Consider the following 43302-nt stretch of genomic DNA (forward strand, 5'->3'; position numbering starts at 1 on the left):
GTGTCGGTTGCTCCTCCGGTTCCTCCTAAGCCGCCTGGTTGGGAGCCGTTGCCGCCTCCGGGGGTGTCGGTTGCTCCTCCGGTTCCTCCTAAGCCGCCTGGTTGGGAGCCGTTGCCGCCTCCGGGGGTGTCGGTTGCTCCTCCGGTTCCTCCTAAGCCGCCCGGTTGGCAGCCGATGCCGCCTCCAAAGCTGCCTGTCTCAGGCGAGGCCACGAGAAATGTGATTCAACCCAGTCCCCCCTCGCCTCAGCCATTGCCAGACATTGCGAGCCCCAGGCCCCAACGCCTATACCACCCGCCAGTACCAGAGCCAGCACCAGCACCAGCACCAGCACCAGCACCAGCACCGAAATCGAGATTCGTAGAGAGTAATAGCGATGCGTCGGATACTGTACTGGCCGACTATCTCGCGGCTGCGCAAAATGCGCAAATACCTAAAAGCGTAGATAAATTCATTGCTGCTCTCCAGAGGCTCGTTCAATGGGTAGCGCGACAGTTTAAGCCACGGGCAGCGCCTTCATCTTCAGAAGGACCAAGTGCGCCATCATCATTGATCAGGAAGGCAGAACCGACCCCGCCGAGAGTGCCATTCAAGAGCGCAGGCCAGGTCGTTCATAAAATAATTGGACAGGATGCCGAACGGGCTGGAACATTCCGAAAGGCTGAAGCTGTGGAGTCGAGGCACGCTGATATACCGATGGCAAGAGAGGTGAATGAGTCCAGGGGGGAAACTCGCTCCGTTGCTGAAGCTGCTTCGCTTCGAGTGCCAGGACCAGAGGGCGAGCGTAATCTCTCAGGCGCAATAGGGAATTCGAATGTTCCTGCGGTCTCATACTCCGCTGGAAATTCTCTGCCGAGGTCTCGCTAAGAGCTCTTTGCTGGCTAAGGCTACGGCGGTTGGAAGCCGAGGCCGGTCTCGGCGTCGTTACGCCGGGCCCTTGGCGGGGCCGCGGCCCTCTGGCACGGCGCGGCCCACGCCAACCGTTACGGCCCCGCGTATCCCACCTCGTTAGATATCTCTGTGCTTTCGGACATCTATGTCCCCGATTTCTGTACTGTGACGTCTGTTTCGGCGGTCACAGAAAAACCATTCCGTAGCGGCCAGGATGACCGCACCTCCCGCTGAAAAGCATCCAGCCAAAAATACTCACAGTTCCCCCTCCTTGCATTTCAGAAGCAGGACGTGGCCACTATGCTACAGTCGCTCGCCTGCATGACGGCTGTGCAAACATGAACCCCAACGTCGCTGCGGCGAATGGACTGAATGCACACCTCCATGGATGTTTCTTGATTTTTGTGTGACCTGCCAATGGAATACGACACATGCATCAGATGCGCGCCAATTGCCGAAACGTCACGTATATGAGTACGGATTAGGTCGCCATAGGGTTCACTATCGATCGAGCCGGCGCAGCTTGACACGCAGAGGCTCGGGGTCTGTGTGACCGAGTCCCTGCATGATGTGCAGCCCTTCGGTCCAAGCTCTTCGGGCAGCTTCGTGTCGGCCGCTGCTCAGATACGCATCCCCGAGGCGGGTGAGAGTGCCGGCGATCAGCCAGGGAAAGCCCTGCCGCCTGTTTATGTCGAGGGCGTTTCGATAGGCGGTGACGGCCTGCTCGTACTCATGCAGGTGGTGGAGGGCGGAGCCGATGCTGTCCCATGTTTCCGCTGCCCCGGACTCATATCCGAGTTCCTGGCACAGTGTCAGCGCCTCGCGGCAGCAGTCGAGGGCTTGCTGATGCTGTCCGTTCAGCGTGTGGCACCACCCGACCGAGTTCAGGGCTGCAGCTGTCGCTCGGCGCCCACGGCTGTCTTCCGCGCTACCGTCGTCATGCCTCCGGTGAATGGCATGGGCTTGCTGCGAAGCACTGAGTGCGGCTTCCGTGCGACCTTGCCGTTCTGCCACCCACGCCACTGTTCGGTAGCCTTCGGCGCAAGCCCTCGTGTCGTCTCCTGCCGCGAAGAGTTCTACGGCCCGTTCAGCATGTGTCCGCGCCTCGTCGGTGCGCCCCGCGTCTCCTGCGGCAAGGGCAAGGCGGCGGTGCACATGGCCCTGAGCGGTTGGATCGCCCAGCCGGAGGGCTGAGGTCATGGCGGTGCGGTGCACGGCTTCGTGCTCGTTCCGCAGCCCGCGCAGGTGAAGGTGGTTGGCCATGGCCCATGCGAGCTGCCAGCAGTGGACGTCGTACTGATGGCCCGAGGTCTGTTCGACGGCCGCTATCAGCACCGCCTGTTCGGCGGTGAACCAGGCCGCTGCCTGGGCGAAATCGTCAATGGATTCCTCGACGCACACACCTGGAGCCGCAGGAGCTATGGAGATGAGTATGCGTGCGGGTGCTGTCAGGGCAAGTGCCCTGTGCGCGGTGTGGAGATAGTGGTCGTAGATCCTTCGGCGGGCAGATCGTGTCTGCTCGGGTGGGTCGAGGGCTTCTGACAATTCGGTGGCACAGGCGCGCAGCAGGTCGTGGGAGGTGTAGCGGCCGGGAGTGGATTCGTCGACGAGGTGGGCTTGAATGAGCTCGGACATCAGTCGTCGGGTCTGGGGGAGAGCGGCGGCGGCGAGGCTGGCGGCAGCGGGCAAGGTGATGTCGGGGCCGGGATGCAGGGCGAGCAGCCGGAACAGCCGGGCGGCATCGGGAGTGAGTGCCTGGTAGGACCAGGAGAACACGGTACGTATGTCGGCGGTGCTGTCGCCGTCGTGGAACGCGTCGAGTCCGTTGGCGGTGTCGCGCAGTTCGGCTGCGATCGCCGCCAGCGGGATGGTGGAGCGGGTCGCAGCGTGGGCGGCGGTGACCGCCAGGGCCAGCGGGAGCCGTCCGCACCGGTTGATGATGTCCTCGACGGCGTCCGGTTCGGCTGTGACGCGCTGCTGTCCGAGGCGGCGGGCGAGCAGTTCGCGAGCTTCCGGCACGGTCAGCACGTCGAGGTCGAGCGGATGGGCGCCGTCGGTGGCGACGAGCCCGGTGAGCCGGTTGCGGCTGGTGACGATGACCAGACTTCCCTCCGCGCCGGGCAGCAGTGGCCGCACCTGTGCGGCGTCACGGGCGTTGTCCAGGAGCACGAGCATGTGCTTGCCACTGAGCCGGGTGCGGTAGAGGGCGGCGAGTGCGTCAACGTCCTGCGGCAGACTGCGAGGGTCAGCGCCGAGGGACTCCAGCAGCGTGCGCAAGGCGTGCTCGGGAGGGATCGGCAACGCGTCCGGAGCGAAGCCGCGCAAATTCAGATACAGGTGCCCGTCGGGGAAGCGGTCGGCGATCTGTCGCGCCCAGTGCACCGCGAAAGTTGTCTTGCCCACGCCTGCCATACCAGCAATGGCACTGATAACCACCGTGCCGCCCGAGGCGAACCGGCCCACCTCGGCCAGTTCGGCGGCGCGCCCGACGAACGCCGGTAGACCGTGAGGCAACTGGGCCACGGCAGCGCGAGCCGGGAGGGGGGTGGCGGCGGGCACCTCGACGTGTCCGGGCCGGGCTAGGGGAGGCGCGAGGAGTCTGTCATCGGCTCGCAGAATGTTTTGGTACATCGCCTGCAGCCCCGGGCCGGGATCGACCCCCAACACGCTGGCGAGCGAAGTCTTCGCCTCGCGGTAGGTGTTCAGTGCCGCAGCCTGTCGACCGGACTGGTACAGGGCAAGCATGAACAGCTCCCTGAACCGTTCATCCAGCGGATACTCGGCAACCAGCCCGGCCAGTTCCAGGGTCGCCTGTGCATGAGCACCGAGGCTGAGTTCGGCCGTGATACGTGCCGCCTGCGCGGACAGGCGCAGTTCGTCCAGCCTCTGTCGCTGGCTCTGCGCGTACTCGCCTGGGACACCAGCGAGCGCCGCACCCCGCCACAGACCTGTTGCGCCGCGCAGGCACCTCAGTGATTCCTCGGTGTCTCCCGCACTGCGAGCCTGTTCAGCCTGGGCGAGCATGGCTTCGAAGACATGCAGGTCCAACTCGCCGGGCATGAGGGGCAGTCGGTAGCCATCACCTTGGGAATGGATCACGGACGGGGTGGTGTCCACTCCGGCCCCGAGCAGCTTCCGCAACCGGTGGACGTAGCCACGCACGATGCCAAGCGCAGAAGCCGGGGCTTTGACACCCCACACTGCGTCGATCAACCTGCCCGTCGAGACCTGCGAACCCTCTGCCAGCAGCAGTGCGACGAGCACCGCTCGCTGCTGAGGCGGGCCAAGCTCGATCTCGCCCGTGCCACGCCACGCCCTGATCGGCCCCAGAACCGAGAACTGCAACCGTTCACCCACCGAACCAACATCCTTCCTGCGAGATCGCGTCCGACGCCTCGAACGGTTCTGAATCGCCGCAGAGTCAAGTTTGTACGGTGCTCCACCGAGTCGAGTTGTGGGATGCGTGGCCGGACAGTCCGCGCGACCGTTCCCGACGCGCTCGCGCTCTGCTCGGCGAGGGTGCCGAAGCCGGCCGCGATCTGGGCGAGGGTGTCGTGTCGGCGCAGGTGCACCAGGCGGAAAGCGCACGCCGGCGTGGCGGGAGTTTGCCGCGGCGGTCACCTTGAGAGAGCTCAATGAACCCTCTGGTGGGATCCCTCGTAGTCCGGAGTAGAGGTTATTGGCAGCTGATGATCAAACATGGGGTTGGTGTGTGTGCCTTATCGACCGCGACACAATGAAGACGCAACCGCCCAAGAGAATTTGCCGTTCTATCTGGACAATCTTGCTGCTCTCCTCAGTCAGAAGATCGCCCGAGGAAATTCAATCGAAGAAGTAATTGTCGCTTACGAGCACTACATGGCGCGAAGTAATCTAGGGCTAGCAGTTCACGATAATTTCTACAGGAGAGTCAGCGTCTACCTTGACCGGCTTTCAGCTGCGGGGATGGTCGGTAGCGACATTGACGCCTCTCGCTGGGCCACGGGCAATCTCACCGGGGTTCGACCGGGATCACCATGAGTGGCGTCGCTTTTCATATGCTGTCCAACGGCAGAGGGCACGGGGGCGAAAGTTGGGCAACAGACTTGGTCGGACGTCTGTCCGCGGCCCGTGGCCGGTCCTGGCGCTTGAAAGGCGCTGGTGGGGAGCCGGGTTCCGCATGCGCCGCTCGGCTGCGGGCCGAGACTGCCGAGGAAGGGCTCGGCCGCAGCATTTCCCTGCCCTGCCCTCTGATCAGCCCGAGCTGGACGCCGCATACGTGTGGGCCGATGGGCTCGTGATGGCGTCCGACCGCGCCTGGACGCGGCCCGGCACAACCGGTCATCTCGGACTCGGGTGTCAGTCGGAGGCGACTTCGCGGCTGCCGGATACAGAAGAAACATCCTCTTGCGTTCCGCACAACCGATGCGTCAGTACGGCGCTGCGCCTTTTTGCGGTGTCGAGGAGGGCAGCCGCTGCGAAAGCGCCCACCATCGGCGCCATCAGGTAGACCCACAGGAACGAGTACTGGCCAGAGAGAAGAGCCGGCCCAAGTTGGCGCACTGGATTCATCGAAGCTCCGGTGGCACTACCCAGCAGTATGATCGCTGCGCCGATCAGCAGCCCTGCCAGCCACGGAACCATGGGCGCAAGTCGAGGTGACTGCAGAAAGTATCCGACCGCATAGATCACGATGCCCGTACTCACTGCCTCAACGGCAAACAATCCGGCTGAAGTCCACCCCGCTGCGGGTTGCAGTACCGCATAACTCACGGGGGGCTTCTCAGCGGCCGCTCCCCACACGTACCGGGCCGCCGCCACTCCGGCTACGGAACCGACGAACTGTGCCACGACGTAAGGAAAGACCATGTAGCCGGGAAAGACGCCGAAGCGCCACATGGCGAACGAGATTGCAGGATTCATGTGGCCACCGCTTGTTCGGCCGGGCCGGCTCAAAATAAGAAGAGAAATGAGCAGGCCCACGCTCAAGCCGATGATCAACAGACTCCAGCGCCCGTCGCTTACCTTGCTGGAGACAAAAGACGGACCTACGATCCACCTGATGATGCTGGTGGCTCCGAACAGCAACAGGAATGACAGAATTGCCTCCAGGGCGCTGTGACCGGCAACCGCCCCGGGCTTGAAGCCTTTCGGTTGGCGCCCTGCGGACGACGCTTCCCACAGAATTGTGTCTGCTTGTTTTCGCATGGAGCTTCTCCCTCACGGAAAGTGGCTCTGTAATGGTAAACACTGCGAGCTCCGGAAGATCTTGGTCAGGGCGTTTGAATATCCGGATGGTTTCGCGCAACCGTCCGCCCCAGGAAATCGCGCATCAGAGCGCTGATCTCGGGTCCATGGGATTCGAGGGCGAAGTGGCCGGCGTCGAGAAGGTGAAACTCTGCGTTGGGAAGGTCGCGCTTGTAGGCGTGCGCACCATCGGCGCCGAAGATCTCGTCGTTTCTCCCCCAAGCGATCAGCGTGGGAGGCTGGTGCTTACGGAAGTATTCCTGAAATTCTGGATAAAGCTGAATATTGAATTGATAATCCCAGAAGAGCTGGAGTTGCACCTCCTTGTTCCCGGGCCGGTCCAACAACGTCTGATCGAGAGCCCAGGTGTCCGGCGCAACGTGGCACAGACGGTCGGCCGGGACGCCGTGGGTGTACTGCCAGCGTGTCTTCTCAAGCGTCAGATACTGCCGGGCACCCGCCTCGTTGGCCTGACGGTCCTGGGTGTAGGAAATGAGAACGTCCGCGAACGACGTGAAACCCTCCAAGTACGCATTGCCCGACTGGACGACAAGTCCTGTTATCCGGTCGGGGTTGCGGCTGGCGATGCGCAGTCCGATGGGGGTTCCGTAGTCCTGGATGTAGAGGGCGAACTTCTGCAGTCCCAGCTGGTTGAGCAGCCCCAGGGTGATGGCGGTCAGGTTCTCGAACGAGTACTCGAACTCGTCGACAGGGGGTGCGTCAGAGAACCCGAATCCGACGTGATCGGGAGCGATGACGTGGTATCGGTCCGCCAGTTCGGGAATCAGGTTTCGGAACATGTGGGACGAGGCGGGGAAACCGTGCAGGAGCACAACGGCCGGAGCAGTCGGTTCACCTGCCTCGCGGTAGAACAGTTTTCGCCCCTCCACGGCGGCGAATCGGTGCTTCACCACACGGTTGTCGGTCATGGCGCCTCCCTTGTGAGCCAAGTCTGTTCTGCTTCCGCAGCAGATGGATTTTCTGTCTCGCCCTCAAGTTAGGCAGACGCAGTGGACGAGCAGTGACTGATCTGTGAAGCAGACAGAACGACGCAGACACCGCGGTAGTCGGCCATTTCGCTGTGCGGCAGCCACCGCAGTCCTCCGCTCACGCCCGTTCAAGGCTCACTTCGTCCTGAGTGGGGAAGTTGGGGCGGCCGTCGTCCATCCGGACCGTCAGGTGACCACCGGCATGTATCTCCTCGACTGTTCCCCGATCGCCCGCGCGGTGCCGGGTGCCCAGCGCCTCGATGTCGTTGGTGAGTGTGATGCGGCTTCCTCGCATGACCGTTCCTCTCAGGCCGTCCGTGCTCTGTCCGGCCCCCTGTTACAACCCGCTCCGGCCGTAGGTGGTTCAACGTCCGGTGAGGGTTGTCGGCCGATCGTGAAGAGGGCTCCGCGATCTCGGCTGCCGGCCGTGGAACAGGTAGGCCTGTGCCACGCGCACAGGCCTCCGGGCGAGGCGGGACAGCGCCGCCTGCGCAGGCGATGGGACAGGGATCACTGGCCCGTAGCGGCGACACGCTGGACTCGTGGACGCGGTCGGCGACGCGGTGCGGGGTCCTCCTGCGTGCCGTCAACCGCGGGATTGCACAGACGAGCTCGCACGGGGAACGCACTGGACCGGGAGGGACTCTCCCAACAGGGCCTCGCTGAGGGCAGGGCCGGGTTGGCGGGTGTGGAACCCGAGAATCGGTCCCTTCGGCGCTCAGCCGCTTCGGTCGCTGCGAGGGCGGACTGACGCAGCGACCGAAGGACCGCTACTGAGGTGTCGCTGGGCCGCTGTTCTCAGACTCCATAAAACCTGAGGTCAAAGCTCCATACGAGCGTTCGGAATCAACCCACCAAACAATGCAATGAGGTGCCGTGGACTGTGGGTGGCGATGCTGATCAACACTGGGTTGATCCGGGCGTCCATCGGACCCGTAGTAGCTGTGGTTGCCAGATCGACGTCGCCTCGTGTCGTCTCATCCGTCCTGGCCGGCAGAGGACATACGTATCTGCCTCACCACCGACACGAGCGCCGCGAGTGCCGAACCAAGGGCTGTTGTGCAGATCGGTGGCAGCGACGCCGTTGTCCGGGGCGTCGCGGAAACAGTCCTGGAGACGGAAAGCCGAGCCTGATCCTGCCTTTCACCGACGCAACGATCAAGGAGTCTCACCATGACGGAGTCCCACCCGTACGATCCGGACTCTCCATTGGCCCAGCTCATGGAGATCGCTGCCTTGGCGACCGACCAGGTCACGGAGAACGAGGAGCGTGAGGCAGCCGAGGCTGCGGCAGCGTACCTCGTCCATCGCGTCTTCCCCTGCTCGCTCGCTCTGGCCGTCAACCCCGTCCTGTGGAAGGGCTATCCCGCGGTACGTGAGCACGGGGCCTACCGCTGGGAGGGATCGGCGGTGGCACATCTGGGCAGTGGCCTGTGGCTGCACCACACGCTGCGTCTCTCGGAGACCGACAAGGTGAGCGACGTGCTGGTGCCGTGCACGTGTGCCTGCGGATATGTCGGCATCGTGCTCGACACGGAAGAACACCTCATTGAGGTCCTCATGGAACTGCGGCCCACCTACGGCCGGTCCCCGCACGACGACCACACTCCGGACTGCCACAGTGTCCAGATGCGTCCCAGCGCGGGAATGGCCCCGGGGCAGCGGGAGCAATCACTGACTGACTGTGCTCCACTTCGCTCGGGTGGTGGGACTGGAAACGAGCGGACGAAGCGCAACCCTCGGCCGACCCCTGGCCGCGGCGTGCACACCGCTCCAGCGTTGCGTCACACGTCTGGAGACCTGGTGCATCTTCCGCTGCTCCCGACGCAGGCTCGACCGCATGACGTCAATCGCCAAAGCTCCCCTCAGCCTTGAGCGGCAAAGCCGCAGAAGCTCAGTGAACTGAGTCACGCCGCGACGCGTAGAGCTAATTGTGGAACCCGACGCACTGCATCAGCTCTTCGGGGTCCACGGCCGGTGATCGCGATAAGAGTGACCTCGCCGATCTCTAGGGAAAGAAGGCATTCATGACCATCACAACCAGTCGTCGAGTCGTATCCGCACTTGCTGTAGTATTTACTGCAGGTATGGCACTGACAGCGTGCGGTCCAGGGGACGCTGACGCTTCCAGAAGTGCCTCAAAAACATCGCAGGTCGGTGTTGCCGGGTCGGATGCGGACTCCCGCGCTGCGAATGGTGACCGAACGGGCGAAAGCGACAGGTCCGCCAGCGAAAAATCTGCTCGAAGTGATGCAGATTCTGAAGTCGGCTCAGGTGATGATGAAGATTCCGTTGGGCGATGCGAGTCGGACGACCTGAAGATTTCCATGGGAAGCCAAGAGAGTGGCGCCGGCACTGTCAATTTTCAGGTGGAGTTCCAGAACACCGGCAGCAGCCCATGCTCACTCACCGGTTTCCCAGGGATCTCGTTTCGAGGGCGTGACGGGGTACAGATCGGCAAGGCCGCGTCTCATGACGCAAGTTCAAAGGTGACGAAGGTGACCCTGATTCCGAATGGCCACGCTGCTGTAGAGGTGCAGGCGCGGAATGGGCAGTCCGGGCTCTCCGACGCAGAATGCCAACTGGAGAGCGTGGCTTTCCTGCGCGTGTACGCGCCGGGTTCGAAAGATCAGTTCAATCTGCCGCGGAAGAAAAGTGAGTGCAGCAACCGGTCGGCGAATGGCCTGCGTATCGGTGCCGTCCACTCGGTTCGATAACGCCTTACTGCAATTGCGAGACGCTTGAAGTCGAGGCCAGAAAGCGTCATGGATCAGATATCTGTATCGGAGCTTTGATGAATCAGACGCGTATCGTGAAACTTTCAGTCGCATCCATGGCTGCTTGCCTGGTGCTGGCAGCCTGCTCCAGTGGAGCCAAGGACGATGCGAATGATCGGATCGGCAAGAAGGATGCGCAGGTTGCCGAAGAGGGTGGAGGTGGGCTGACGGGTCCACTGGTCGATCCATCCGCTTCGGAGACCTCGAAGGAGGGAGCGCCGACACCTGTCCCCGTACTCGATGAGTCTCCGTCGGAGACCCCGCTGGATGCCCCGGTGGCGGGAGTTCCTACACCCGTCCCCGTACCCGGCTCCAGTGACCCGGATTGCCCCGCGCAGTCGCTGTGCCTCTACGAGTCCGCCGACTTCAGCGGTAAGCGCCTGGTCGTGGCGGCGACTGTAAACATCCCCGATCTGCGAGATCACGTAGTCGACGACTTGGAGTTCAACGACCACATCTCATCCGTCATCAACAACTCAACCAGTTTTATCGAGTTGTGGACCGACTCGTCTTACACCGGAACCAAGCGGGCGGTTCCTGACTTTTCTCGAATCGCCAATCTGGGTGCCGGCTTGGGCGCCGCCAATATCGACGACCTCGTATCATCGATACGCATCGTAGGCGTCGCAGGAAAGTAGGCGACGTCGAACGTACGTCCGCAGGATGTCGCACTCGGACTCAGACGCCCGAGCCCCGGACGGACGGATCGACGGGCCCGCCCGTCAGTGACAGCAAGGCCCGCACCGCCGCGCGCGGGGCGGGCCGCGTTCGTCTCAGACGAACCGCGCCACGCCCCGGACGGTCCCGCACCGCGAGCCGCGGCTGGTCCGCCGACGTGCTTCCTACCCGGGGAATCCCCGTCCGGATTCGGGCGTGAGGGCGTCCGGCTGTCCGGTTCGGGCCATGAGCCGGTCGGCGCGTTGCACGAAGAGGTGTGCTCCCTGGTGCAGGGCCAGGGAGCGGGCCCGGTCGGCCAGGTCCATGGCGGCGCGGTGGTCGCCGCGGGCCTGTTCCAGTTGTGCGCGAACGAGGATGATCAGTGCCTCCGCGGAACGCTGGCCGTAGCGTTCGAGATACTCCTCGGCGCTGTCGAGCGCTGCCGCCGCCTTCCCCAGGGAACCCGCGGCGATGCGCATCTCGCCCAGCAGCGCGTACCAGGTCGAGACACAGGTGCGGGCGGGGCTGGCCAGATGCGTGCGAATGAGGTGCTCGGCTTCGTCCGCGGCGATCGCCGGGTGCTGCCCAGCGGTCGCCAGCGCCCAGCACCGGGCCAGGCGCAGGTAGGTGCCGAGGGAGCCGAAGGAGAAGTGCGGGTCGGCGGCGATCCCGCGATCGGCCGCGCGCAGAGCCCAGTCGGGGTCGCCGATCACCGAGGCGGTCCGGGCCTCGAAGGAGGTCGCGGTGGTGACGGCGTACGGGTCGTCACCTGCCGCCTTCACCAGGGTGCTGAGCACCGTGCGCGCTTGGGCCGTCTGCCCGTGGTAGGACGCGATCTCCGCGAACATCCCAGCGGTCATCAACTGCACACCGTTGCGCACCGGGTCGTACTCGTCACCGTCGTCTTCATGGGTGGAAAGGATGTCGGGTCCCAGCGCGCTCAGCCGCTGGAAGGACGCGCCGATGTTTCCCAGGCACCACTCGTGGATCCCCGCCGCGGCCCCGCCGTAACACCGTACGACCGAGTCCGCAGAGGTCCGGCCCAACTCCTCCAGGCGGCGGGCCAGGGGACTGCTGCGGTCCAGGTCGAGGGCCTGGCCGTGCGCGGTCCAGCGGGAGAAGAGAAAGCCGGCCGCCTCACGGTCGCGCCCGAGGCGCTGAGCGACCTGCTCCGCCCGTTCCAGCAGGCTGATCGAGCCGGTGCCGTACATCGAGCGCATTCCGACGACCGCGATCAGCTGCGAGAGAGCCCCGAGTTCCAGCTCGGGGAGTGACGCTTTTCGCGTCAGCTCCACCGCTGACGCGAGGTGGCGCTCGGCTGCCCCCAACGCCGTCTTCGTCTTGGCCTGTGCGCCGGCGCGGATCAGCGCCGTGACGGTACGGGCCGGGTCCGCCACCGGGCCCGCGGTCCACAGATGATGAGCTAGCCGCTCGGCGACGGACTCGTCGTTCAGGCCGGCCTCTTCGATGGCGTCCGCGATGGAGCCATGCAGCGCCGCGGCGCGACCGGGCGGGATCGCCTCCGACACGACCTGACGCACCAGGTCGTGAGTGAAGCGGTAGGAGAACGGGTCGCCGGGTGTCGGGCCGACCAGACCGAGGCCGCGGACGGGTTCCAGGCGTTCCAGGCAGGAACCCACGTCGAGGGAGGCTGTTCGGGCGAGCAGGACGAGCTCGACGTTCCGGCCGACCAGCGCCGCGATCTCCAGTAGTTCCTGTGTGTCGCTGTCGAGTACGGCGAGGCGGTCGCGTACGACGTCGCGCACCGTCACCGGGACGGTGCTGCGCAGCACGGTCTCCATGGTGACCTCGCCGTCGGCGGCCCACAGCCGTCCCAGCTCCTGGACGAAGAACGGGTTGCCGGCCGTGCGGGTGCGGACCGATATGGCCACGTCGGGGGCGAGTCTGACCCCGGTTTCGAGATGAATGAGCTCGGCCACCTCAGCGGTGTTCAAGGGCCCGACCAGGAGCCGCCGGTGGCCGCTCACGCGACTGGCGGCGGCCAGTGTCCGGACCAGCTCAAGGCCGGGCGCAGGGCCTCGGTTGCGGAGCGAGCCGACCACAGCCGTACCGGCGGGAAGGCGGGAGACGACATGGTCCAGGAGCTGTAGCGAACTCGTGTCCGCCCACTGCAGATCGTCGAGCATGAGCACGACCGGTCGCTCGGCGGCCGCCTCGGCGATCAGCTCGACCATCTGCTCCAGCAGGCGGAAACGGGAGTTGCCGTCGGGGATCGCCAGCGCCGCCGGCCGCTCCACGCGGGAGCCGACGAGATGGCCGAGATCGCGGGCCGCCCACTGTTCCCGCCGTTCCTTCGCCATGACGTCGAGCAGGCTGGACACCGTCTCGACCCAGGGCCACATCGTCGGCCTGCCCTCGCCCTCAAGGCAGTGACCCCAGACCACGAGGGCACCACGGGCCTCGGCGTGGCCGGCGGTCTCCTCCATGAGTCGGCTCTTGCCGACCCCGGGCTCGCCCTCCAGCAGTACCACCGCCGTGCCGTTCCCCAGGGCCGGCTCGACAGCGCGGCGCAGTGCCGCGAGCTCGTCCGTCCGGCCGACCAGCCGGTCGAAGTCACCCGGCGTGATCGGCGGGGGTGTTGGTACCGGCATGCGCACGCGCGAGGACGTCGGTACCAGGGTTTCGGTAGCTGGGCTCTCGCCGGCCGGGGCTCCGACCGCCGGGGCCGGAGTGGCCGGGGCAGGGTTCGCGGAAGTCTGGGTGAGCACCCGCTGGTGGGCGGCCTTGAGGGTCTGCCCCGGGTCTATCCCGAGATCGTCGGCGAGGCGTCTGCGCACGGCCTCGAACACGGTCAGGGCTTCCGCCTGGCGCCCCGCGCCGCCCAGCACGGTGATGAGGCTGGCCTGCACCGATTCGTGCAGCGGGGCCATCGCGGCAGCCAGGTGCAGGGCCGGCAGCAGGCGGGCGGGCTGCCCGAGCGCCAGCGCGACATCGGCCGCCTCCATGCAGATCTGGAAGTACTCGTCGTTGAGGCCCGCGAAGATCGGTGCCGCCGCGGGTCCGTGCGTCCACCCGTCGCCGGCCGGGCCGCTCCACAGGCGCAGCGCGTCGAGGTAGTGCACAAGTGCTGCGGCATCGTGCTGGTCCGCCCGCTCTCTGCGGGCGGCGCCGGACTGCTGCCGGAACCTCGCGAGATCGAGAAGGTCCGGTCCGGCCGTGCACAGGTAGCCGTTGCCGCGCCTGAGCAGGTAGACGCCCGTCTCCCGAGGGGGCAGGTCTGGCTCCAGCAGGCGTCGTATCGAGCCGACGTACTTGTGGATCACGTTGAGGGCGCTGGCGGGCGCCTCCTCACCCCAGATCAGGTCGATCAGCTCGCCGATGCCGGTCGGACGGCCCCCGCGAGCGAGGAGCAGAGCCAGCAGATACGCCTGCTGACGGGGCCCGGTCTCCAGCTCGCTCTCGCCCCGCCACAGCCTCAGCGGCCCCAGCACCTGCAGTCGCAGGGGGCCCCCGGCTGGAAGTCCCCCCGCCTCGTCGGTACTGCCGGGAACGACGAGCGTTGATGCCATGTCCGACCCCCTCGGTGTCCCCGTCCCGGACCTGCTGTTCGCTTTTTGCGGAGGGCCGGAGTTGCGCTAGCATGAATATATACACACTCTAACCGCTGGAGTACCACTCTAGCCAGTCCCGATCTTCCAACCAGGCGAGGCAAGGTGACGGACGGACAACACCTCCGCGCGGCGTTCAGGCAGGGCGACACCGACGCCGTGGGCCGCATGGCGGACGCAGAGGTCGAGCGCTCCCGCGCCGCAGGGGATCCGGCCGGTGAGGTCGAGGGGCTGTACGCCCTGGCACGGGTCGCCCTGCGCGGCGGGGACCTGGAACGGGCCACCGTGCTGGCGCAGCGTGCCCTGACCGTCGCGCAGGGTGCGGGCGAGCGCCACCTGGAGGAGCGGCCGCGCCACGTGCTCGCCGCCGTGGCTCGGCTGTCTGGCGATCACGCACGGGCGCGTGACCTCTACGAGGCGAGCATCGAGCTCAACCGGGCTCTCGGGCACGACGAGCACGTGCACTCCGAGTACCACAACCTGGCTCTCGTCGAGTTGCGTCTCGGCAACGTCGAGCGCGCACGTCAACTGATCGCGGAGAGCCGCGAGCGGGTCTTCCGGGCGGGCTACCGGGACTTCCTGCCCTACCTGGGAATCGCCGGCGCGGCCCTCGCGGCGGAGGACGGGGACATGCCACTGGCCGCACGGCTGATCGGGTTCACCGACCAGGCCTTCGCGCGCCTCGGCCAGATACCCGACCCCGACGACGCACGAGAACTGGACAGGATCCGCAACCGTGTCTCGGACGTCCTTGAGCGTGACGCGTTCGAGTCCGAGTGCGCGGCCGGTGCCACCTGGACCCTGATCAGAGCATTCGGCCGAACATGGCCCGGCGACACAGGTCGCCACCCGGACGAGGAGTGAGACGTTGCCAGGCCAAGCCCCGAGCCGTCGTGACGAGTACGCCATGATGACCCGGCAAGAAGTCGTCAAGGCCGCGCGGAAGCTGTATGCCGAGCCCGGCTACGCGCAGACCACGGTAGACAAGATCGCCCGCGAGGCGCGTGTCTCCCCTGCCACCGTCTACGCCCAGTGCGGTGGCAAGGAGGGACTCCTGCGGACCTTGATGGATGTGTGGACGACGAGTCCGACGGTGGCACGGATCATCGGCGACTCGCTGGCCGCACCCACCGGTCGGGCCAAGCTGGAAGTCCTGACCGACGGCCACGTCGAGCTCGCCGTGGAAGCCGGCGACATCATGCGCATCATCGAGCGCGCCGGCCCCAGTTCCCCCGCCGCCCAGGAATTCCTGGACGTCGCCAATCAACGCCACATCGAGGCGCTGGAGACGATCGTCGAGGGCATCGCCTCCGACGGCGACCTGGCTGAGGGGGTCTCGGTCGCGGACGCCGCGAAGATCATTTTCTTCCACTTCCGCAATCCGCAGCTCATCCTCGCCGTGGAGACGTTCGAGTGGGGCGTCGACCGCGCGAAGAAGTGGCTCTTCGACCAGGTCGCCGTCGCGATTCTCAAGGGCTGACACCGGACGGACGCCCTGCTCGGCGGCGACTCCACAAGTCGTCCACAGTGGGGCCGTACGTTGCACCGATCACCCCCCACGGAAACGGCCAGACCGGGCGAAGGCGGCACAGAACATGGTCTCGATCCATCACCGGTACGCCATGGTCGACGGCCACCGGGTCTTCTACCGGGAAGCCGGGCCGAGGGACCGGCCCACCGTCGTGCTCCTGCACGGCTTCCCCGCCAGTTCTCTGATGTTCCGGCACCTGCTGCCGCGGCTGGCGGACCGCTGGCATCTCGTGGCACCCGACCATGTCGGTTTCGGGCTCTCCGACGCTCCGACGCCCGACGAGTTCACGTACTCGTTCGACTCGCTCACCGATGTCACGGGAGCCCTGCTCGCCCAGCTCGGCATCGAGCGGTACTGCCTGTTCGTCCACGACCACGGCGCACCGATCGGGTGGAGACTCACCCTGAGGGCACCGGACGCGGTCGTGGCGATCATCACCCAGAACGGCAACGCGTACGACGAGGGATTGCAGCCGGAGTTCTTCACCGCGGTGCGTGACTACTGGCGCGAGCAGACCCCCTGGACCGAGGCCGACGTGCGTCAGTCGCTCACCCTGGAGTTGACCCGCTGGCGGTACCTCACGGGCGTCAGCGACGAGAGCCTGGTCGATCCCTCCACCTGGACCCACGACCACGACCTGCTCTCGCGGCCCGACAGCGACCGGGCGCAACTCGCGCTGTTCCTGGACTACGCCACCAATCTGGCGCTGTACCCCAAGGTGCAGCGGCTCTTCCGCGAGCGACAGGTTCCGCTGCTCGCCATCTGGGGAAGGGGCGACCCGATTTTCGGACCCGCCGGGGCGCTCGCCTTCACCACCGATCTGCCGGACGCCGAGGTCCACCTGGTGTCCGGCGGCCACTTCCTGCTGGAGAGCGCACTCGACGAAGTCGTGCCTCTCGTCCAGGAGTTCCTGGGCAAGCACCTCTGACGCGGTGTCCGCTCCGGACGGCGCGGTTCACAGATCGGTCACTGGTCTTCCACCGCACCTCCTTAGCGTCTGCGGCAGATGGCAGGGGCTCCCATGCGGAGCGACCGGCATCTGACGAACGCGCCGGACAGCGCGTTCCCGCTACCGCGACCGGCGGTTCACCAGAGGAGAAGGCATGCCCAACACACCCACCGTGGTCCTGGTCCACGGAGCTTTCGCCGACGCGTCCAGTTACTCCCGCGTCGTCACCGAACTGCTCGCGGACGGCACCCGGGTGGTGGTTCCCCCAGTGCCCAACCGCGGCCTCACCGGCGACGCGGCATACATCGCCTCCGTCGTCCGGCAGATCGAAGGACCCGTCCTCCTCGTCGGGCACTCCTACGGCGGCGCGGTGATCACCGTCGCCGGCCGTGAGGACAACGTGGTGGGGCTGGTCTATCTGGCCGCCTACGTCCTCGACGAGGGTGAGAGCCTCGGTGAACTCCAGGGCCGCTTCCCCGGCACACCGCTGGCCGACGCCCTCGTCTACAAGCCCTTCCCGATCGAGGGCTCCGACGAGCCGGGCACCGATGTCTCGGTGGACGTCTCCAGGTTCCCGGAGATCTTCGCCGCCGACGTGGACGAGGCCCTCACACGCGTCCTGGCCGTTTCCCAGCGACCGCTCGCCGGGGCCGCCTTCGGCGAGCCCGCCGGTGCGGCCGCCTGGAAGAACCTGCCCGCGTGGGGGATCGTCGCGTCCGCCGACAAGGCCATCAACCCCGACGTCCAGCGGTACGGCTACGAGCGCGCCCAGGTCAAGGTCACCGAGGTCGACTCCTCGCACCTGGTGATGCACGCCCGCCCGGCGGAGGTCGTCAGGGTGATCCGCGAGGCACTCGCTACCGTGACCGTCTGACATCACGGGCATCCGGCCGAGCGGCGCCGCCAACGGCGCACCGTGGCTCGCCGGGAGGCCACTGCCATGGCATCGCCAAAGGTCCGGGCCATGTGCGGTCCCTGGACGTGATCGCCCGGCCGGGCTTCTCCCGCGCCGACATCGGAAGCCGGACGAAGACATCCGGCCGACCGACGACCGCGCGGCGACCGAGACAACCACGCGGCAACAGGAAATGCCCCGCGGCACGTCGGGGGCGGTTCTCACCCTCCGGCGCATTTCCCGCACGTCCCGTATGTCCCGTACGCGAGGCAGGGACGATCCGCTCCGTACAAATGACACACCCCTTTGAGGAGACGTTATGACCGACAAGAAGCCGGTGGTTCAGCACCGCACCGCCACCGTGAACGGACGCAAGGTCTTCTACCGTGAGGCGGGCGATCCCACCGCTCCGGCCGTTGTGCTCCTGCACGGTTTCCCCGCCTCGTCCCACATGTTCCGGAACCTGATTCCCGAACTGGCGGACCGATACCACGTCATCGCTCCCGATCACATGGGATACGGATTTTCTGACGCACCCCCTGTCGACGAGTTCGAGTACTCGTTCGAGAACCTGACCGCCATCACCCTGGGGCTGCTCGACCAGCTGGGCCTGCAGAAGTTCGCCCTCTACATCCAGGACTACGGAGCCCCCATCGGACTGCGTATCGCCAGCCGCAACCCCGACCGGGTCACCGCGCTGCTCGTCCAGTCGGGCAACGCCTACATGGAGGGCTTCACCCCCTTCTGGGACATCCTCTTCGCGCATGCCAAGGACCGCCCGGCCAACGAGGCGGGTGTCCGCGAGTATCTGACGGCCGAGAAGACGTACTGGCAGTACACCCACGGTGTCCCCGCCGACCGCCTGGACCGTGTCGCCCCGGACGCCTGGACTCTGGACCAGGCGCTGATGGACCGGCCCGGCAACAAGGAGATCCAGCTGCAGATGTTCTGGGACTACCAGTTCAATCTCCCCGGCTACCCGGACTTCCAGGAGTACTTCCGCAAGCACCAGCCGCCGACACTGATCACCTGGGGCAAGAACGACGAGATCTTCGGCGCCGACGGGGCGCGCGCCTATGAGCGTGACCTGCCCGAGGCGGAGATCCACCTCCTTGACGCCGGCCACTTCGCCCTCGAATCCCACGGACCGGAGATCGCTGCTCTGATCCGCGACTTCCTGGGGCGAAAGCTGTCCTGACGGCAGCAAAAACAGCCGACAGCCGACCGCCGCCGGATGGCGGCGGTCGGCTGCTCCTTGAGCCGGTTCTCGGTACATCCCTCGATCACCCGGAGATCAACATGTCCAGCAGGCCTCCTGTACCCCCCTTCACCCACGAGTCCGCCGTGGAGAAGGTGCTCCTGGCGGAGAACGGGTGGAATTCCCGGGATCCGCAGAAGGTCGCCCTTGCCTACGCCCCGGACAGTGAATGGCGCAACCGCGCGGAGTTCGTCAGTGGCCGCGAACAGATAGTCGAGTTCCTGACCCGCAAGTGGAGCCAGGAACTGGACTACCGGCTGATCAAGGAGCTGTGGGCGTTCGACGGCAATCGCATCGCCGTCCGGTTCGCCTACGAGTGCCAGGACGGCTCGGGCAACTGGCAGCGCTCCTACGGCAACGAGAACTGGGAGTTCGACGCCGACGGACTGATGCGCAGGCGCATCGCCAGCATCAACGACCTGCGTATCAGCGAGTCCGAACGCAAGTTTTTCTGGCCTCTGGGCCCTCGTCCCGCAGACCATCCCGGACTGTCCGAACTCGGCTTGTAGGAGCCCTTCCCGGAAGATCGGCCGGGCAGGTGTGCGTCGTGATCTCCATGGCCCGGACGTTCATCACCCGGCCGCCACCGCTCCCTCGCGCGAGCAGAACGTCCTGTCAGTGCTGGATGCCCGGCCGTCCGAGAATCGCGCGGGTCGCCAATCCGCTGGACGCCCCCAGGCCGACGGCCGCGGCCGTCCACCACGGGGCCCAGGGGAGCAGTCCGGCCGTCTCGTCGAGCGACCATCGGCCGGGGCCGGTGAGCGCGAGTGCGGCCGGGACGATGATCAGGACGAGTGGATACTCGTAACCGTCGTTCTGCACCCAGAGTCCGTTGCGCCACTTCACGGTGATCGCGACGGTCATGATGCCCGCGGCCATGGTGGCGGCCAGGGGCGTGAGGGCTCCCGCGATGAGCAGCAGGCCCGCGGCGACCTGTCCGAGGCCCGCGGCGGCGGCCGTGAGCCGGCCGCCGCTGAAACCGTCCGCCCGGAACTCCGCCGCCCCGCCCTCGATCCCATGGCCTCCCAGACGGTGGCTGACCTTCTGGACCCCGTGTGCGGCGAGCAGTGAGCCGATGGCCAGTCGTACGAGGAGCAGTCCCAGGTCCATCACGTTCTCCTTGTCCGGGGGGAGGTGCTGCGGCGCCGGCCGCCGTCGTGCGTCACAGGACGAAGCACGGGTCGAAGACCGGGGTGGGAGCTTCCTCGGGGGTGAAGCCCCGCTGGGCCCGCCACTGGCGATGCTGTTCGGATTCGGCCACGGCCTGCCCCAGCAGATCCGCCTGGCGGGCGCCGGCGATGCTGGGCTTCACGGTGGCCTGGTAGCCCCCGTAGTGCGCGACCGGGCTCCAGGCAGGCTGGACCGCCGGTATCGCCTCGTCCAGTCCCTCGTACTCGGCCGCGGCGTAGACGATCCGCCCGCCTGTCACGGTGAGCAGGGACTCGATGTGGGGGATGTCCTGTTCCGGAGCGGTGAGGAAGTCGTCGGAGAGGACGGCGAGGTCGCCGTAGAACCCGGGCTTGAGGACGCCCTTGACGTCCTCTTCCCCGGTGAGCCGCGCACCGGCCTGCGTGTACATGGCCAGCGCGGTCTCCCGGCTGACACGGTTCTCGGGCGGATAGATCGTCAGGTCGCCCACCGTCCGGCCTGCGACCAGCCAGTGCAGTGCGACCCAGGGGTTGTACGAGGACACGCGCGTCGCGTCCGTTCCGGCGCCGACCGTCAGACCGCGGTCCAGCATGGCGCGTACCGGCGGGGCTTCGGAGGCGGCTCCGGCGCCGTAGCGGCGTACGAATGCCTCGCCCTGGAAGGACATCCGGTTCTGGACCGACATGGCTCCGCCGAGTGCGGCGATACGGTCCAGGCTGTCCCGGGAGACGGTCTCGGCGTGGTCGAAGAGCCAGCGGTTGCCGCCCGGGAAGAGACCCTCACGGGCGAGCTTCTCGAAGACGTTCAGGTCGCGGCGGATGGTCTCGTCGTAGGTGGCGTGCAGCCGGAAGCCCCAGCCGTTCTCCATGAGCAGCCGTACCGCGTCCTCGAAACCGTCCTCGTAGTCCGCGGCCAGTTCGGGCCGCGGCTCGGTGAAGTTCTCGAAGTCGACCGCCGACCAGGTAAGGGTCTCCCCGGCGCCGGTCAGGCGAAGCCATTCGTCGCCGTCTCCGGGCTTGACCATGGACATCCAGCGCCGCAGATCGGCGATCTCCTGTCCCGGGGTCTGCGGGAAGAGGTGGTAGGCGATGCGCAGCGACAGCTGGCCGTCCCTGGCGAGGTCGATGACGGTGCCGTAGTTGTCGGGGAAGTTCTGGAAGCCGCCGGCCGCGTCGATGGCCGAGGTGAGACCGAACCGGTTCAGTTCCCGCAGGAAGTGCCGGGTGGACGTCCTCATGTCCTCACCCTGCGGAGCCGGTGCCGCGGCAAGGGTGGAGTACAGGATCAGGGCGCTGGGTGCGGCCAGCAGCATGCCGGTCGGCTCACCGTCGCGGCCTCGCACGATCTGTCCGCCCCTGGGGTCAGGGGTGTCCTTGGTGTAGGCGGCGGCCTTCAGCGCGGCACGGTTCATGAGAGCGGACTGGTAGAGGTGCAGTACGAACACCGGGGTGTCCGGTGCGGCGGCGTTGAGTTCGGCGAGCGTCGGCAGCCGCTTCTCGGCGAACTGGTCCGCCGACCATCCGCCGACCACCCTGACCCACTGGCCCTTGGGAGTGCGGGCGGCCTGCTCGCGCAGCATCGCCAGGGCCTGGCGCAGGGTGGGGACACCGTCCCAGCGCAGTTCCAGGACGTAGTTCAGGCCGCCGCGGATCACATGCAGGTGGGAGTCGTTGAGGCCGGGGACGACGCGTCGGCCCAGTGCGTCGACGACTCGCGTCCGGGCGCTGATCAGCGGAGCGACAGCCGCGTCGTCGCCGATCACGGTGACCCTGCCGTCCTTGATGGCGACGGCGCCGGCCTGTGGACGCACCGGATCACCGGTGTAGATCTTGGCGTTGCGGATCACGAGGTCGGCGACATGGTCGTTGGTGGCAGGTGGAAGCCCCGCCACAGGCATGGTGGCCATGGGAATCATCTCCGGTGGAGGTCGGGAAGGGGGACGAGAGGGATGGACGTTCGCGCGAGCCGGCTCAGTGGGACGACGAACGGCGCGGCAGGAGCAGCGCGGCGATAGCCGTACCCAAGGTGCTGAGCAGCAGGGGCCAGCCCAGTCCCACATGCAGTACGAGCACGGCCCCGCCCAGCGCGCCCGCCAGCATCGCCAGTACGGAGGCCAGTCGGCGGCCCGCACGTGGATTGGTGCCGCCGGCCCATGTCGAGTCGGACGCCAGGCCGGTCAGGGTGAGGGTGAGTACCGTCGTGGTCACGTCCGGCACGGCGAGCTTGCGCACCGTCCCGTTGCGCAGGCCCATGGCCAGTGCCGTCAGGGCGATCAGCGGGTGCACCGCGTGGCTGGTGGTGAAGGCGACGGCTGTGCTCATGGCCAGCAGCACCGCTTCGACGCACAGGATCCGGCGCAGCCAACTGCCGGCCGTTCGGCGGCGCATGACCTTCTCCAGCCGCCCGGCGATCACTGCCCCGGTCAGAAAGGCGGCCAGCGAAACCAACGAACCGAGCACCGAGAAGCCGGGGGCACCCGCGACCGCGAATCCGATGACGACCACGTTGCCGGTCATGTTCGCGGTGAAGACATGTCCCATGCCCAGATAGCTGATCGCGTCGATCAGACCGCTGACAGCTGTCAGGGTCATGAGCGATGCCAGGAGCGGCTCGCGGCCGCCCTTCGCCTGGGAGGCCGGGGGAGAGGAAGTGGAAGAGGGAGAAGAGGGAGCGGGAGAGGCATGGTCGGAGTCCATGGACGCTTCCTTGATCGCGACTCGTACGGCTCACATGGCCCGCACGACCGCATGGCTCGGGCTCGTCGGCCCGTACGGTCGTAGAGGCCGCTGTGTGCACTCGGACTCGGGTCAGGCCCACCCCTGACGGGATGTCAGCCGTCTGCGGGCGGGTGCCGGGCCGGGCTCTTCGTCCCGGCCCGGCACCCGACGGCACCGGGCCGGTGGGTCAGGCCGCGGCGTGGGCGCCGGAGAAGGACTGGGCGTAGACCAGACCCAGGCCGTAGGCGCCGCCGTGTTCCTTGACGACATCCGTGACCGGGCCGTACGTCTCCACGCGCCCCCAGTCGCGCTGCAGTTCGAGCAGCACCTGGAGCCAGGTCACTGGCACCGCGCCGGCGCTGATCATGCGCTGGATGGCGTGCTCATGAGCCTCGGGAGTGGCGCCGGCGGAGGCGTCGGCGACCACGTAGACCTCGTAACCCTGCGCGAGAGCGGACAGCGCCGGAAGCACGATGCACACCTCGGTCCACAGGCCAGCGATGATGATCTTCTTGCGGCCGGTGGCCTTGACCGCCTCGACGATCGCGCTTTCCTCCCACGGGTTCATCGTGGTGCGGTCGTAGATCTCCTTGCCCGGGAAGACCTCCACCAGTTGCGGCATGATCGGACCGGAGAACGACTCGGCGGCCACGGTGGTCAGGACCACGGGCATGTCGAACACCTTCGCCGCCTTCGCGAGGCCCACGGTGGCGTTGATGACGGCGGTGCGGTCTCCGTTGCCGGCGCCGAAGAACATCTGCGGCTGATGGTCGACGAACATCACGACCGAGTTTTCGGGCGTAAGAAGGTTCGAGCTGGGAACGGCTTTGAAATTTGCGATATCGGACATGACATATTCCTTTTCGTTTCGTTCGGCCACTGATCGGCCGGACACGCTGCGGCCCCGTTCGGGCACCCGCTGAAGCTGTGTTCGGAAGTCGGCACAGCGGCCTCCTCGGATGTCGCACGGGTGGCGGCAGAGGGGCCGGTCGCGTGGTCCGCCGGCCCCACCGCTCTCAGGACAGGAACCTAGGAGCGCCCTGTGAAGGAAGAGTGGAGAGCCTCTGGACGCCGCGCCCGTGAACATCCCGGGCTGTGGATGTGCTGCTGACTGAGTTCCGGCGGGGCGAGCGGCGTTCGACCTCAAGGCCGGCCCAGGCTGCTCGTGAACTCAGTCCTCCTGGCTTACGTAGTGAGAATGAACGCAGAAAATGTTCGGCAACTCGATCGAGGAGCAACATGTCTAGGCGTCTTCCAGATCGCCCTAATCAAGATGGTCCATACACGCAGGAAGAGGTCCGGCGGGCGCTACAGGCCAACCCTCCTACTACAGGGCCTGCGATCACTGCTTCTGCCGCGGCGGCGAGCCTCTTGCCTTCCTCTTCAAAATCGAATCCGAATTCGGCACCTGCTTCAGCCCGCGTGGCGAGGCCCCTTCCCACCCTGCCTCCAGGGCAGAAAGCTGTTCCTGTGACGCCGGTTTCCGAAGGGCAGAATTCGGCGCCCTCAGCCGCCGTCGGCGGATATGGAGCCGGTGCCGCGCCTTCAACCGCTCCGGCAGGGCGAAAAAGGTGAACTAAAAAGGCCTCCAAGGTTCGACTGGTCGGCGCGTCAATGCCCGAAGGTGTGAACAAGGAGGACGGCCGCCTTCGTCGTCGTCGACGGCACCCTGATACCCGTCGGATGGAATCCCGCTCCGGTTCTCCCGCGCAACATCAGGACACACCCCTCGGATACCCCCTCCGCCCGGCATGCGCCGCCCCGTTTCCGGTTCTGCCTTTCGCTGCACGCGACGAAGGCAGGAGGACCGTCGTCCAGGTCACTCCTTCTCAACTGGCCGTGCACAAGAACGTCAGTCCCTTCACGCAGGCTCCTCGGACACACCGCTTGATACGCCAACTCATCAGGAGCCACTGTGAAGTTCCCCCGAGCACGACGACGGCGCACGGTCACTTTTCTCGCCCTCCTCGGGATGCTGGCCCCGGCCGGCGTCTTCGCCGCCACGCAGGCGTCCGGCGACACGGGGGGCCGACTGTCCGCCACGAGCACCGCGCTGTCGGGCAAGCCGAAGCCCGGGCCCAAGCCCACGGTGGTGCTCGTCCACGGGGCCTGGGCGGACGCCTCGGGATGGGCGAAGGTCGCCAGTGGCCTACGGGCCCAGGGCTACCAGGTCCTCGCGCCGCCGAACCCGCTGCGCGGGCTGCGCGAGGATTCCGCGTACCTCGCCGCGTTCCTCCGCGACCGGACCACCGGCCCGGTCGTCCTGGTCGGCCACTCGTACGGAGGGGCCGTCATCACGAACGCCGCCCAGTCGGACGACGACGTCGAAGCCCTGGTCTACCTCAACGCGTTCGTCCCCGACGAAGGCGACAGCGTCCTCGGGCTGCTGGACCCGAACCACGAGCTCGACCCGGCCGGCCTCTTCGACTTCGTGAAGTACCCGGGTGCTCCGGAGGGCGACCAGGACCTCTATCTGAAGCAGAGTGCCTTCCCGGACGCCGTCGCGAACGGCATCCCGGCACGGACCGCGGCCGTGCTGGCCGCGACCCAGCGGCCCGTCACCCTCGGCGCGCTCACGGACGAGTCGGGCGCACCGGCCTGGAAATCGCTGCCGAGCTTCTATCTGCTGGGGACCGAGGACCACATCGTCCCTCCCTCCCTGCAGAGCGCGATGGCCAAGAACGCACATGCCAGGATCACCAAGGTCACAGCGGGGCACCTCCCGATGATCACCGATCCGCACGCCGTCGAGTCACTGATCGTCAAAGCCGACCGCTCGATGCCGACCAGGTAGGCGACGCTTCCCGCACCGTGAGGGACACAGCAGACGGCGAGCACGAGGCTCGCTCCGACAAGGAGGACAGTTGAGTCGCAACTACCACTCGATCGCGTTCACCGAGCCGGTCCTGGAGGCACAAAGCCGGTACGGAAGCCGGACCGCCGTCGACCGCGGGGACCGGCATCGCTCCGGCCCGGGGCCGGCGGGTGCCGGACCGGCGCAGGGGACGGGCACGGCCGCGCACAAGGGAGCGGCGGAGACCGGTGGACTCGACCGGATCAAGGATCCCCTCGGCAGCGCCGAACGGGACTTCATCGCCGAGCGGGACGGTTTCTACCTGGCGACCGTCGCCGCCAGTGGCCAGCCGTACGTCCAGTTCCGCGGTGGTCCACCGGGCTTCGTCACTGCTCCCGACGAACACACCCTGGCCTGGGCCGACTTCAGGGGCAATCGCCAGTACATCAGCACCGGCAACGTGGCGCACGACCCGCGCGTGTCCATCATCTTCATGGACTACGCCCGCCAGGTACGCCTGAAGGTCTTCGGCGTCGCGACCATCAGCGACGTACGGGGCGAAGGCGATCGGTCGAGCGCGTACGCGGTCCCGGGCTACCGGGCGATCATCGAGCGTGAGGTCCGGGTCGAGGTCAAGGCATTCGACTGGAACTGCCCCCAGCACATCACCCCGCGCTACACGGCCGAGGAAGTGAAGTCCGTGCTGCAACCGCTCCGGCAGCGCGTGGACGACCTCGCAGCCGAGAACGACCGTCTCCGCGCCCAGGTCACGGCACTCCAGCCGGACCCGAAGACGCACGTCTCCCAGCCGCAGCGACCGCAGGAGCAGCAGTGAACGACGACACCGTCCTGGCCCGGATCACCGCACTGGTCGACCGTTAGCACGCACTGCGCGACCGGCGGGCGGACGGCTCCCTGGACGAACGGAGCGAACACCACGAACTGCGCGCCGCCGAGGTGGAACTCGACCAGTGCTGGGACCTGCTCCGGCAGCGCCGCGCGAGGCGGGACTACGGGGAAAACCCTGACGACGCCGTCCCCAGGCCGGCCAAGGCCGTCGAGAGCTACCTGCAGTAGGGCCGACCACCACCGTTCACAACCGTCGCAAGTCCGGCGGACTGCAGGAGGGGGCCGAAGGGCCCAGCTACGAGCAGCCCGCCCCACCCAATGAGCGAGGTAACAACCAATGACCACGTCCGTTGTCTTCATCCATGGCCTGTGGATCCACTCCGTCTCGTGGCAGCCCTGGCAGGAGCTCTTCGAGCAGCACGGCTACCGCACCCTCGCGCCCGGCTGGCCGGGCGACGAGGACACCGTCGCCGCGACACGTGCCGAACCCGGGCGTCTTTCGGACGTCGGCGTCGACGAGGTCACCGACTCCTACGCGCGGGTCCTCAAGGACCTGCCCGAGGCCCCGATCGTGGTCGGCCACTCCTTCGGAGGCCTGATCGCGCAGAAGCTGCTGGAGCGTGGTCTGGCCGCCGGTGCCGTGTGCATCTCACCCGCCCCGGTCAAGGGCGTCCGCGCCGTGCCGCTGAGCCTGCTGCGTTCGAGCTTTCCGGTACTCAAGAGCCCCGCCAACAAGCGCAGAGCCGTCTCCCTGACGGCCGCTCAGTTCGCCTATTCGTTCGGCAACGCGATCTCGCCGGAGGAGTCCGAGGAACTGTACGGCGATCTCACGATCCCGTCCCCGGGGCGTCCGCTCTTCGAGGCCTCCACCGCGAACCTCCGGAGGAACTCGCCGACCGCGGTCGACACCCGTCGTGGTGACCGCGGGCCCCTGCTGCTGGTCGCCGCGGGCCAGGACCACACCGTGCCGTCCGTCGTCGTCCGGCAGACCCACCAGCTGTACGCCCGCGGCGGCGTACCCGCCGAGCTGCGCACCTACGAGGACCGGGGCCACAGCGCTCCCTTCGACCACGGCTGGCTCGAACTCGCGCAGGACACGCTCACCTGGCTCCACGGCCACGGTCTGAAGCCGTGACGGTGACGACTGCCCCACCCCTGGACACCGGATTCGCCGCGGAAGGGGGGAACAGGGGGCACACGCCACCCGGCACGCGGTCCACTACCCCCGTCCGCTCCGTGGTGCCCGGCCCGGGAAGAGGCCGGCACCGGGGTCGCCGCGTCGATGGTGAGCTGGACTCCCGGGAGAGCGACACCGCCCCCGGCCGTGGCCGCCACCGCAGGGCCGCGGGTGCCACGCAGCCCCGTCCGGCATCGCGCCAGGACGGCTCCACCGAGTACGAGACCCGTTTCGAACGTGACGTCCTTTGCTTTGCCGACCCCCTGTACCGAGCTGCGTCGAGCGTCACGGGTGATCCGGCCGAGGCGGAGGACCTGGTCCTGAAGGTTTTCACGACGGCGTACGCGGCCTCCGCCCGGGTCCTCGACGGCGGCGACCGACGGATGTGGCTCTACGCCCTCCTGGCCGCCGCGTTCGCCGGCCCGCACCCGACGGTGTGCGTGCTGCCGCCGGCGTCGGTGGTCCGGGACGGGACACAGGCGTCCGCGCAGGACCGGTTCGTCCTGCTGCCCGACGAGGATGTCCGGGCCGCGTTCCTCGCGCTGCCCGAGGGACAGCGGCTCGCCGTGTACCTCGCGGCCGTCGAGGATCTCGGCTACGAAGAGATAGCCGAGATCATGCAGGTTTCTCCCGCCATCGCCGCGTACTGGCTGTACGACGCACCGTCGCGACTGCGGGTTGCCGCGGGCCCGCGCGGGGCGGCGTCCGGAGGCGGAGTACGTCTGCGGCGGCCTCGTCGGTTGCGGACAGCGGAAGCCATGGTGCTCGACGACGGGTCCTTAGAGCCTGTGGTCGACCGACCTCCCGGCCGAAGGGCGGCTACGAGAAGGCGGCTCCTGTCCTCCTCGCTCGTGGAGAGTCGCCCGGCTCGTCGAGCCGACGCAATCCCGCGCGGAGAGAGTCGGACTCGGCGCTGCCGCCGCCCAGTCGCTCCTTGATGTCCAGCGCCTCGGTCCACGCGGCTCGGGCCGCGTCCGGGCAACCCGCGCTCAGATGGGTGTCCCCGAGACGCATGAGAACGCGGGCGGTCATCCAACGGAAGTCGCTGCGCCGGCACAGGGCGACAGCGTTGTTGTAGGCCACGACGGCTTCTTCGTACTGGCCGAGGTGATGGTGGGCGTGACCGATGCTGTCCCAGGTCTCCGCCGACCCGGTGCTGCAGTTGAGTTCCTGGCACAGGGCCAGTGCCTGCCGGCTGTGGTCGAGGGCCTGTTGATGCTGCCCGAGCTGTGTATGGCACCAGCCGACGCGGTTCAACGCGACCGCCGTCGCCCTCTTGCCGCCACTGTCCTCGTCGTCGTGGCCGGTGGAGGCCTGGAAGAGTGCGAGGGATCGCTGTGCGGCTTCGAGCGCGGTTTCGAGGTCGTTCTGCTGTTCCGCGACTGAGGCCAGGGTGCGATGGCTTTCGGCACAGGCCCGGATGTCGCCCGCTTCGGTGAACAGTTCGACGGCCCGTTCGGCGTGCACCCGTGCCTCGTCGGCACGGCCCCGGGCCGTGATGGCGACGGCCAGACCATGGTGGACATGGGCCTGGGCTGTCCGGTCACCCAGTCGGTGTGCCGACCGCAGGGCAGTGCGGTGGACGGTTTCGTGCTCAGGCCACAGTCCGCGCCAGTGCAGGTGGTTGGCCACGGCCCAGGCCAGTTGCCAGGCGTGGGTGTCGTGGTGGTGTGCGGCGGCCTGTTCGACGGCTGCGAGGATCACTCCCTGCTCGGCTGTCAACCAGGCGGTCGCCTTGTCCGTGTCATCGGCGAACTCCTCGGCTCCGACCCCCTCCGCCGCGTGTGCCGTGGCGATCAGCGCCCGTTCACCGGTCAGCGCCACTGCTCGGTGGGCGGTGTGCAGATAGTGGTCGAGCGCGCGGTGGCGGATGTCCTGTCTGTGCCGGGGGGTTTCCGTGGTGTGGGTGAGCTCGTCCGCGTAGGTGCGCAGGAGGTCGTGGGTGCTGTAGCGGCCCGGGGTGTGTTCGTCGAGGAGGTGTGCCTCGACGAGCTGGGTGAGGAGCCGGCGGGCGTGGGGGAGGGGGAGGGCCGTCAGGCTGGCGGCGGCGGGCGCGGTGACGTCGAGTCCGGGATGCAGGGCGAGGAGCCTGAAGAGGCGTGCGGCGTCGGGGGTGAGGGACTGGTAGGACCACGAGAACACGGCACGTATGTCGGCCGCGGTGTCGCCGGAGGTGTCGTGGAAGGCGTTGAGGGTATCGGCGCTCTCCCGTAGTTCGGCGGCGATCGCGGTGAGGGGGAGTGCGGGGCGGGTGGCGGCGTGGGCGGCGGTGACCGCCAGGGCCAGGGGGAGCCGGGCACAGCGGTCGATGATCCCTTCGACCGCCTGAGGTTCCGCTGTGACGCGGTTGTTCCCCAGGCGCCGGGCGAGGAGCGCGCGGGCTTCGGTGGCGGTCAGTACATCGAGGTTGAGGGAGTGGGCGCCGTCGACGGCGACCAGTCCGGTGAGCCGGTTGCGGCTGGTGACGATGACCAGGCTGCCCGGTGCGCCGGGCAGCAGCGGGCGTACTTGTGCGGCGTCACGGGCGTTGTCCAGGAGCAGGAGCAGGCGTTTGCCGGTCATGAGTGAGCGGTAGTGGGCGGCCAGGGCCTCGGTGCTCTGGGGCAGAGTCCGCGGGTCGGCGCCCAGTGCTTCCAGCAGTGTCCGCAAAGCCTGGTCGGGCGGGGTGGGGCGGCCGGTGGGATCGAAGCCGCGGAGGTTCACATAGAGCTGTCCGTCGGGAAAGCGCCCGGCGATCCGGTGAGCCCAGTGCACCGCGAAAGCGGTCTTGCCCACACCCGCTGTACCGGCGACGGCACTGACCACCACCGTTGTGCCCGACACCAGGCCTGCCACCTCGGCCAGCTCCGCCTCCCGGCCCACGAACACCGGCGGCGCGGCAGGCAGCTGTGCCGGAACAACAGACCTGTCACCGGCCCCCACGGACCCTTCGGCGGGCGGCGACCCCTGAACCCGCGACGGGCCGGACACCGACGGCCGGGCCGGATCCGCAGGCGCCGACCCCCGGTCCGCCGGTCCGGCAGGAGCAGCGGGTGGAGGTGTGAGGGGAACGGGGAGTGTCCGGGCGGGCCGCAGGTGTGACGGGGGGAGCAGGAGAGCGGGATCTGCCCGAAGAATGCGCTGGTACATGCTCTGCAGTGCCGGACCGGGATCGATGCCCAACTCATCCGCGAGCAGGTCTCGTGTCTGGTGGTAGGTGTCGAGGGCTGCCGCCTGTCGGCCCGACCGGTACAGGGAGAGCATCAGCAGTTCCCTGAACCGTTCGTCCAGCGGATGCTCGGCGACCAGCCCTGAAGCCTCCGCGGCCACCTCCGCGTGGGCCCCCAGATCGAGTTCGGCCGCCGAACACGCCGCCTGCGCGGACAGACGCAACTCCTCCAACCTCTGCCGCTGGCACAGCGCGTACTCACCCCGCACACCCGCCAGGGTCGGCCCCTGCCACAGACCGAGCGCCTCCCGCAGGATTTTCACCACGCCGGCGAAGTCCCCCGTACGGCGCGCATTCTCGGCCCCCGCGAGAAGACCTCGCAACATCCCCACGTCGCTCTGATCCGGTGCGATGCCCAGCCGGTATCCGTCCCCCTCGGAACGGATCACCGACTCCACGGTGTCGCCCTCGGGCCCCAACGCCCTCCGCAGCCGATGCACATAGGTCCGCAGCACGCCCAACGCGGAAACCGGCGCTCTCGCTCCCCACACCGCATCGACCAGCTCGCCCGACAGCACGGGCGAACCCTCGGCCAGCACCAGCACGGCCAGGACCAGCCGCTGCTGAGGGGAACCCAGCTCGATCTCCCCGCCGTCGCGCCATGCCCGCACCGGACCCAACACCGTGAACCGCAGCCCCACGTCCACAACACCCCCCTGGCAAAACCACGCTCACACCCACAACAAACAAAACCCACCGGCATTCCCGGCCAGAGCGCGCGGAGCTCAATACGGGCGGCTCAGCGCTCAGAGAGGGACATGGCCGACGCTGATGTGCCAGTACTGCCCGCCCTGCGGACCGAGTGTGCGGGCAAGAGCCTGAGCATCCGTCGAAGCCGGGTCAGGAATCACCATCAAGGACACGGTGCCGCCGTTGAGTCAGGCCACGGCCGCCCACTGATGGAGGCGGGGGTCCGGCGGGAAGACGATGCGAGAGGCTCCTTCGTCGCACAGGAACTGGAACGTGACCCGGCCGTCGGCCTCCAGCGACCACCGTGCCTGGGAATCAGCTGCGAGGGCGGTCTCGTCCCGTGTCGCGCAACGGTATCGGGTGACGAAGCCGACGACCTCGTCGTGGGGAACACCGCTGTTCACCACCAGGGCCAGGGCCGCGAGCTGCCCGTCCACCGTGGGCAGGGCGAGAGGTACCGATGTCCCTTCGGGAACACCCTCGTATACCGTTCCGTACAGCTCCCGAAGTCCAGGCACGAGTGTCAGCTCCGTCGTGTAGGTCGTTCCACCGGTGCTCCGTCCCTTGGGACCTTGCTCCCTGATGACTGCCGGATCGGCCCATACCGCTTCCAGGGCCGCCAGGGCGTCTTTGGTGAGGGCCGGCGTGAAGCCTGACCGGCCCCCGGTGTTCGGAAGCCCGCCGAACACCGCCTTGGTCTCGGCCTTCCCCCCCCAAGGGACACCTCACCGAGTTCCCGCAGTCAGGTACGGCAGGAGCTTCATTTCTAGCTACGGCTCACACGCCAGGGGAGTTCACACCACCTCCCCGGCTCATGCACCCCGCCCGGGAAGATCCCTCGCGGGCGGACCCGAGCGCTCGCCGTACTTCAGGCCCGTACGGCATATCCCCAGGTCAGAGCGGTCGCTATGGGCTTTACGGGTCTGACGGGGCCCAAAGTCGCAGTTATCGCCGGACCGGCAGCACAGCTCTTTTCGCGCGCGTGAGCACAGGTACCGGCTCTCCCTGCGGCTCATAACTGCGACTTTGGGTCCCGTCAGACCCGTGTTCCGGCGGAACAGGCCTGCTGACCTGCGCTTCCTCCCAAGGGGCCGAATGAGACCCGCCGAGGGGCGGGCCCCTCAGGATCCCGCGGCCACGATCTCGGTCGTGCCCTGAGAACGAAAGGTCTTGTGGCCCACCTGTCTCGCCCTGACGGTCCGCGGGTCGACCGCTTCCAGCGGAGCGCCCACGTTGTACGGGCAGTCGGGATCCCCCGGATTGTTGGGGCGGTCATGAGGCAGCAGATAGAAGGTGCGGCGAGCGAACAGTCCGCTGTCCGCGCTGCACTGTGACTTGGGGTCGAGATTGCTATAGCCGATCAGGCGGCCCCCGCGCTCGTAGCGGGGTTTTCCCCGGCGGGTGTTGACCTTGTCGAGAGCCTGTCTGACGTAATCGAGGGAAGCGGGATCCTCCAGCCAGACGATCTCCGTTTCCTGGGCAAGGTCGTCTTCCTGCGGCATCATGATTCCCTCGCTATATCGACTTCGGCGGGAAGAAGCCCCAGACCGGGATAGAGCTTGGTCGCGTTGTTCTTGATCATGTCCGCGGGTGACGCGAGACCGAGTTCCTGGCGGATGCGGCTGGCGAAGGCGCGGGGAGTGGAGGAACGGATGCCCTCGTCGGAGCACCAGCGGCCGTAGGCCTCGTAGAGCAGTTTCTGTTCTACGCGCAGGCTGGGGTCGGGGCGGCCGTCGGTGCCCCTGGTGCAGCGTTCGGTGATGAAGCGGCCGATGTGGTCCTCGGTCGTCTCGTAGGCGGCGGTGGCTATGCGCACGGAGCTGGGGCCGGTGAGCGGATCCCGGGTCGCCAGGTACTGCCTGGCTCCGTCGATGAGCCACTGCAGGATGCCGGGGCCTTCCTCGCCGACGAGCTCGGCCGCCAGGTTGTCGATCTTGCGTTCGTCGGGAACGCGACGCTCGAAGGGGATGATGCGCATACGCCGCCAGAAAGCATGGCCGCCCGTGCCCACCTCGGGGCGGTGGTTGCCGAGCAGCCAGAGCTTGTGCGTGGGGGTGAAGGTGAAGAAGTTCTGTCTCATGCGGCGGGCCGTGATCGTGTCACCGCCGGTGAGGAGTTTGACCCGGGCCTCATTGAACTTGTCGTTCGGTTTCAGCTCACTGCACACGACGATGCGCCGGCCGTGGAGTTCGGTGAGTTCCGTGGAGTGCTCGGTGAACTTGCCCTTCTCCATGAGGAAGCCAGGAGGGGCGGCGTTCGCGTAGTCGCCGAGGATCTGCATCGTGACTTCGAGCAGAACCGATTTCCCGTTGGCGCCGGAACCGTACAGAAAGGGCATGATCTGGGCGCCGACGTCGCCGGTGATGGAGTAACCCAGCAGCAGATGAAGGAACCGGGTGGTCTCCTGTCCCTTTCCGTCGTCGCCGAAGGTGTCGCGCAGGAAGTTCTCCCACCGGGGGGTCGGCATCCTGAGCGGCGCGACAGTGGTGGCCCGGGAGTGCATGTCGGTGAGCGGGTTGGGCTTGCGCAGTTGACCGGTCCGCAGAGGGCATAGATGTCGCCGTCGAGGATGTCGGGGTCCAGGCGCAGGGCCGGGGAGGCCTGCGCCTGGTAGAGGAGCGCCTTGATACCCGAAGACGATTCCGCGTGACGCTTGTGGGAGGCGAGCTGGCGGTCGCTGAACCGCCCCCGGGGATCCTGGTCGGGGATCTGCTCGGCGAGTTCTCCCGCCGCCCAGCGGGCGGCCTCGGCGCCGCCCGTGAGCTTCCAGCGGTAGGTGTCCCACGAGTGCCAGCCCATACCGATCACATAGCGGAACTGGTCGCTGTAGAGACGGGCGAACAGTTTCGCGTTGCCGCGGTCGGTGAGGGAGTCAGGCACGAAGGGCGAGGACTCCAACACGCGCGCGGGACGGTGTCCGGTCTGTCGCGTGGGCAGCTCGGGTCCGGGTGCGGTCCCCGGCTGGAGGAAACCGAGAGTGTGTTGACGAATTTGCGCGGCAACGGCCTCGGCGTCAAAACGGACGGGTTCTGCGCTCATGAACGTCCCTGAGGGTGGAGCGGGCGCTGCGCGCCGGCGGACAGCGCGGGCTCGAAGGTCGTGGTGCAACAGCGTTGCTCATCGACGACGTGCTGTGCGTGCCGCCTGCAACAGGTGGGTGGATGAGCGGAGTTCGGCGGAACGGGGACCGGCCGGCCGAGGGACCGTCGTTGTGGTTCTTCGGTTCTGGTCTGTACGTCATGAGGCCCGGACCTCAGCGGCTCTCACGGGACTGACATCGCAGGTTCACGCCTGCCGGAAGCCGGGGAGCCTGCCCGGACCGGGAGGTCCCCCGGACGCGCGTGCTTCTGTGCGCACCATTCAACCAATCGACATCGACATCGTGGAGAGCTGTATCTGCCTGCAGAGGGACGGCGGCCACCGTGCGGGCGGTACGACCCTCCTGTCTTGGAGTACGCGCACGGGCTGCGGCGGGTTCACACCTGCTCAAGCGGCCGGGCCCCCGGCTCGGACGACAGCGCCGCCACCCCGCGAGCGGGACGCCCAGGAGTACAGGACCTGCACGTCATGAACCGGATCGGCGAGATTTCTGCGCGCGGGTTAGAACCCTCCGGGGCGTCGGCCCGTAGTACCGGATGGATGCCGCAGAGACCATGAGGAAACTGGCGTGCGTCGGTCTTTCGTCTCCCCCGGCGAGCAGAACGTCGCGCACGGCATCCACGCCCTCTCGATATTGCGACAGGGCACGCCGTGGCCCGGACTTTGCTGATGATTGTTCGGGCCACGGCACGCACCCGAACCGGAGCGTGAAGCGGCTTCCGCCGAAACCGATAGCGGGAGCCGCCAGGAAAGCCCCGTCGGACGCCGATCATGCAAGGGCCCCCTGCTCCCTTCGCCTAGGAGCAGGCGCCGGTCCGGTGCGCAACCGGACAGAGGGGCTGGCGTCCCGCCCGCACGCCAGCCCCTCAACTTCATCCGGACCGTTCTTCGATCCGAGGCGGCCTAGGTCGCGCTGTCCGCCCTGCGACTTCGATTTGAACTCTCGCCAAGAGCGCCACGTAGTCCAGTCGAGAAGAGGAATAGTCTTCGGCGGGACGAAATGGCAGACAGCCGGGACGCCGCGAATGATCAACCGCGTAGAACAGATTATACCGCCTTTAGTATGCCTGAACCCGCGACGCAACTCGAAAGCGATCTCTTTCAGTGGGATGCGGCCAGTCGTATGTCACCAGAAGAGGCTTCGGTTTCTCGATTGCCTTCGGCGCTCCGCTTGGAGGTAGACCTTGGCGGAAAATTCGATGAGCAGGATTTTGGTCCGCTCTTCGAGCCTCCGCCGACTGCTGCCACGACTGCTGCTGCTGATTCGGACTGGTCGAGTATTCGGAGTTCTTTCAGTAGTGATGGCTGGGACGACCCACCTTCGGCGGCGGCTGCCGTGCTTGGGCTCGACGGTTCGGACCGGTTCAGCATCAGAGCCGTCAGGCAAGGCTTCATGGGCAGTGACCCGCTTGACTCGTCGTTGTACTCCGCAGGGCCTGCATCAGCAATGCCAGGCACCCCTCGGCGCCTAGCGTCGGAGGCGTCAGCAGCAGGCTGCAGTCATTCACGAACGGCCTGCTTGACAAGATAAGAGACGCCTCTCTGAACTGGGCCAAGGATTCCAGGTTGGCGAAGGCAGTCGGCAGCGCCGGCAGCGGGCTGCAGTCGTACGCGGGCGGCTTGCGTACGCGGGCGGCTTGCTGGACAAGGCGAAAGATGCCTCTCTGGATTGGTTCAGGAAGAACCCCAAAGCGGTGAAGGCAGCTGACAGAGCGTTGAAGTGGATGGGGGAAAACCCCAAATTCACGATGGCCGCCGGTGCAGCACTGGGGGCGGCGGCTGGACTGTTGCTTTTCACGCCACCAATTGCTGTAGCGGGCCTTGTGGTGGGGGCAGCCGCAGGGGCGGTGGCGTCCACGGTGGCCAAGAAGGTCAACCTTCTGGACAGGATTGCTGCTGTAACGACCGCTGGGCAGCAGGCTGCACACACCGTTCAGACTCCTGAGAGGGCTGAGCGGAGGAGTGCGCCGATGCCTGAGCCGGCAGCAGCGCAGCAGCTCGGCGTGACAGCCCCTGTTCGCAATATTGCGGCGGCGGCATCTTTGGGGCAAGACCATGCTCACCACGCACGCAATTCTTCCGAGGCCGGGGTCTCGTCCAGGCCAGGTACCCCCGCACCGCGCCTTGTTTCGCAGGGCTATGGAGCGGCGACTTCCGGGGCCGGGCGCCCCCGAAGTCAGAGCAGGTGACATCGCTCTGACCGTCGGGGCGGAGCGCGAATGGTGACAGTCCCCGCCATGCCGTCCCTCGGCCGCGGGGCCGGCGTCGAGTAAACCGTCGAGCAAGTGGTGCAGCAGCACGTGGGCGCGGGCGAGGGGCGTTCGGGACGGTGATCGCCGATGTTCGACGCGGAGATCACGGCGGGTTCGGACCATCGTCATCGCTCCCCTCCCTGCTCTGGGAGATATGCGCTGTGGGGGATCCGCTCCACGGTATGAGCGTCATGGAGCTGATCCCCCACAGCGGGGAGACTCCTCGCTGTTGCCTGGTGCGGAACGGCGGGCCGGATCGACTGGAGCGCCGGGAGTCTCGACGTACCCGGAGCTGCGGGTCGTGGAGTTCGAGATCGACGATCGACTCACGACTCAGTGGTGCAGATCGATCGTGCCGGTCCCGCTCAACCGGCAACGCCGTGTTCCCAGGCCCAGGCCGCGATTTCCACGCGATTTCGCGCCGGTAGCTTGTACTGGATCCGGCGTAGGTAACTTCTGACAGCGTTGACGGTGAGTGTCAACTGTTGAGCGATCTCGCTGTTCGTGGAACCACGAGCAAGTAGATGCACGATCGTGCGTTCTCGGGATGTGAGGCGCCGGGTGTAGGCGGCCGTGTACTCGGCATGCGACGGATCGCTCAAATATTCGAGGAGTCGCACGGTCAGGGACGGCGAAATGAGGGAATCCTCGGTAACTGCGGCCCGCACTGCTTCGACCAGAGGGCGGGGCCCGGAGTTTTTGACCACGAAGCCGCTGGCGCCGGCGCGAAGCGCGTCGTAGACATCTCTGTCCAGATCGTATTTGGTGGTGAGGACGATTTTCGTGACATCCGCCGTGGCCTCGGAGATCCTTTTTATCCGCCTGGTGGCCTCCAATCCATTCAATTTCGGAATGTGAATATTCATCAAGCAGACGTTCGGTCGCAACCTGCGTACTAACTCGATGGTCTCGATACCGTCGGATGCCTCCCCGACCACGGAAATATCGCGCTGTCCGTCAAGAACGAGACGAAACGCCATCCGCGTCATCTCGTAGTCGTCGGCGATCACCACAGAGACAGTCATCGAAGAGTTCCTCGCTGTGTGGGTGTGCTCATGCGATCGGTCTGCGGCCGCAACTTATTCGGCGCACTTGAGCAATCCCACATAAAGCCAGTCGCATACCGATTTTGCCATCTCCGCGCTTATTGTCACTTCATCCTCGTTCCACTCGAATGCCAGACGTTGTGCTGCGGCTCGGGCATCCCCGTTGTACTGTCGAATGGCAATCCACATCGCGGCTGCGGACGGCTCGTACTCGTATATTTTTCCGCTTGCGGGGTCTTGCAGAGTGAATTCCCCGCTGCCTGACAGGTCCGAGATCACCCCTGGCAGTGCAACCAGACGCATGTTCCTGGCCTCCGTTCCAATCACTCGTCGAATGTGCCCTTGATTCCCCTTGGCGTGACACGAGGGGGGTCGCCCACGCCTTCCATCGACGGAAACCAGAACCTCACCCCGAGGACATAGTCCTCAGACCCTTCCGGTATACCCTTCGCCTCCTTGACGGCATCCAGCCCCGCATCGTATGCCGCCAGTGTCAGATTTATGTAGTTGGTTTCGGTCATGCCCCCAGAATTGATCAATTCTTTGGTGTCTTCAGCCAAGGAGCACAGGTATTCTGCCTGGATGTCGATCGATTGTTTGACATCGAAAGGATCTGTTCCGTCAAATTCCTCAAATATGCCTGACGGGACCTGTGATATCCCTTCAGCGCCATTTGGGCCGACGAAATCATTCTGGAACTGAGTTTCGTACTGTATCTGTGCGGCGATCAGGACCGCGCCGATGTCCGTACACGTCTTTGCTGCATCTTTTATTTTCCCAAAGTGTTCTCTGGGCACCGTGCACGGTTCTCGCTTGTCCTGGAGTGAGACCTCCAGCTCGCCGTCACCATCACTGAGAAGTATTTCTGAAGCCCGATCGGCCCGCTCTTCGTCCGTATCTCCGAACTGGTTGTTCTCGTTATCTTCACAGCTTTGTTCGACTGCGGTGAGAGTGGGCCTGTCGGCGTTCACTCCGGCGGGCGGAGTGAGTCCGAGTTTGAAGAGCATGACAATGATTACAATGGGCCACAGTAGAACTCCCAAGCCGCCCACAACGAGAGTTACCAGGATTCCCAGAGTAATTCCTGCGGGCATGGCAAGAAATCCCAGGGCTGTAGTCGCAATTCCTGCGACAACGGCAGTGTTGCCCTTCGGTTCGTTATCCATTTCGTTGCTGGCCATCCGCTCTCTGGAAAAGAATCTCGCACACGAGGAAGGAAATGGGAGAAGCCCTCTATTACTTGATACGCGGACCAGCCGTGATCAGTTCACAGCCTGTCGATCCTGCGGGTGTGGGCGGCTGTTGCGGGTGCGGACGGCAGGGCAGATCACCGGCCGGCTCGACGGGGAAGCGGGGGCGGCGCGTACGAGAGCGTCCCCGGAGCCGCGGGACGGCCAAGTGACGACGGCGGCGGGCGGCTGCCGCGGTGGGCGTCCTTGCGTGAGCCGTGTAACGGGCTTGACCACTGCCACGCCGGACACTTGCCCAGGCCTTCGCTCGGAACTGGTGTCTGCACACCGCGGCAACGCTTTCAAGCGGCTTCATGAGCGGAGTGCTCGCGAATGCTCAGTCGCATGGCCCGGATGCCGTAATGAACGCGAGATTTAACAGTTCCGAGCGGCAGTCCGAGCTTCCTCGAAGCCTCTTCCAAAGTTCTGCCCATGAAATATGTTTCGTATATGGCTTCTCGTTGACCTATCGGCAGGCTGTTCATCGCGTCACGTACGACAATCGATGTCAATACGGCGTCGCTTCCGTCCTGCTCGACTGTTTCATCATCCAGCCAGAGTGGCCTGGTTGTGTCGAGAGGAAGCCTACTTTCCTTTCGATAGGAGTCGATGGCGAGATTCCTGGCCACTCTGAACAGCCATGGTCGCAGCAGATCGCAGCCGGCAGAGTCGTAGATCTGCCAGCATCGAATAAGGGATTCCTGAACGATGTCTTCCGCCCTATGACGATCGCCTCCGAGGAGACGACTCACGTAGGCGTGCAGTGCCAGCACCAGAGTCCTGTAGTCATCTACGGAATCACTTTCTCCAACGTCGGGTCGTCCTTCCATTCCGAAGAATGTCCAACTCACAACCACTCCAGATCAATGAAAAGGCATGAGCGCCAGATGATCATGGTGCGGCAGTGGCCGAACCTGTTCTCTGGCGTGCCGGTGCGGAATTAAGAAACGTTTCAGGAAGGAGTTGGGAAGCTCGGCGTCCTCGCGTCTGTACTTCGGTCGACCGCAGCTGCGTGCGCTGACGAAGTGAGCTACGGGGAGGGGCGGCAGGTTGGTTCACTTCGATGGTTTCTGCCTCGCTGAGCTGGCAAGATGCCGCCACGCGGGGTCCCTCCCGGAGGGCCGGTGGATCGGAGTGAACTGCATCTCATCGCGAGGCGTATCACCTACAGAAGCGATGGACTAGCTACAAAGGGTGATCCGCTTGTTTTTCGGCCGGGAACCGGCAGACATGGAGAAGTCCGTTTCCGGACCCTCCCGCAGAAATATTCTTGTCGGTGCCGGCATCGGCGCCGCTGCGATGGTTCCAGTGCTCAACGCTTGCGTCCGAGATGGCTCAGACCCGCGGAGCGACAAGAGCGTCGTGGGGCGCAAAGGATCTGGCACACGCATCTCAGTGAATAAGCATCCGGACCGCAAAGTTTTTCACACGGAGTTCCCGATGACAGCATTGGGAGTCACCTGGTCGGGGTCGCTCCGAGGCTTGAGGGTGCGGCTGTTCGACAAGGAGGGGAAGGCCGGTAAATGGCGCAAGATATCCCCGTCGTGTCCTTGTGGAAAAGATGGAGCGCTAGACATGATGGCGTCTTCCGACGTCTCCATGGCGTTGGTTCCTGCGCATAACAGTTTTGCTTACCAATTTGAAATAGACGATGATGTCGAGGTCGTTGATGCCATAGCCATCGACTCCTCTTCGGCCTCGCCCTCCGCAGGGGACGACGAGTCCAAGGCGCCTGCGTTCTTCACCGGCGACGGGCCGAAGAGCCTTGAGTTTCCGCCACCGGGATTGATAACCCGAGCCAACTGGGGAGCGGACGAGGGGAAGCGTTTCACCAGCGCCGGAAAAGAGTCCTCGCCTACGGAATTCTTTCCCGTGCAGATGGTGACCGTACATCACACGGACACTCCGAATGACGACCCGGATCCGGCTGCGACAGTCCGCGCAATCTACGAGCAGCACGCCATCTCGAACGACTGGGGAGATATAGGATACAATTTCCTGATCGACCGGGACGGGCGTATATATGAGGGACGCTTTTCCGGGAAGAAGGGTGCTGCGGCTCACGATGAGCAGGGTCGGGTCGTCACCGCCTTCCACACCGTTGGATGTAATTCCGGAAACATTGGAATAGCCATGTTGGGCGATTTCAATGCGACGGCCATGCCGACTGAAATGAGAGAAGCCCTGGTCGGCCTGGTGGCGTCGCTGACGAAGAAGCATGAGATCGACCCGTCCGCCACCATCGAGTACCGCAACCCTGTGAGCGGAAGCAGAAAGCCCGGTCCCGCCTTGGGGGGTCACAAGGATTGGTTCTCCACCGAATGTCCGGGTGGGACGACCTACGCAGACCTTGAGGGAATTCGCGCGGACGTCGCGGAGATGCGCTCCTCTTGACCAGGAGCACTTTCTGTCTCTGAGCACCCTGCGGACAGGCCACCTCCCCACGGATCAGGCTGGTTTTCAGCCCTCGCCGGGGTAAATGCAGTGTTCTCCGATTCGGCGTGGCGGTCACCCCGCGGCCGACGCGTCCTGGTCATCGACACCGACCTCGCCGCCCTCATCGAGTGCCGTATCAACCACATCACTGAGATCATCCAGGCCGTACGTGTCCTCCCTCATGTGTCGATGTGAGGTCACAAGAGGTTCAGTCCAAGAGCTGGGTTGTCTTTGAACTATTTTCCTCCGCAAGACGTTGCACCACATGGAGAGGTCAGAAATAGACGACCGGGAACGCACAATTAGGAGAAGAGATGCACGAACAAGGTACCGTGAGGCGGGAGCGTGCCGGCTCCGTGGACGTCTCCCAGGAACTGCTGGCCACCGCTGCTGCTATGGGAAGGGAGACGACGCCCTATCGGGTTTCCCCTCGGCTGTTCGGCTCCGGCGGAAATCCTCTGTACACCGATGTGAAGCAAGGTTACATTGGCGACTGCTCCCTTATGGCTCCGCTGGCAGCTCTGGCTCATGAGGCGCCGGAATACATCAAGGCGATGATCGCCCCTGCCGAGAACGGCCGGTACACCGTGCAGTTGAATGAGCCGGCCGATGTCGGGCCGATCATTCCGGGAATGCGTCTTGCTAACAGCAACGGGCCGTCCCAGTCTATGGTTGCCAGCGCAGACATGGTGTCATGGGTGGCGCTGATCGAGAAGGCCGTCGCCAAGGCGAATAGTAGTGCGGAACAGGGTTCCTACCTGCCCATTGAAGGTCGTTCGGTCACTGACCAATTCGCGGATATGGGCATCGCTACTTCGTTCCGCCACGAGCCGAGGCCGACGGATAATAATGAGCTCGTAAAATTTCTGGACAAGGCCCTCGAAGCCCGCCAGCCTGTCGTTGCCGCGACCTCGGACCGGGCCGGACAGGTGGGACTGACTCCAGACCATGTCTACGCGGTCCTGCGTACATCCCGGCGAGACGATCAGGACGGCTACTCGATGTACGACCCCCAGAAAGGTGCGGGAGTCCTGTTCGTTGACAAGAACACCGTGCATCAATTCTTCGATCAAGTGATCGCCTCGAATGATATAGACGGTGACATGCGGCGAAATTTCCCGGGGCACATACAGCAGCAAACACACGAGCACCTCCGCCATCCCGTGGCCGGCGCAGCGGCTATGCCAGTGCCTGACTCCCAGCGCACCTCAACTCGCCAGCCACAGTTCGCTAGGGACGACGTGGGCCTGGCCATCCCTCCCACGGCAGTGACCCAATCCCGCAGATCCAGGTAGTACAAGCGGCTGTGAGTACGATTCTGGCAAGGCGACGGCTCTGTCTCATAGTCGGTAGTGAAGGAGAGCTGTAGGGGTCGTCGGAGTTCGCGTGCAGAACGTCAACGAGACTGTGTGAATAGTGTTTTCGCGCCCGTTCCCGATGGCTGTCGAAGATGCGGCTGACAACGGTGAGCGGATCGTGCAACAGGCCGCCGCCGATTGTCCGGCCTGCGCAAGGTCTGGGTCGACGGTTTATAGCACACACACTTCGTCGAGCGCGCAACCACCCTCGGCCCCGCCCCTCAAGATCGTCCAACAGGCCCTCAGAAACACGTCGTCCAGCTTGGGCGGTCCACTGGCAGCGAGACGCCGCCATAGAGCCGGAGTTCCATCCCGCGCGAACATCTAAAGGGTGTTGCACAAGGCTGCGTTTTGGCAGGTCAGAGCCTGTGGTCGCAGTCTTCTGGTCATGATGTGAGGGCGAGGTTGTGCATGTGGGCGACGGCCTGGACGGCGTGGTGGAGGCCGTCGCCGTGCTGCCGGCAGTCGCGGAGGATCTTGTAGTTCTTCATGCGGCCGATCACATATTCCACCCGGGCGCGGACCTTGCGGTGGGCGGCATTGTCGGCTTCCTCGC

At 65.9% G+C, this 43302-nt stretch carries 33 protein-coding genes and 2 pseudogenes; 17 read left to right on the forward strand and 18 right to left on the reverse strand.

Going from position 1 to position 43302, the window contains the following annotated elements; genetic code table 11:
* Positions 1–1392: 1392 nt before the first annotated feature.
* From ACZ5VQ_RS48070 to ACZ5VQ_RS48085, 4 genes are all read right to left on the reverse strand, one after another.
* A complete protein-coding gene (locus ACZ5VQ_RS48070; protein WP_469110541.1) occupies positions 1393–4248 on the reverse strand; it encodes an AfsR/SARP family transcriptional regulator in 2856 nt (951 codons plus the stop codon).
* 981 nt (positions 4249–5229) lie between these two features.
* Positions 5230–6078: an MIP/aquaporin family protein gene (locus ACZ5VQ_RS48075; protein WP_469110542.1), complete on the reverse strand. Its 849-nt coding sequence runs from the start codon at positions 6076–6078 to the stop codon at positions 5230–5232.
* 65 nt (positions 6079–6143) lie between these two features.
* Complete coding sequence (locus ACZ5VQ_RS48080; protein WP_469110543.1) at positions 6144–7046, reverse strand: alpha/beta fold hydrolase; 903 nt, start codon at positions 7044–7046, stop codon at positions 6144–6146.
* Positions 7047–7224: 178 nt separating this feature from the next.
* Entirely contained in the window at positions 7225–7401 is a 177-nt protein-coding gene (locus ACZ5VQ_RS48085) for a hypothetical protein (protein WP_469110544.1), read from the reverse strand.
* Positions 7402–8279: 878 nt separating this feature from the next.
* Here ACZ5VQ_RS48085 and ACZ5VQ_RS48090 point away from each other — a divergent pair.
* The 3 genes from ACZ5VQ_RS48090 to ACZ5VQ_RS48100 all read left to right on the forward strand — a co-directional run bounded on the left by ACZ5VQ_RS48090 (position 8280) and on the right by ACZ5VQ_RS48100 (position 10521).
* Complete coding sequence (locus ACZ5VQ_RS48090; protein WP_469110573.1) at positions 8280–8981, forward strand: hypothetical protein; 702 nt, start codon at positions 8280–8282, stop codon at positions 8979–8981.
* A 152-nt stretch (positions 8982–9133) separates the two neighbouring features.
* Complete coding sequence (locus ACZ5VQ_RS48095) at positions 9134–9823, forward strand: DUF4232 domain-containing protein (RefSeq protein WP_469110545.1); 690 nt, start codon at positions 9134–9136, stop codon at positions 9821–9823.
* A gap of 77 nt (positions 9824–9900) precedes the next feature.
* On the forward strand, positions 9901–10521 hold the full coding sequence (locus ACZ5VQ_RS48100) for a peptidase inhibitor family I36 protein (protein WP_469110546.1): 621 nt from the start codon (positions 9901–9903) through the stop codon (positions 10519–10521).
* Between the two features lie 204 nt (positions 10522–10725).
* Here the strand turns inward: ACZ5VQ_RS48100 and ACZ5VQ_RS48105 are convergent, their stop codons facing one another.
* The gene (locus ACZ5VQ_RS48105; RefSeq protein ID WP_469110547.1) at positions 10726–14070 is read right to left on the reverse strand and encodes an ATP-binding protein; all 3345 of its coding nucleotides are present in this window, start codon (positions 14068–14070) and stop codon (positions 10726–10728) included.
* 144 nt (positions 14071–14214) lie between these two features.
* Between ACZ5VQ_RS48105 and ACZ5VQ_RS48110 the strand changes: the two genes are divergently transcribed.
* From ACZ5VQ_RS48110 to ACZ5VQ_RS48135, 6 genes are all read left to right on the forward strand, one after another.
* Positions 14215–14973, forward strand: coding sequence for a tetratricopeptide repeat protein (locus tag ACZ5VQ_RS48110; RefSeq protein WP_469110548.1), 759 nt, complete (start codon positions 14215–14217; stop codon positions 14971–14973).
* Positions 14974–14977: 4 nt separating this feature from the next.
* Positions 14978–15589 carry a TetR/AcrR family transcriptional regulator gene (locus ACZ5VQ_RS48115; RefSeq protein ID WP_469110549.1) on the forward strand — a complete coding sequence of 204 codons (612 nt, stop codon included), beginning with the start codon at positions 14978–14980 and terminating at the stop codon, positions 15587–15589.
* A 115-nt stretch (positions 15590–15704) separates the two neighbouring features.
* A complete protein-coding gene (locus tag ACZ5VQ_RS48120; protein WP_469110550.1) occupies positions 15705–16568 on the forward strand; it encodes an alpha/beta fold hydrolase in 864 nt (287 codons plus the stop codon).
* Positions 16569–16743: 175 nt separating this feature from the next.
* Complete coding sequence (locus ACZ5VQ_RS48125) at positions 16744–17463, forward strand: alpha/beta fold hydrolase (protein ID WP_469110551.1); 720 nt, start codon at positions 16744–16746, stop codon at positions 17461–17463.
* 340 nt (positions 17464–17803) lie between these two features.
* On the forward strand, positions 17804–18682 hold the full coding sequence (locus ACZ5VQ_RS48130; protein WP_469110552.1) for an alpha/beta fold hydrolase: 879 nt from the start codon (positions 17804–17806) through the stop codon (positions 18680–18682).
* A 101-nt stretch (positions 18683–18783) separates the two neighbouring features.
* Entirely contained in the window at positions 18784–19251 is a 468-nt protein-coding gene (locus ACZ5VQ_RS48135; protein ID WP_469110553.1) for a nuclear transport factor 2 family protein, read from the forward strand.
* A gap of 106 nt (positions 19252–19357) precedes the next feature.
* On the opposite strand, the gene ACZ5VQ_RS48140 is transcribed toward ACZ5VQ_RS48135, so the two are convergent.
* The 4 genes from ACZ5VQ_RS48140 to ACZ5VQ_RS48155 all read right to left on the reverse strand — a co-directional run bounded on the left by ACZ5VQ_RS48140 (position 19358) and on the right by ACZ5VQ_RS48155 (position 23458).
* Positions 19358–19852: a DoxX family protein gene (locus ACZ5VQ_RS48140; RefSeq protein WP_469110554.1), complete on the reverse strand. Its 495-nt coding sequence runs from the start codon at positions 19850–19852 to the stop codon at positions 19358–19360.
* Between the two features lie 52 nt (positions 19853–19904).
* Complete coding sequence (locus ACZ5VQ_RS48145) at positions 19905–21797, reverse strand: amidohydrolase (RefSeq protein WP_469110555.1); 1893 nt, start codon at positions 21795–21797, stop codon at positions 19905–19907.
* 64 nt (positions 21798–21861) lie between these two features.
* The gene (locus tag ACZ5VQ_RS48150) at positions 21862–22587 is read right to left on the reverse strand and encodes a YoaK family protein (RefSeq protein ID WP_469110556.1); all 726 of its coding nucleotides are present in this window, start codon (positions 22585–22587) and stop codon (positions 21862–21864) included.
* A gap of 208 nt (positions 22588–22795) precedes the next feature.
* The gene (locus ACZ5VQ_RS48155) at positions 22796–23458 is read right to left on the reverse strand and encodes a hydrolase (RefSeq protein ID WP_469110557.1); all 663 of its coding nucleotides are present in this window, start codon (positions 23456–23458) and stop codon (positions 22796–22798) included.
* A 1065-nt stretch (positions 23459–24523) separates the two neighbouring features.
* On the opposite strand from ACZ5VQ_RS48155, the gene ACZ5VQ_RS48160 reads away from it, so the two are divergent.
* The 5 genes from ACZ5VQ_RS48160 to ACZ5VQ_RS48180 all read left to right on the forward strand — a co-directional run bounded on the left by ACZ5VQ_RS48160 (position 24524) and on the right by ACZ5VQ_RS48180 (position 28366).
* Positions 24524–25402 carry an alpha/beta fold hydrolase gene (locus ACZ5VQ_RS48160; RefSeq protein ID WP_469110558.1) on the forward strand — a complete coding sequence of 293 codons (879 nt, stop codon included), beginning with the start codon at positions 24524–24526 and terminating at the stop codon, positions 25400–25402.
* Positions 25403–25472: 70 nt separating this feature from the next.
* On the forward strand, positions 25473–26237 hold the full coding sequence (locus ACZ5VQ_RS48165) for a pyridoxamine 5'-phosphate oxidase family protein (protein WP_469110559.1): 765 nt from the start codon (positions 25473–25475) through the stop codon (positions 26235–26237).
* 53 nt (positions 26238–26290) lie between these two features.
* Positions 26291–26479 carry a DUF2630 family protein gene (locus ACZ5VQ_RS48170; RefSeq protein ID WP_469110571.1) on the forward strand — a complete coding sequence of 63 codons (189 nt, stop codon included), beginning with the start codon at positions 26291–26293 and terminating at the stop codon, positions 26477–26479.
* Between the two features lie 109 nt (positions 26480–26588).
* Positions 26589–27386 carry an alpha/beta hydrolase gene (locus ACZ5VQ_RS48175; protein ID WP_469110560.1) on the forward strand — a complete coding sequence of 266 codons (798 nt, stop codon included), beginning with the start codon at positions 26589–26591 and terminating at the stop codon, positions 27384–27386.
* A 425-nt stretch (positions 27387–27811) separates the two neighbouring features.
* Entirely contained in the window at positions 27812–28366 is a 555-nt protein-coding gene (locus ACZ5VQ_RS48180) for a sigma factor-like helix-turn-helix DNA-binding protein (protein WP_469110572.1), read from the forward strand.
* On the opposite strand, the gene ACZ5VQ_RS48185 is transcribed toward ACZ5VQ_RS48180, so the two are convergent.
* The 8 genes and pseudogenes from ACZ5VQ_RS48185 to ACZ5VQ_RS48220 form a co-directional block, all read right to left on the reverse strand.
* The gene (locus ACZ5VQ_RS48185) at positions 28248–31283 is read right to left on the reverse strand and encodes an AfsR/SARP family transcriptional regulator (RefSeq protein ID WP_469110561.1); all 3036 of its coding nucleotides are present in this window, start codon (positions 31281–31283) and stop codon (positions 28248–28250) included. The genes ACZ5VQ_RS48180 and ACZ5VQ_RS48185 overlap by 119 nt on opposite strands.
* 231 nt (positions 31284–31514) lie before the next feature.
* Positions 31515–31844, reverse strand: a complete 330-nt coding sequence (locus ACZ5VQ_RS48190) for a hypothetical protein (protein WP_469110562.1) — start codon at positions 31842–31844, stop codon at positions 31515–31517.
* A 603-nt stretch (positions 31845–32447) separates the two neighbouring features.
* Entirely contained in the window at positions 32448–32831 is a 384-nt protein-coding gene (locus ACZ5VQ_RS48195; RefSeq protein WP_469110563.1) for a DUF6009 family protein, read from the reverse strand.
* Positions 32828–34365: pseudogene (locus tag ACZ5VQ_RS48200) on the reverse strand (DNA primase family protein). The gene ACZ5VQ_RS48195 and the pseudogene ACZ5VQ_RS48200 overlap by 4 nt, the downstream one beginning before the upstream one ends.
* A gap of 2677 nt (positions 34366–37042) precedes the next feature.
* Positions 37043–37702 carry a response regulator gene (locus tag ACZ5VQ_RS48205; protein WP_469110564.1) on the reverse strand — a complete coding sequence of 220 codons (660 nt, stop codon included), beginning with the start codon at positions 37700–37702 and terminating at the stop codon, positions 37043–37045.
* A gap of 54 nt (positions 37703–37756) precedes the next feature.
* A complete protein-coding gene (locus tag ACZ5VQ_RS48210) occupies positions 37757–38026 on the reverse strand; it encodes a hypothetical protein (protein ID WP_469110565.1) in 270 nt (89 codons plus the stop codon).
* Positions 38027–38046: 20 nt separating this feature from the next.
* Positions 38047–38904, reverse strand: coding sequence for a lytic transglycosylase domain-containing protein (locus ACZ5VQ_RS48215; protein WP_469110566.1), 858 nt, complete (start codon positions 38902–38904; stop codon positions 38047–38049).
* A gap of 350 nt (positions 38905–39254) precedes the next feature.
* The gene (locus ACZ5VQ_RS48220) at positions 39255–39725 is read right to left on the reverse strand and encodes a sigma-70 family RNA polymerase sigma factor (RefSeq protein ID WP_469110567.1); all 471 of its coding nucleotides are present in this window, start codon (positions 39723–39725) and stop codon (positions 39255–39257) included.
* 457 nt (positions 39726–40182) lie between these two features.
* Here ACZ5VQ_RS48220 and ACZ5VQ_RS48225 point away from each other — a divergent pair, with 457 nt between their 5' ends.
* The 3 genes from ACZ5VQ_RS48225 (at position 40183) to ACZ5VQ_RS48235 (ending at position 42683) form a co-directional block, all read left to right on the forward strand.
* Positions 40183–41346 carry a peptidoglycan recognition protein family protein gene (locus tag ACZ5VQ_RS48225; protein ID WP_469110568.1) on the forward strand — a complete coding sequence of 388 codons (1164 nt, stop codon included), beginning with the start codon at positions 40183–40185 and terminating at the stop codon, positions 41344–41346.
* A 90-nt stretch (positions 41347–41436) separates the two neighbouring features.
* On the forward strand, positions 41437–41583 hold the full coding sequence (locus ACZ5VQ_RS48230; protein WP_469110569.1) for a hypothetical protein: 147 nt from the start codon (positions 41437–41439) through the stop codon (positions 41581–41583).
* A gap of 161 nt (positions 41584–41744) precedes the next feature.
* Positions 41745–42683 (forward strand): C2 family cysteine protease, encoded by a 939-nt coding sequence (locus tag ACZ5VQ_RS48235; protein ID WP_469110570.1) that lies wholly within the window; start codon positions 41745–41747, stop codon positions 42681–42683.
* A 449-nt stretch (positions 42684–43132) separates the two neighbouring features.
* On the opposite strand, the pseudogene ACZ5VQ_RS48240 reads toward ACZ5VQ_RS48235, so the two are convergent.
* Positions 43133–43302, reverse strand: a pseudogene (locus ACZ5VQ_RS48240) (IS5/IS1182 family transposase); the annotation flags it as partial.

Source organism: Streptomyces sp. NPDC033178 (assembly GCF_055577685.1).

Coding starts and splice junctions, on each gene's coding strand:
- ACZ5VQ_RS48135 (WP_469110553.1), top strand. CDS start 18,784: ATGTCCAGCAGGCCTCCTGTACCCCCCTTCACCCACGAGTCCGCCGTG.
- ACZ5VQ_RS48100 (WP_469110546.1), top strand. CDS start 9,901: ATGAATCAGACGCGTATCGTGAAACTTTCAGTCGCATCCATGGCTGCT.
- ACZ5VQ_RS48130 (WP_469110552.1), top strand. CDS start 17,804: ATGACCGACAAGAAGCCGGTGGTTCAGCACCGCACCGCCACCGTGAAC.
- ACZ5VQ_RS48195 (WP_469110563.1), bottom strand. CDS start 32,831: ATGATGCCGCAGGAAGACGACCTTGCCCAGGAAACGGAGATCGTCTGG.
- ACZ5VQ_RS48150 (WP_469110556.1), bottom strand. CDS start 22,587: ATGGACTCCGACCATGCCTCTCCCGCTCCCTCTTCTCCCTCTTCCACT.
- ACZ5VQ_RS48120 (WP_469110550.1), top strand. CDS start 15,705: ATGGTCTCGATCCATCACCGGTACGCCATGGTCGACGGCCACCGGGTC.
- ACZ5VQ_RS48210 (WP_469110565.1), bottom strand. CDS start 38,026: ATGCGTCTGGTTGCACTGCCAGGGGTGATCTCGGACCTGTCAGGCAGC.
- ACZ5VQ_RS48225 (WP_469110568.1), top strand. CDS start 40,183: ATGGAGAAGTCCGTTTCCGGACCCTCCCGCAGAAATATTCTTGTCGGT.
- ACZ5VQ_RS48095 (WP_469110545.1), top strand. CDS start 9,134: ATGACCATCACAACCAGTCGTCGAGTCGTATCCGCACTTGCTGTAGTA.
- ACZ5VQ_RS48215 (WP_469110566.1), bottom strand. CDS start 38,904: ATGGCCAGCAACGAAATGGATAACGAACCGAAGGGCAACACTGCCGTT.
- ACZ5VQ_RS48180 (WP_469110572.1), top strand. CDS start 27,812: ATGTGGCTCTACGCCCTCCTGGCCGCCGCGTTCGCCGGCCCGCACCCG.
- ACZ5VQ_RS48140 (WP_469110554.1), bottom strand. CDS start 19,852: ATGGACCTGGGACTGCTCCTCGTACGACTGGCCATCGGCTCACTGCTC.
- ACZ5VQ_RS48145 (WP_469110555.1), bottom strand. CDS start 21,797: ATGGCCACCATGCCTGTGGCGGGGCTTCCACCTGCCACCAACGACCAT.
- ACZ5VQ_RS48080 (WP_469110543.1), bottom strand. CDS start 7,046: ATGACCGACAACCGTGTGGTGAAGCACCGATTCGCCGCCGTGGAGGGG.
- ACZ5VQ_RS48205 (WP_469110564.1), bottom strand. CDS start 37,702: ATGACTGTCTCTGTGGTGATCGCCGACGACTACGAGATGACGCGGATG.
- ACZ5VQ_RS48090 (WP_469110573.1), top strand. CDS start 8,280: ATGACGGAGTCCCACCCGTACGATCCGGACTCTCCATTGGCCCAGCTC.
- ACZ5VQ_RS48175 (WP_469110560.1), top strand. CDS start 26,589: ATGACCACGTCCGTTGTCTTCATCCATGGCCTGTGGATCCACTCCGTC.
- ACZ5VQ_RS48075 (WP_469110542.1), bottom strand. CDS start 6,078: ATGCGAAAACAAGCAGACACAATTCTGTGGGAAGCGTCGTCCGCAGGG.
- ACZ5VQ_RS48155 (WP_469110557.1), bottom strand. CDS start 23,458: ATGTCCGATATCGCAAATTTCAAAGCCGTTCCCAGCTCGAACCTTCTT.
- ACZ5VQ_RS48105 (WP_469110547.1), bottom strand. CDS start 14,070: ATGGCATCAACGCTCGTCGTTCCCGGCAGTACCGACGAGGCGGGGGGA.
- ACZ5VQ_RS48125 (WP_469110551.1), top strand. CDS start 16,744: ATGCCCAACACACCCACCGTGGTCCTGGTCCACGGAGCTTTCGCCGAC.
- ACZ5VQ_RS48085 (WP_469110544.1), bottom strand. CDS start 7,401: ATGCGAGGAAGCCGCATCACACTCACCAACGACATCGAGGCGCTGGGC.